The following is a 57,671-nucleotide window of genomic DNA, read 5'->3' as shown; positions in this document are numbered from 1 at the left end:
GGAATTGTCGTTGTACCCCCGCACACCTCGGAGAGTGCCGAAGTAGTGATCAAAAGAGCGGTTTTCCTGCATCAACACGACAACGTGCTCAACCTGGTCGAGGGAGCCAGCCGGTCGGGGCTGCGCGAGTGCATGGCGCAATGATGGCGGCAGCAGCGTGCTCGCAGCGGTGACAGCACCGACTCCTGCGGCGGTCTGCAGGAAGTGCCGACGGGAAAATTCAGATATATTTTTAGGTGAAGTTGCCATAGGCATCTACGTTAAGAAGCGCAGATTACCAGCTGGAAAATTGCGGTTTAAATTTCCTCAATAAACTGCTCTAGACGGTCAACCACAGCCTGTGGCTCACGCGCCCAGCGATTGTGGCCCAGCCGCTGCTCAATGAACTCGTACTTTGCCGAATTCGGCAGCATCCGTGCCAGCGCCTGTGCGGAAGCCTCCGGGCAGTCACGGTCACCACCACAGTTCAGCAGCAGCGCCGGGGTGGTCACCTTCGGCATCTCAGCGGCGTAGTCGATATCCGCACCGCGCGGTCGCAGAAGACCCGTGCGCGAGAACCGCGCCCACTCCACCACATGGTTACGAGCCTGGCGGCCATAGCCGGCCAAATCAAGCCTGCCCGCTGGCCAATAGCCCAGGATCTGGGACACCACCTGCATAAACGGTGCACCGTAGCGAAGCCGCTTGTACTCGTTGCCAGTAAAACAGTTGTAGTGCGGAGTACCGGAGCCGACCATCACTACGCCGGCCACGTCCGCTTCCGGTCGGGCCAGATACAGCGAGGCAATCTGACCGCCCATGGAATGACACAGCAAGTAGACGGGTAGCTTCTCCCCTGTGCTCTCCCCTGCCGCGAGGTGATCAAACTCCTTGCGAGCCCGCGCCACGGCCAGCGGGTAATCCACCGATGCGAGATCCTGGTAGCCCCAATTGTGACGGCGGGTGGCCACCGCAGTCTGGTTACCCTGGCCGCGCAACTCCGAGGTCAGGACGCAAAAACCTCGACGCTGTAACTCTTGGGCAATCGGCCGGTAGTAGCGAGCACCCATGCCAAAGCCCGGCCAAATAACGACAATGCCCCGAGGCGAACCTTCGGGAAACCGAAGCGCCATCGGGGTCACGGAGCCATCTGGCAAAGTCTCCTGCACAATACGTGGCTCGACTGGCGGTTCCCCGTTGACCATGCTTCCCCGAGTATCTTCCATTTCATAAACATTAATGGCTGAACTGAGGTTTTGTCAGGGGAACCGACAAGGCGAAAACTAAAACCAGGTACCGGCTTAAACGTCGAGGAAGCGAACGTCCTTCGCATTACGGGTAATAAACGAACGTCGTGAAGCGACGTCATCGCCCATCAGAATGGTGAACAGTTCATCGGCCTTCTGCGCGTCCTCGAGGGCGACCTTACGCAGCACGCGGTGATCCGGATCCATGGTGGTATCCCACAGCTCAGCGGCGTTCATCTCACCGAGACCCTTGTAACGCTGAACACCATCGTCCTTGTTGATCTTGCGGTTGGCAGCCAGCCCCTCTTCCAGCAGCTGATCGCGCTCAGCATCGGAGTAGGCGTAGCCCGGCTCACCCTTGGCCCACTTGAGCTTGTACAGCGGCGGCTGGGCGAGGTAGACGTGCCCTTCATCAATCAGCGGACGCATCAGACGGAACAGCAGCGTCAGTAGCAGCGTGGCAATGTGCTGACCATCGACGTCGGCGTCGGCCATCAGCACAATCTTGTGGTAGCGCAGCTTCTCGATGTCGAATTCGTCGTGAATACCGGTGCCCAGCGCCGTAATAATGGCCTGGACCTCGTTATTCTTCAGAGTCTTATCCAGGCGCGCCTTCTCGACGTTCAAGATCTTACCGCGCAGCGGCAAAATGGCCTGGAACAGCGAGTTTCGGCCTGCCTTTGCAGAACCACCTGCGGAGTCACCCTCCACGATGAACAGCTCGGACTGCTTCGGATCCTTCGAACGGCAGTCCGCCAACTTACCCGGAAGACCGCCAAGATCGGTCGCGGACTTACGACGTACCAGGTCACGGGCCTTACGAGCCGCCTGACGGGCATGCGCCGAAGCAATGGCCTTGTTAACAATGGCCTTGGCCTCAGCCGGATTGGCCTCCAGCCAGTGACCGATGTGTTCATTAGTCATGCGCTGGACGAAGGAACGCACCTCGGTGTTACCGAGCTTCGTCTTCGTCTGGCCCTCGAACTGCGGATCGGCGACCTTCACCGAAATCACGGCAGCGAGACCTTCACGGCAGTCCTCGCCGGAGAGGTTGTTTTCCTTCTCTTTCAACAGGCGGTGCTCACGCGCATAGCGGTTCATCAGCGATGTCAACGCAGAACGGAAGCCCTCTTCGTGCGTGCCACCCTCAATGGTGTTAATGGTGTTGGCGAAGGTGTGCACCGACTCGGAGTAACCCGAGTTCCACTGCATTGCAATCTCGACCTCGTGGCCGTCACCTGCAGCATCGAAGGAAATGATGGTCGGGTGGATGATGTTCTTCGACTTGTTCAGAGTCTCGACATAGTCCCGCAGACCATTCGGGTAGTGGAAGACCTTGCGGCGCTCCTTCGGCTTGGTGGTCTTCTCTGCCTTCTCCTTCTGCTCCTCAACCGCATCCTTGGCGATTTCAGCGGATTCGGTCTCCGCCTGCTCCGCCAGAGCCTCGGCCTCGAGCTCCTCCTCGGAGACACGCTTGTCCACCAACGTGATGGTCAGGCCCTTGTTCAAAAACGCCATCTCGCGCAGGCGGCGAGAAATGGTGTCGAACTTGAAATCGGTGGTCTCAAAAATCTCCGGGTCCGGCCAGAAACGCTGCGTGGTACCCGAACCGCGAGTCTTCTTACCTCGGATAATTTCTTCCGGAACAGCCTGGTCGAAGTTCTGGTACCAGGTGTAGCCATCGCGGATGACCTCGGTTTCCATGCGCGTCGACAGCGCGTTAACCACCGAAATACCCACACCGTGCAGACCACCGGAAACAGCGTAGGACTCGGAGTCAAACTTGCCGCCGGCGTGCAGCTGAGTCATAACCACCTGCACCGTCGGCATACCCGACGGGTGCATTTCGACAGGAATACCACGGCCGTTATCGCGGACCTGAACGCCGCCGTCTTCCAGCAGAGTGACCTCAACATCGGTGGCGTAACCCGCCATCGCCTCGTCGACGGAGTTGTCTACAACCTCCCACACCAGGTGGTGCAAACCACGCTCACCAGTCGAGCCAATGTACATACCCGGCCGCTTACGCACGGCCTCGAGGCCCTCGAGGATGGTAATCGATGAGGCGTCATATTGATGTTCGGTAGCAGCCACGGTTCGGCGCGTCTCCTATTCTTGGTTCTCTCCCCGCGCAACATTCGTCAGCGCGCGAAAAATAGGCCGGCGGTCAAGTGCTATCAGCGCCAGCCAGAACCACCTAGGACTACTAGATAGGTCTGGCTAGTTTGGAAGTCGATAACGTCTCAAGAACCGCCTGCCGGTTTTCTCCTGCCCATCTTACCCCAACGTAGTCCCCTACTGTGGATATAGCCGATGCGCTCAAAGGACCAAATTTCGCAGTTTTACGCATACCGACGGCTAATCGTAGACCGTTTACCGACCTTTACCCGTAAGTATCACGCGGTCCTCGGCCCTCGATGTGCAATTTGCCCTTGCGCCAATTCGGCGCTTTTGGCCCAAGCACCTTAATTTCCTCAACCACTCCATCCCCGACGCGTTCCGCAATCGACTTCAAAACCTGTCGCTGTGCTAGCCGCAGCTGTGTTGCCCATGCTGTCGATTGGCACTCGACCACCAAAGTGCCGTCCTTGAACTCCTTGACCTGGGAGTGTTCCGCGACAACCTTGCCGACCATCGAATCCCACTCCGTCATGATCACACCGTGGGCAATATGGATCTGCCAGCCGCGATCAACTACTGCCTTATTCAGCACCGCACCAATCGGCGCAGGTCGACGGTCATATTTCCGGTACAGCCGAATCCCCGCCTCCTTCAATAGGCTCGGCGAAATCACCGTACCGGCACGATCTCGTACCACTGCTTGCGCTGCCCGCTGCTTATCGACGTCCGCAACAATCCCCTCCGCGGCCTTCACAGGCACACGGCTATCGAGGCCAGACCACGAGCCCTTCTTCTTCGGTGGCCGCTGGAGATTCGGTAACTTGTGACCGCCCTCCTTAGCGGCATCGCGCATGCGGAAGAAAGCGTCGCTAATCAGGTCCTTTTCTTCTTCCGGTGAGTTATCCGGCTCCATGTTCTCGACCATACCCGTCACTCTTCCGCGACTGGGTTTTCATCCAGCAGTGAGATTCGCCCCTGCTCAGTCTGCGCCACCGTCACCGTGTGATGAGTGACAGAAGAATCCTCGACCAGTGCCTGAGGCAACTCCTCCCCCACCGCCGAGGTGATCAACACCTGCTCAGCCTGCTGCGCGATTTCCATGAGAGCTTCCCGACGATGCCGGTCGAGCTCCGCAAACACGTCGTCAAGCACCAAGATCGGGTCGGGCCCATCGGCACGGAGCAAAAAGTACGCGCCGAGACGCAGCGCGAGTGCAAAAGACCAGGTCTCGCCGTGGCTAGCGAAGCCCTTGGCGGGGTCATTGCCGAGAATGAGGTTGAGATCATCGCGATGCGGACCAACGAGACAGGAACCGCGCTCAATCTCCGCGGTGCGGCGCTCCGCCATCTTCGTCAGCAGCAGTGCCTCGAGCAGCTCCGGTTCGCTGGGCAATGGCCCGCCATCCAGACTGTCGACCTTCGGCGCATAGGCAATCGTGGCTGGGCGCGAGTGCGGGGCAAGCGTGGCATAGGCCTCGCTGACGTGTTCCGACAGTTCGGCAATCAAATCCATGCGCGCAGCCATTAGTGCCGCTCCCACCTGCGCCAATTGCGCATCCCAGGTGTCCAGCGTGCTCAGTGCGGCCTGCCCCTCCGAGGAAGAATAGCCACGGCGCAGCGTCGAGCCCGCCGACTTCAGCAGCGCATTTTTCTGACGCAAGATCTTGTCATATTGAATGCGGATACCTGCGGACAGTGGCCGTCGTAAAGCGAGCAAATCATCGATGTAGCGGCGACGGGACGCGGGCTCGCCCTTGACCAACGTGAGATCCTCGGGCGAGAAAAAGACCGACTTGACGATCCCCAGCAGCTCCCGCGGAGACTTCAGCCGCGTGCGATTAATCTGCGCCTGATTCGCGCGATGCGGATTGATGAGCAGATGCGCCGTCAGCTCTCGGCCATCATTGACCGCCGTCGCCGAAATGCGTGCCGACGGGGTCCCCGAACGAACCAGCGGAGCATCCGTAGACACTCGATGCGAACCGAGCGTGGAGAGATATCCAACGGCCTCGACGATATTGGTCTTGCCGTAGCCATTTTGCCCGGTAAATACGGTAATTCCAGGCGTGAACTCGACTTCCAACTCCGGCCAGGAGCGGAAGTCCCGCAAGGACAAATACCGAATGTGCATAGCCGCAGACTAGCCCGGCAGGCGCACAGGCATCAGCAGGTAAGTGAAGTCGGTCTCCGGCGTTGGGTAGAAGCCGTCCTCACCGAGCTCCGGGATGGCTTCCGGCTCCGGAATGAGAATCGCGGGACGCGAGGGCTGCGTAAAGCCCAGCAGAACGCGGTGGGAGCGAACAGCGCTGAGCCCCTCGAGCAGGTACTGCGGGTTGAAGGCAATCAGAAGTGGTTCCCCATAGAAGTTGCAGGCCACAGTCTCTTCTGCGTGACCAACCTCGTCGCCATGAGCGGAAAGGACAACCTGGCCGTCGGAGAAGTCCATGCGAATCTGCGCACCGTGATCGGCCATCAGAGACACACGACGGATGGCATCCTGCAGCTGGTCAACACGGGCAACAGCCATGGAGGAATGCTGCTTCGGCAGCAACGGGCGGAACTTCGGGAACTCGGCGTCCAGCAGTCGCGTGGTAGTGCGACGAGGATCGGCGAGGATAGCCAGCAGACCTTCGGAGCCGACCTCACGATCATCGGATCCGTCGCCGAATGCCAAGGTCACTGGCTCACTGGAAGTGGTATCGAGAGTGCGGGCAGTCTCCGCGAATGTCTTTGCCGGGATGAGCAGCTTGGTCTCCCCCTCAGGGATCTGCTCCCACTCGAAACTGCGAACCGCCAGGCGGAAACGGTCGGTGGCAGCGAGAGTGACCTCGTTACCTTCGGTTTCCATCCGGATGCCGGTCAGCATCGGCAGCGACTCATCCTTGCCGGCAGCGATAGCGACCTGACCAATAGCCTCAGCCAGCAGAGCAGCATCGACAGTACCGGTAGCAGCCGGAGCTTCTGGTAGCTGAGGGTAATCCTCCAAGGTCAGGCTTGGTAGCTCGAAGCGGGAAGAACCACAGCGAACGATGACCTTCGTGCCATCAAAGTGCATCTCTACCTGCTTATTCGGCAACTTAGAGACAATGTCAGAAACCAACTTGCCATTGACGGCGAAGCGACCGGGCTCATCGACCTCTGCACTAATACGAATCTGAGTCGAGACCTCGTAGTCATAGCCAGCGAGCTGCAGACCATTGTCATCCGCGAGAAAAATCATGCCACGCAGAATCGGCTGAGTCGGGCGTGCAGGCAGGTTACGAGCAACCCAGCTCACCGCACCCGCGAGATCGTCCTTAGCCGCGCGAATACGGACTTCGGTCTGCTCCATCGTTCCTCCACCGGTATTGGATGTCTGTTATTAGCCGTCTTTTGTGTTGTCAGCACGCTATGTCAGCGCACATGACTGGAGTTACAAAGATTCCATCGTACAACTCTACTGCAGACTGCCAAAGACCTCACTGGGATTCTTGTAGTCCGTCTAGTGCTTGATCGTAGTTCTTACTCGTTCTTGGCATTTATGAAGTTGTGCGCGAGAGGTTGCTTGCCAGAGGTTGTGCGCAGGCCCCCTTTTATCTAGAAGTTTCTAGAGATTTTTAAAGTCGGGAGTAGTAATAGGGGGTGTGCACATTGTGAAATTACATGATTCCCGCTGGTCTTCACTGATTTCGCGCTGTGGATAACCAGTGCGTCTAACTGTGGATAACTTGGGGTGTCTGTGGATAGTGTTCGGGCTTCATCTTTCATCCACAAAATTTAGGAGTTGTCCACAGCTCTGTGCACGGAAAAACCGCAGTTAATAACAAGAATTCCGCACGCCGAACCCAAGGATTTTAAGCCGTGCCGCGAGCTCGGTCACGAATGCGTGTAGTCAGGTCGTTGACCTGGTCCTTTGAGGGCTTTTTCTCCTGAATTTCCTTAACAATCTTGCGTTCAGCGTGCAAAACCGTTGAATGGTCACGATTTCCGAACTCTCGGCCAATCGACGGCAACGAAAGCTCGGTGAAGGACCTCGTCAGGTACATAGCAATCTGGCGTGCATGAGCGACCGGGCGAGTCTTACCCGGGCCCACCAAATCCGCAACCGTTAAGTCGAAGTACTCAGCCGTGGTGGAGATGATGATCTCCGGGGTAATCTGCACCTCGATTTCGTCGGCACCGAGGATCTCCTGCGCAAACTTCAAGGTCACAGGCTCATGAATCATGGATGCGTGAGCACTAATCTGCAGGAGACGCCCCTCGAGCTCACGAATAGAAGACGAGGTGTTCTCCGCGATGTACTGGAGTACATCATGCGGAACGACCAAATCAGACAGCTGTGCCTTCTTCGACAGAATTGCGATTCGCGTCTCCAAGTCCGGGTATTGCAGATCCGGATTGAGCCCCCACTGGAAGCGGGTACGAAGGCGATCCTCCAGGGTCTTAAGCTCGCGTGGTGGGCGGTCCGACGACAGCACAATTTGGTGATTGGACTGGTGCAGGGCATTGAACGTATGGAAGAACTCTTCCTGTGTACCTTCCTTGCCCTCCAAGAACTGGATGTCATCGATGATGAGCATGTCCAAATCGCGGTAGCGACGCTTGAAGGATTCCTGGGCGTCGTCACGCACGGAATTAATGAAGTCGTTGGTGAACTCTTCCGAGGAAACGTAACGAACCCGCAGGTTAGGGTACAAATGCTTGGCGTAGTGACCAATGCCGTGGAGCAGGTGCGTCTTGCCAAGACCCGAACCGCCGGAGATAAACAGCGGGTTGTAGGTGCGCCCCGGAGACTCTGCAACAGCGACGGCGGCTGCGGCGGCGAATTTGTTCTGCGGACCAATAACGAAGGTCTCGAAGGTGTAGTTCGGGTTGAGGGTGGGCTCCTCGAAAGGCATGCTCATCTCGGTTGGAGTGCCGTGGCTCTCGGAACGGAAAGGACTTGTGACCTGGCGCTGATCAGCAATAGTCATTGGATTCTCGGCAGATGAGTGCGAAAGCCCCTGGGCCATCGAATCTACGGCGTCCATCGATCGGCGTTGTGACTGGGCACTCTGCTGATTATGGACATTCGGCTGGTGCGTCTGCGACACCTGTGGCGTCTGCGTCGATCCCTGGTGCTGCTCGTGGAGATTGAAGTCGTTCGTATCTGCACTGGGGAACGGGTAGTTGCGGCCAGATTGCTGCTGGTGCTGCTGGTTTGGCTGTTGACGCTGAGCCTGCTGCGGACGCGAAGCTGCAGATGGCATCTGCCCCGAGTGCTGTGCAGATGGTTGAGTGGTCTCTGCTGCCTGGCTATCTTCAGCGTCGTCAGCAGGATCGGCAACGGTGATGACCGTTTCCAACTCTTCGCCGGTCAGCGAAGCTAAGACGGCCTCGATAATGCCCTTGAGCTCTTCTTTTACCAGCGCCTGCACCACTGGCGATTGAGTGCTGAGCAGGAAAAAACCTGGAAAGTCACCAGTGTGCGTCACTGACCGCAGCAGTGCCTTGTGTGGCGGGCGTAGTGGTGCAATGCCCAACTCCGGCGTACCTTCTGGTGAAGTCAGGATAGAAACGACCTGCTCCCAGAGTCCACCTGGCAATTCTGGTTGTTCGCTCACTGTGTGAATGTCCTTTTACATGTTTACGTTCATCAAATTTATCGAGGCGACCTGTTTTTGTGGAGTGTTTTTGGCATGGCGAGAGTGCCATATCTGCCCATTTGGGGGCTATTTCTTGTAATTCGCCCTGTGGGGTGTTTCTACACAAGGTGCTATACGCCCCGAGCAGGACTTCCACATGTTTGTCCACACCTGTGGATAAACCTTGTCGCTAATTGACTAACAGTTTATCCACAGTTTGCCCACAATGAAAAATAGCCCCCTAGTCTGCGTTTACCTAGGTAAACACGTTATTTCCCCTGCTCGCTGTGATTCATGGTGTGGAAGTTATCCACAGCTAATGGGATAAACACCCTGTGGATTGCAGTGCATAGGTCAGTATTTCCACAGGTCAACATCGGTACCGTCGGAAAACTTGGAAAATGATTCTCCAGGTAAATCCGGCGTGTTGATTTGAATTTCTCGCTCGATTCGACGTAACCTATCTGGGTGTTTCATATCCATTGAGATATGAGTCCGAGCTTGTGCTTGGACCCGACAGAACGCATGTAGCTTTCAATCTGTCGGTAAGTAATTTTTCCGTGCATCACGGGAATGCGTCAGACGCATCGCTGCCTCGCACTCGAAGCGAGGAGTTTACTGCGGTGTGTTCAGCGTGGACTCGTGGTCGTTTGAGTTTCAAGGAGTGTCAACCGTGTCGAAGCGGACGTTCCAGCCGAATAACCGCCGTCGTGCACGCGTGCACGGCTTCCGTACCCGTATGCGTACCCGTTCCGGTCGCGCCGTTGTGGCAGCACGCCGCAGCAAGGGCCGTGCCCGCCTGTCCGCTTAAGCAAGAGGACACCGATTTCGGTGCTCCCTCAGAGCAATAAGCTGCGTTCTTCGCGTGACTTCACGGTCACCGTACGACGTGGACGCCGAATCGGACGCAAGACCTTGGTCTTGCATATTCGTGACACCGCCGCTTCTGGCGGTGAAGATAAGACCGATACGCAGATTGCCAGGTTTGGTGGTCCGCGTGTCGGTCTTGTCGTATCTAAAGCTGTGGGCAACGCCGTGACTCGTCACGCTGTATCCCGCAGGCTCCGCCATGTTATGGCCGCGGCCGCGCAGAATCTTCCGTCCACCATGGACATTGTCGTTCGCGCGCTGCCTGCATCTGCCACAGCCACCAGCCAGGAGCTGTCCCACGATGTGCAATCGGCACTCGCCACATACGAACGTCGGCGCTAATTCGCTTGACGACGGCCCCCTCGCTCAGACCCCCGGCGCACGTGTGGCTGAGAGGGCGATTCTCTTCTACCGCCGTCGTATCTCTAATCTGAAGCCCACGAGCACATGTCGTTTTGAACCGACGTGCTCCGCATATGGTCTTGAGGCTGTGCGCCGTTTCGGAGCTATTCGTGGCCTGTGGCTGACTTTCTTGCGCATCTTCCGTTGCGCACCCTGGCATCCGGGTGGCTGGGATCCAGTTCCTGCCACATTCCCCGGCCTGGGTTCGTGGTTGAGGCGAATGCACAGGTAACCTCTAGTAATGCTTAGCCTTTGACGGGGCTTTGTAGACGAAGGCGCGAGTGCGCTGTCCCCTAAAGAACGGAGTGATCTTAGACCGTGCTCAATTTCGTGTATGTGCCGATTTCGGCCATCCTGTGGTTCTGGCATAAGGCCTCAGGTTTCCTATTCGATCCCTCCTCGGGTATCTCCTGGGTGCTGGCCATTATTTTGCTTGTGGTCACCATCCGTATCCTCCTGTTTAAGCCGATGCTGAACCAGCAGCGTTCTGCCATCAAGATGCAGCAGCTCGCTCCTGAGATGCAGGCCATCAAGGAGAAGTACAAGAACGATCAGCAGGCTCAGGCTCTTGCTATGCGCCAGCTACAGAAGGAAATGGGTGTCAACCCGCTCGGCGGCTGTTTGCCGATTCTGGTTCAGATGCCTGTGTTCATTGGCCTTTTCCACGTGCTGCGTTCGTTCAACCGAACGGGTACGACGGGCAATGCGCTTCGCATGTCGGTGGAGCAGAACTGGAATACGCCTAACTACGTCTTCGGTGTAGATGAGGTGCGGTCCTTCCTGCTGGCTCGTGTGCTCAATGCTCCACTGTCCAGTTCGGTTGGTATGGGCGAGGATCAATACGCAGCCTTTACTGTGCCTGGTACGCCTGCGGACTTCACCCGCATGGACATCATGATCGTTGCCATTCCGCTGATTGTTATTGCGGCACTTGCAACGCACTTCAACGCTCGCATGTCTGTTGACCGCACGCGTGCCCGCCAGGAAGCCGGTCTGGTGAAGCGCCAGGAAGGCGTTATGGGTCAGCAGATGGACATGATGAACAAGATGATGCTTTGGTTCTTCCCGATCATGATTCTTGTTACCGGTGCTTTCTGGCACATCGGTCTTCTTGTCTACATGGTGACTAACAACGTCTGGACCTACTTCCAGCAGCGCTACATCTTCGGCAAGCTGGATGAGGAAGAGAAGGAAGCTGTCGCAGCTAAGAAGGCTGCCAAGCGCGAGGCACAGGAGAAGCTCGCTCCGAAGGTTGGCCAGAAGCCAATCAATCCGAAGAAGGGTGGCAAGCGTCAGGCAGCGCAGAATGCGCAGCAGGCGCAGTCCGGTCAGGCCTCTGCAGCGAACAAGGCTTCTAGCCATCTTCCGGATGGTAATTCGGGGAAGGGACAGCAGGGCCCAGCCTCGAAGCCAGCGCCAGGACAGAAACCCGCAAATCGGAAGAACCGGAAGCGGAAAAAGAAATAGCTGAAGTGGAATCGCCCTTCGTCTACATAAGTTAATTAATCGAAACGCCCCGCAGTTGATGCGGGGCGTTTTTGCTTGCCTTCGTGCTCTATCGAGCAAACAACGTCACTGTTATTACAGGCATGTAATTTTCTCCGGGGCCTGGAGTTTGGCATCCAACTTTGATCAATGTTTCACGTGAAACATCGCTGTTGCACTGTCGTACACTAGGGGTAATGAAAAGCTCGACGGGTGACGGCACAGCTGCCCCATTGGAAAGGTTAGTGGAACTGTTGAGTAACTCCGCGAAAGACGTCGATAATCAAGAAGCCTCCGCAGGTTTGGTCGATGCGGATCTGCGTTCGGTGATAGATACCGTGTTTGGAGGGAATGCCGATCGAGCATACCGCTACCACTCATGGTTGGCTGAGGAGGCTACAGTCCGAGGTTTGATTGGGCCACGTGAAACTCCAAAGCTGTGGGATCGGCACATTATCAATTCTGCGGTAGTTGGAGAAGCGATAGGCAAAGGGCTTGTAGTTGCGGACATTGGTTCGGGGGCAGGCTTGCCCGGGATTCCGCTTGCTCTTGCACGACCAGATTTGAAGGTGGTTCTTGTAGAACCATTGCTGCGCCGTACGACTTTCTTGAACGAAGTTGTGGAAGATCTCGAGCTGGACAATGTGACCGTGGTTCGCGCCCGCGCTGAGGAGAAAGTGGTTCGCGCTGAGGTTGGCCAAGTAGATGTCGTCACTTCTCGCGCTGTTGCCCCTCTTGGGAAATTGGCGGGCTGGTCGCTTCCTTTAGTTAAATCCGGAGGCGCGATGGTTGCACTGAAGGGTGGAACTGCGCAAGAGGAGATTGATCGGGACGCAAAGCTTATTGCCAAGGCGAAGGGAACTAATCCCCGCGTTGTAGAGGTTGGCGGTTCCGTGTTGGGAACTTCGACGTACGCCGTGATTATTCAGAAGAAGTAGGTTGTAAGTCCCCCTCCCCTACTCCACTGCCGGTTCGCTTGTGTTTTGGTTTCGACATTGAGGCGCGTAGTGCCGTCGGGCTAGAGTGGGATAAGTATCGCGGTATGGCAAAGTCCTACCGGCCAAGGTGGATGTTTCACGTGAAACATTTCCACAATCGTCGGCGTCTAACGCTTGTTGGGGCTTGATGATTACGCTTTTGCAGATAGTTACTAAGTTTTTATTCGCACTCCAGTGGCCATGATTGGTGATTGCTGTGCTTGTAAGGGGAATAGTTAATGAGCCGGAAGTCCTGGCAAGACACACCCATCGCTGCGGCAGCTCAACGGGCAGCGCAAGTTAAGGCCCCGAACCGTTTATCGCTTCCACGCCCCGAACGCCCGCGCCGTATTACTATCGCCAACCAGAAGGGTGGCGTGGGCAAGACCACTTCGGCAGTCAACATCGCGTCGGCGCTCGCGCGGCATGGTCTCAAGGTGCTAGTCATCGATAATGACCCGCAGGGAAATGCTTCTACGGCCCTGGGGATTGAGCATGTTTCCGGGACCCCGTCGACGTATGAGCTTCTAATTGGCGAACTACAGATTGACGATGTCATCCAGCGTTCCCCTGAATCTGAGAATCTCTTTTGTGTGCCAGCGACGTTGGACTTGGCGGGCTCCGAGATTGAGCTGGTCTCGCTCCTGAACCGTGAGCGCCGACTTCTCGATGCAGTGTCAGATCAGTACCTGATTGACAACGGCTTTGACTTTCTCATTATTGACTGCCCTCCTTCGCTCGGTCTGTTGACTCTGAATTCGATGACTGCCGCCAACGAGGTTTTGATTCCGATTCAGTGTGAGTTTTACGCCTTGGAGGGTGTGACTCAGCTGATGAATAACGTGCAGATGATTCGTCAGCATCTCAATCCGGAGCTACATATTTCTGCTGTGCTGCTCACTATGTTCGATGGCCGCACCAAGCTTTCGGAAGAAGTTGCCAATGAGGTTCGTAACTACTTCGGTGAGGTTGTGCTACGTAATCTCATCCCTCGATCCGTGAAGGTATCGGAGGCGCCGGGATATTCGCAGACCGTAATTTCCTACGATCCAGGGTCTCGGGGCGCAGTTGCTTATCTTGACGCCGCGAAGGAATTGGCAACGCGTGGCGACTATTCCGCAGTTCCGGGTGGAAGTGCGATTGGGCAAAAACCAGCTTCCTCCCCTACCCCGTCCAATTCCACTGAGACAAATTAAAGCCACTAGGAGTAGTTACCGATGTCGAATCAAAAAAAGGAGAACCGCAAGGGAGGGCTCGGTCGCGGTATCGCCGCGCTGATCCCAACTGCTCCGGCGGCTAACCCCTCGGTAGGTGAGAGTGCCGCGGATATTATCTTCGGTCCCCGCCGTACCCAGGGGACGAAGCAGCCTGGAAGTAGCGGAGTTGCCGACGTACTGGGGGCAGCCGCGACGGGATCCGGCACCTCGTTGACTGAAGGCAAAAACGCCGGAAAATCTGCAAAATCCGGCCAGAGCAAACCTCATACCAATGAGGCGCAGAAACGTCACAGTGACGATAAGGTTATTGGTAAGTCTAGTGATGTTTCACGTGAAACATTGCCCTCGACGACGTCGGGAGCAGCGGACCATGGCAGCGCCGAGGCTACCGATGTTGACGCTTCGGCCGCAAACGAGTTTGGCGCGACCTATCGCGAGATCAACTTGAAGCTGATCACGCCGAACCCGAAGCAGCCACGAGAGGTCTTCGATGAGGAGCCCCTAAATGAGCTCGCTCACTCTATTCGTGAGTTCGGTCTATTGCAGCCGATTATCGTACGACCAATCTCTGAGGATAGTCGTGCGGCCGCACTCGAGGCAGCGCGCAAGGAAGATCCGAACGCGCCGCAACCCGAGTTTGAAATCATCATGGGTGAACGTCGCTGGCGTGCTTCTCAGCGAGCTGGGGTCGACACGATTCCCGCCATCGTTCGCGATACTCCAAACCAGGACATGCTTCGCGATGCCCTACTAGAGAACATCCATCGCGTTCAGCTGAACCCACTCGAAGAGGCCGCTGCGTACCAGCAGCTACTCGAAGAGTTTGGTGTAACTCAGGCAGAGCTGGCGGATCGAATCGGTCGCTCGCGGCCCGTTATTACCAACATGATTCGACTCTTGCAGTTGCCGGTGGAGGTACAGCGACGAGTAGCGGTCGGTGTTCTGTCGGCTGGTCACGCACGTGCCTTGCTTGGAGTTAAGGCAGGTAAGGAAGAACAGCAGCGCCTCGCCGAGCGAATTGTTGCTGAAGGACTATCCGTCCGTGCGACCGAAGAAGCAGTGACATTACTCAATGCCGGCGAGCGACCGAAAAAGCAGCACCGTGAGCCCACTCCGCAGCCGGAGGTCCTTCACAATTGGGCTGACCGCCTGTCCAATTCTTTTGATACGAAGGTGACTGCCCAGATGGGCAAGCGTAAGGGCAAAATCGTTATCGAATTCGGCAACCTCGAGGACTTTGATCGCATCATGTCACTGATGCATCTCGACGAAGAGTAAACCCGGTTACTGTGACTGAAGTATTCATCGAGAAAATTTCGCTGGCCGACATCGAGGGAATCTATCCAGAGACGATGTTAAGCCTGTTTTGGGAACAGGGCATGGAGCATATCCGTACAGCAACTGCCCTACCCCAGTTCTCGACTGAGCCGCGCGAACCTAATTTGGACCCCAGCACGCCAGAAGAGGATGAAGCGCCTAACGGTGATTTAAAGCATTCGGACGGCCAACCCCCTACTCGGCCAGGCGGAGCTAGTGAAAGCCTCTTAAATGGCGATTTAAGCCCTGATTTAGCCGCCCAGGTGCGCTTGGAGAAGGAAGCATGGCTCAATACCGTCTACCTTTCCTGGGGACCGTGCGGATATTCGCTACGACGAAAGCCACCGGCATCACTTATCGATGGGAAACCTGAGACCGTCGGCACGCTGCTCTTTGCTCCGCCACGCTTCTGCCCGACGACATTTTCCATGCCTTCCGGACCAATATCGCCGGATGCGATTGCGCTGACGAGTCTGCATTACAACGCTTTAGAGGTTGACGATGACATGCTCCGCGTGCTCATTGTGACCGCTCTGCACAAGCTCGCGCTGCGCGGGATTTCAGCGGTAGAAGCGTTTGGTTGCAGTGGCACGGCGGATTCTATGTCGGCATTTACGCCGTCGTCGCCAACGCCTGACGACGGTACGGAGAACCTAATCGCTGATTTCGAAGCGCAACTTGAAGAAAAGCTAAATCCTAAGCCGTGTATTTCAGATTCGTTGGCGGCGATTAACCATAACGCCGGTGATTTGATTCGTACGCGAACCCTTCTTGACTCCGGGTTTCGGGTGGTCACTCCACATCCGATTCATCCGAAACTCCGTATCGAGTTGGATGCGGAATTGGATTGGGACGAAGAAATCGGCCATGCGTTGGATCTAAGTGCGAAAGAACCCTTTATGCGCTCAAAGCTGTTCAGTCTTTAGCGCCGGGTTTGATTGATCAGCCGTGTTTAGGCTTTTTCCTCTTCAATCAGCTGCGCAAAGCTGTAAGCGCCGGTCATTGGCTGCTGCTCTTCATCGCCCAGGTACAGACGCTTTACAGCGACAACGATAGATTCGGCAATTACGTCACGCTGATCTGGGGAAGAAAGAATTGCGACGTCATCCTCGTTGGTCAGGTAACCAACGGCGACTTCCACCGTGGGCATCCTGGTCAGACGGAGGAGATCCCAGGTACGGGCGTGCGAGCGGCAGTCTACCAGGCTCGTACGGGCAACAATCTCTCGCTGGATAAGGCCAGAGAGCTGTTCGCCCAGAATGGAGTTGGAGCCCTTCATCGAGCCAAAGTAAAAAGTCGCAATACCGCTGGCGCGGTTGTTGTGATAGTGGTCGGCCTGCAGGGAGATGAAGACGTCAGCGCCAAATGCGTTGGCCATCTCAGCGCGATCCTCGATGGACGGATTGTCGGTACGAGGACGAGACAGAATAGTCTCTGCACCTGCCGCGACAAGGCGACCCTCAATGCGAGAGGCCAAATCCCAAAGAATCTCTTCTTCAGAAATCTGACCGTAAGGGCCGTCGACCACAATGCCGGGCTCCCCTGCCCCAAGACCTGGATCAATGACAATGCGCTTTCCAGAGAGCTTCGGCCCCATCGTGCGCAGTATTTCCTTCTCGTGGAAGGCGTTTACAGAGCCACCAGTAACCCTCCTGCCCAAGTAGCTGAGCGCCCGGAGAGTAACGGGACCACAGATACCGTCGGGCTCCAGCCCGTAATTGAGCTGGTATTCACGTACAGAGGCATCGGTCTTCGGGCCAAAGTGGCCGTCTACTCGGGCATCGTGGAAGCCGAGTTCCTGCAAGGTAGCTTGGAGAACGCCTACGTCCTCACCGGTCATTTGTGACAGTGGATCGTAGGACAGTACGCGGGTGCCCAGAGTGTACGAGGCTTCTCGCAGTAGGCGCAGGGTGCTGTCGCGGATGATCCCGTCGGCATAGACACCGCGGGACTGTTGGAACGCCAGGAGAGCGTTGCGCATATCCTCATCAAAGAGGTCATCGTCACCAGACCACTGAGGCGAGTTCTCCTCCGCGGCTGAGCCCTCCCAATTGGGCAGAAGCCCAAGACGAGCCAGGGTAGAACGTACCTCGGCTACACGAGGTGACCTATCGCCCACCTTCAGAAACTCTGGCACGAAAACTCCCTTCCGAACTCCACAATTATGTTTAGGCCGTTGTGGGTCCTCACAACACTTAATCAGTATTACTGGCCAGTGAGCTAAACGAAACTTCAGTTAAGAAATCTCGCGCACTCTCAGAGGATATGGTCAGCAATACCTCTCAAGTTGGCGGCAACCTGGTTCCTTCACGGTATTAAGGAAGACGTAAACCGCCATTTCCAGCAAGATTACCAGGTCGCAGGCGCGAATTGATTGTTACGAGGGCGCGTCGGCTAGCCCGACGGCAGAACCCCAGGACTAACTCTAAATCACAACCACAACTTCAGTCACATCATAATGGGGTGTGTCCAACGAAGGTGGCAATAGCGAAGTGGCGGGTGGGCAGTCGTAACCTCGTATCGGATAAGGAGCAACCCCAAGTTCTTTTAAAGGTGCTTTTCGATGAGCGACGTGATTTCGCCCTTCGGGCGGACTCCGCGAATCTCTTCGACCTTCTTGCCGTCCTTGAATAGGAGCAGGCTTGGGATGGACATGATCTGGAACATGCCAGCCAGTGCACGCTCCTCATCAACGTTGACCTTGGCGATGACGGCCTTGCCATCGAGCTCGGTCGCAACCTCGTCCAAAACGGGAGCAATCTTCTTACACGGGCCACACCACTCTGCCCAGAAATCAACAAGCACCGGCTTATCGGATTCGAGGACATCGGACTTAAAGGTGTTGGCGGTGACGGTTACCGGAGCCATGAAATTCTTCTCCTTAGAATGAGCTCGTTTGAGTTCTTAGTGGTTTTGTTTTGTGGTCTTGATTCTAATTTTTCAACCTAGCTTCTTCAGCCTCGCGTACGGATTTGGCGCTCAAGGCGTCAAAAATTAGGGCTTCCGGTGGTGCGAGTGAAGTACTAAATTGTTAATTAATGGTGTTCTTGAGAACGCTGCAAGTGCTCGATGAGTACGGGGCGTACCGGGCTATAACACGTCCTGCTGCGCCCTGATTGAGCTACAGCTAACAACAATTGGGCTTACCGGCTATCGGATATTCCCCATAGTTGGATATCTGCAATCGTAGGGCTTATCCAACAATTGCGATACCCCAACTATTAGGTGTTTATCCAGCTAGTGCGACTGCCCTGCTGTCAGCTACCGAGCAACAGTTTCCAAGTAGTGCTCAGCATCCAGCGCAGCCTTGCAGCCAGAACCAGCGGCGGTAATTGCCTGCTGGTAATGCGAGTCAACAACATCGCCCGCCGCAAAGACGCCCTTGAGAGAGGTCTGGGTGCTCGGAGCGGCTACCTGAATGTAGCCATTCTCATCGCAATCCAGCTGATTGCGAACCATCTGCGAACGTGGCTCGTGGCCAATTGCTACGAACATGGCAGTCACATCCAGGACGGACTTCTCACCAGTGACGGTGTCTTCCAGCTCGAGACCGGTAACCGAACCCTTGTCCTCACCAAGAACCTGGGACACAACCTTGTTCGTCGCAAAGCGAATCTTGTCATTGTTCTGCGCGCGCTCGACCATGATCTTCGACGCACGGAACTCATCGCGGCGATGGACAATCGTCACCGAGCGGGCGAACTTGGTAAGGAAGGTTGCCTCTTCCATTGCGGAGTCACCGCCGCCGATGACGGCGATATCGTGGTCGCGGAAGAAGAAACCATCACAGGTGGCACAAGCGCTGACACCATGACCAAGCAGCGCCTGCTCACCCGGAGCACCCACATAACGCGGAGCGGCACCGGTTGCCAGGATGACAGCGTGAGCCTTGTGCTCTTCTTCGCCAACCCAGACAGACTTGATATCGCCGGTGAGATCCATGCGATCGACAATCTCCATGCGCAGGTCAGCGCCGAAGCGCTCTGCCTGTGCGCGCATCTGATCCATCAGCTCTGGGCCCATGATGCCCTCGGAGAAACCTGGGTAGTTCTCCACATCGGTAGTCGTCATAAGCAGGCCGCCAAACTCGATGCCCTCGAACACCACAGGCTTCAGGTCGGCACGGGCTGCGTAGGTGGCAGCCGTGTAACCGGCGGGACCGGAACCGACGATGATCAGGTCGTGAACGATATCGCTCATGAAGACTCCTATAATTTTTATCTCTCACATCACATGGCGCACAGTGATGCTCAGTAGTAAGCAAATTTTTCAGCTCCGGGAAAGAAATTACCGGAACCAGCCACCTCAACCAACGTGAGGTTAGCCATCTCTATTCCCCCAGCCTCTCCCCTGCTCCGCAGTTGTTAGGCCACCTGCACTTCTTCCAATTGTCGCCGAAGCGTACGACGCGCCCGCGCCCGCCGAGACTTCAACGTCCCGCTCGGCTGCCCAATACTGCGAGAGGTCTCCTGCAGCGAATATCCAAAGATGTCCAAGTACAGCAGGGCATCCCGTTGATCCGTTGGCAGCTGCTCCAATGCGGCGGCCATAGTCACACGTAGCGGAACATCCGGGCAGGGAATCGGCTGTGAACTCATAAACGTCTCAAAATCCTCCTCCTTATCGCAGAGAGGGATCTCCCCGAAACGACCGCGGTTGTGGTCAATACACGCATTCTTCACGATGCACGTCAGCCACGTCGCCACCGTCGAACGCCCGCGAAAATTCGCCGCCCCCGCAATTGCCCGCGCCAGCCCCTCCTGTACCCCATCCAAGGGATCGAAATCATCCCGACGATAGCGCCGCGCCATCGCTACCAACTGCGGATAATAACGCCGTGCCAACACCGCGAACGCGCGACGATCCCCCGCCAGGTGCGCCTTCAATAATTCACGATCGACCTCGTCCGCAGATGCATGCTTTTGCATACCGACGACGCCACAATCCCCCAGTCGCCGACCCATGCGGGCCTTACGGTGACTGTCCCCAATTCGATTTCTTCCCCCAAAGTTCATGGCTCCTATGCAAACACGAAACCCGCGCTCTCCGCTTGGCAAAACTGCTGTGGAGACCGCGGGCTGTGGATGAATTTCAAAACGTCCCAGTAGCTGTGGATAACTTGGGACAACTTGAACTGTTGCCACCTAAGGCAAGCTCAGAGCGTTATTCCGTACCACGCACCTGAATGTCGCCAATAGCAACTGGCAGCAACGAATCCGGAGATTGCTCAGCCAGATTGCGGTCGCCGACAAGTGGGTTGTCCGCATCGGAATTCTGCGACTCAGCATCAGCATCAGCATCTGTATCAGCGTCAGTGTCTGAGTCGCTGTCGGCTACCGCTTCCGCAGCCGTCGGCAAGCCGGAGATCCAGACAACAAGGTTCTTCCACTCAGTGTCGCGGCTATCGATTTCAATGGTCGTCGTATCTGAGGTGGCAGTAGCGCTTCCGAGAACCGTTGTGTCATCCAAGTTCGTCGAGTCAGCATCTCGTAGGCCGCGAACTTCAATGTGTGCGCCCGGGGTCGCCGCGACCTTAAGTTCTCGAATGGTTGCCGGTTCATCCAGAGTGACCCGAATACCAACGCCAGGTTTGAAGTCCTCTGGACGATTGCCGAACTGGCTGAGGTAAGTCGAAGTTACCCAGAAGCTTTCCTCGTCACTATCGATGGTCAGCTCAGCCATGTCCGGATTGTCTGGACCGGCTGCCGGGTTGTCGCTGTCGGCCTGCCACTCGTTAGCGTCGGCAAGCGAAAGCGTCGTGATCGGAGCCGGGCCGCGTCGTACGGACTCGGAGTTAATCGGTGCGTCCGAGGAACGGTTAACCAGACCAAAGATGCCCGCGGCGACAAGTGCACCGACAATGACTACACCGACAACGACTGCGCCGGTGCTGAATGCGCGGGTGCGATTCTTGGTGTGGCGAGCGTTTGATTGGGCTACACCGTCGGCATCGACGGATTCGCGCGCACCGGTGTCGGGGTCGATTGCGAGAAACTCCGAAGAGTCGGGGCCGAGCGCTGCAGTGCGCAAATCCTCCGCGAGTGTGCGAGCTGGCGACTCCTGTTGGTTGAAGTTCTCCGGGCGAACCTGCTTCGCGCGGTCGATGGCAGCAGAAATATCGGAGGGGATATTTGGCACGTTGTAGAACAGCTCGTCGATGACAGAAAGCAACGCGTTGTAGTCCGAACGTTGCGAGCTATCGGGCAAAACGACGGGGAAAGCGTCGTAGATGTGGCCGTCGCTGCTGATGCGCAATTGTCCAGGCTTGTTTGTCAGGCCAAGGCAGCGCCCAGATTCGTGGGCGTCGGCGATTGTCTCGGCAAGTGATGCTATTGCGAGTGCCAGGGCATCCGGGTGGGCGGCCTGATCGAACCGCTCAATACCGATACTGCTGGTCCAGTCGGCGACGATGAGCACCTCGGTGCGTGTCTTCGCCACACTATGAATGCGGGACATCCCGGTGCCAGCCAGGTCACGCAGCTCATTGGTCGTCGTGGCAATCTTCTGGGCGGCAACCGATGGCGAAGTGTCGTAGTACGGCAGTGCAATCGTGTCGACGAAGACAAGTGCGACATCTGAGTTGTCGGGATCGCCCATATCCATGGCACGCCACAGGCGCAGACCTGGGTAGGTTGCGACTTCAGAACGCAGACGGAAACGACCACCTGAGACCATCTCGCCGGGTACATAGCGGGTTGGGCGAGAACCCTGCGTCGGCATCGGTGGCAGCAGCGGCGAAGCGGTGAAGCCCTCGTTTGCCAGACCCGTGGCCTCGCCGATCAGGTTCGACGGGGCAATCGAGAAAGCATCAGCGGCGAAGCCACGTTCGCGCTCCATATCCTCACGGTCGGCGACGGCATTGTCGGCTGCATGAGGCTGCGGAGCAAAGCGGCGTAGACCCGGGATGCGGCCGAGGAAGCCACCCAGAACGCGGACCTCTTCCAATGGAGCCTGAGCGAGCACCAGGCCGGTACCGATGAGGAAGACCACGCCGGTGACGATGGTCTGCAGCAGCACGCCGAAGGAACCGAAGAAATCGAACAGCACAAGGTCGGTCAATGCGAATGCGCCCCAAGCAACGGCGACACCGACAAGCGACGCCCCCAGTGCCCACAGCACGGTGTGGACGGTCGCCTTACTGTCCAAGTGTCCGAGAGTGCGGCGCAAGAGCAAGAAGCCAATTACCGCGCCGGCGACGAAACCGAAACCGTTGGCGGCACCGAGCAACACGACGACGGTCTCATCGTCAGAAGCCAGACGAGGAGCGAAGAACGACAGAATCACCTTGACGGTGGTAATGCCGAGGATGATGAAAGTCGGGGTCCAGGCCTCTTCACGGGCGTAGAAAACACGCAAGTGCAAAAGCACAATGGCGTATGGAATAAGCGAGAACGCCGAGAAGGACAGCGTCCAGCCGAGAATCTCTGCGGTTTCGCGGGGGAACTCCAGATACGCAAAAAGACCGACGGCGATGGGGCGGCCGAATGCGGTGAAGAATGCGACGATCGGCACCAGCGCAATCATGGTCAGGCGCGTACCGATGGACAGATCGCGGACCACTGCCCCATCATTGCCGTCGGCTGCATTGCGGGACAGTCGCGGCATGATGGCGGTCAGCAAGGTAACGCCGATGATGCCGTAGGGCACCTGCAACAGCAGCCACGCCTGCTGGTAAATCGTCGGCGCGGCCTTGGAGGCAGTCGAGGCAATATTGGTGGTGATGAAGTAACCAGCCTGGGAAATTGCCACGTAGGTAATAATCGCGACACCCATGCCGGTGAACTGTTTGATGCGGTCGTCGATACCCCACAGCGGACGCAAATCAATGCCCGCGCGCTTGAGGTAGGGAATCATGATGGCTGCCTGAATGACGACACCCAGGGTGGTACCAAGACCCAAAAGCAGGATGTGCGGATCGGAGAGTGAACCGTCCGAATCCGGACTCAATTGGCCGGGCAGGAACAGATATAGCAAGAGCGTGGCAATGGCCACGACGTTGTTGGCGACAGGTGCCCACGCACCGGGTTTAAAGATTCCCTTGGTGTTTAGCACCGCCATGAGCAGCGCAAATATGCCGTAGAAGATAATCTGCGGCAATAGTAAGAACGCAAATGACGTTGCCAGCGGAACGTTGACCTTACCGGCCTCGTTAAGGCTCAATCTGGTCAACAGTGGCGCACCTATCACCGCCAGCACCGTCACCACTGCCAACAGCGTCATAGAGACAGTCAAGAGACGTCTAATGAAGGCGGCACCGTGATCTGGATCCTCCTTCTCCGCGCGCACCAACACTGGCACCACCAGAGAAGTCAGCACTGCGCCGAGGACGATTTCCGTAATCAGGTTCGGCAGTGTGTTGGCGACGTTGAAGGCTGAAGCCACAGCCGGACCCAGCGTCGCGCCGATGAGCAGGTTTCGCAAAAAACCCGTAATGCGCGAAATCAGGGTAGCGATTGCCATCGAGCCCGTGGAGGCGACGATGTCCGAGTTCGACTGTCCCTGATTTGCGTCCGCCGTCGAGCCTGCGGAGGAATCGCTGGAAGCGGTTGCTGTCGCAGTTGCCGCCTTTGCTGGCGATGGTGATGCCGATTCCGTCATCGCGTCAGTGGCGGTATCGGCATTTGCCTTATGGCCGGATACGCGAGTTAGGTCCGGGGCCGCTTCGGCCGGCTGAGATTCAGCCGTTGGCCGCGCCGCCGGAACCGGAGCCGGTGGCGCGGGGCGACGAATGCGGCCTCGAAGTCCAGATTTATGCGCGTCTGAGTCAGTCACATGTCCTATTGTTGCTTAAAAGGGGGTCTATTTCCGAAAGTACTGTGACCGTTTTGCGGCAAAAAACCCACCAACAGTGACGATGACGAGGGTCACGATAGCCAAAACCCCAACCGAAGCGCCCGATTGCACGGAAATACTCACTGATCGAGAAATCGGCGTGCCGCCAGGTGATTCGAGCCACAGCAACAGATTGTGGGAGTTGTCTCCACTATCCCGTGGCCGGTCTCCCTCTGGAGCATTGGTTGCCGGAGTGGATTCTGCATCATCACCCGACTTCGGAGTGAACTGAACAGTCACCGACCCCTTGGCGGGGATGGCGGCCTCATACTTCTCCTCCAACACCGAATCTCCAGCGCCGACGCGCACGAACGCGGGAACCGGCAGCGGCAGGCCATTACGAGCCAGCACCGCAATCGGCGACAGCTGCGTTGCGCGGGTGTAGACACCGCCGGGAGCTACCAACGTCACCGAATTGCGCAGGCGTCGATTCATAATCAGTGCCTGGTCGCTGAGTTCTTCGCTCCGCCGCTGCACGTCAGTTGACTGCAGCTGATTTCGCCGGCCGAGAGTTGTAAACGAGCGCAGCAAGTCGTGCCGCAGGGGACGGGTGAATTCATACCGTGTCAGTGCGACATTGGGATCGTTGGACATGATTGTGGTCAGGTCCGTGATTTCGCGGGAGGCCAGTTGAGCCTTCTCCACGAGCGTCTCACTCACTGGCGCGGGATCGGCAAGTTCGTCAATTGGAGTAACCGAGCCCGCATCCAGGTCGTGAGCTGAAGTGGTGATGGAGTCCATCAGCGGAGTCAGCTCAGCCAGGTTATCGTCCACGGCTTTCCGGACCGCGGCCATGAAATCTTCAGCGTCGCTAGCGCGTGGATCCCAACCGGACGGTGGTGCTGCCACCACAGCCGCGCGAGGGTCATCCGAATCAGTCAATGATTGGAACAGAGTGCCAATCGCTGTCTGCATCCGTGCAGCCTCGGAGTCGATTCGGAAATCGTAGCGTCCGAGCAAATTCGAATACGCCACAGTCTGGGGAGACCGTCCTGTTGCAGCCAGAGAGGTTGTCAGTGCCCCAGGGAGGGCGAAGGCGCGGCTACCGTCGGCAAGCACGCCACTATGGCCGGGGCGCAGTGTCTGACCATCGGCGGTGAAGGCGGTGTTGTCTGCGACTAACACGGTGGTGTCGTGCGCGGCTTCGGGTGGAGTGGGCGAGGGTGGCATCGTCTCGCTGGTATCTACGCGGTTTTCGAATGCGCGCTCCGGGGTGGTCCCGTTCAGGGCCGTGGCCGCCGAGTACAGCGGGGCGCTTTCCGACGTCACGTATCCCTCGGCCGGCAAATAGAGGCCCGGCAGTGCCTGAACGTCCAAATGCTTGGCGATAGTCTGCCGACCAGCGGCGAGTGCCTCCATCGAAAGCTCGTGATCCCCCACGCGAGCCACGGCGCTGGCATCGGTGCCGCCCCACGGCAGTGACAGTGTGCAGGTGTCCTGTGTGAGATCGTGCAGCCGATTGAGCCAGGCGGCAGCATTGTCACTGGCGGGCATATGCGTGAGATTGGTGTCATCCGCGTTTCCCCAGGAATCCCGCAGTCGCGGAGAGGACTCCACAGGACTTGGGCGGCTGGTGCCAATCCAGTATTCGCGGGTCATCCTGGAGATTGCGTCGAGGGTCTCCGGGTCGATGGCGATGCAGGTCGATTCCCGCAACCTCTGCCCATCCGGGCCGGCAAAGCCCTTTTCCAACGAGGTGAGCAAACCGTCGAGGCGGCCACCGCGTTCGAGAGACTCGGCCAAAGAATTGTCGGTGAGGATGAGATTCGGCGACGAGGGTGCGTCACCGGTCTCACCGCCGACCAGTGGCACTGGCTGGCTGATGGGCCAAATCAGCGAAAACGGCACTGGGTCGCGGCGGGTGGGCGCATCGGAATTGTCGGTCTCATCGTTGTCGTTCTCATCACCGGCAGGCGGTTCCGGCTCATCACCTGCGGCTTGCGGATCCGTCACCGGTAGCAGTGCGCGTGTTTCCGCCAGCAGGCGGTCGATGTCATCTGCCGGTTGCCCGTTAGCATTGATGAGCAGCGGAAACGTGCCGGCTTCCGTGATGTCGAGTCCTTCTGGGGACGGTGCGGAGATAGGAACACTTAGCGTAACCTCACGCTTCTCCCCCGCTTTCAGCTCGATGGGGGCACTGAAGGTCCCAGCCACATCAAACACTGATTCAGGCTCAGCGAGAATCGTCCGCGCATCTGCAGAGGAAGCCAGTGCGCCGGCCCGCTGTGGGCGCAGCGCAACATTGCTGATATCCGCATCGGAGGTGTTGTGCACCTGCACCTTGATGGTCAGTGTCGAATGCAGAGCCGCGACATGCGGAGTGAAGCTGGTTATCGAAAGCCGAAGGGGGCCCTGTTCACCGACACGATTGGTGCCACTGCCCCACAACTGCTCATCTTGCGCAAAAGCTGGGGGCGCAACGGTCGTCGGCAAGCACAGTATGAGCGCTGCGGAAGCGGCCGTGACTTTACGAACAACATTTCTTGGCAACTGCAACCTGAACATGCGCAATCACCTCGGCGTCTGCCGGCCTGCTCGCTTTTCCGCGCGGGCGAGATCGGGCAGCAGATTGTGCGCGCGCCGGGCCAGTTTGCGTTCGTCAGCGTAGGCCAACCGTTCCACCAGGGTGTCTACAGGGACCCACATGACCTGGGTGACCTCGGGGTCTTCGTCGTTCAAATCGCCATCGACGTAGCGCAGAAGGTGATGGTGCACGGTCTTGTGAATCCGCGTGCCATCGGAGACAAACCAGTAGTCAATCACACCGAGCTCTTCGATGACCTCGCCGCGAATGCCCGTTTCTTCCCACACCTCACGTTCGGCGGTGGAAGCGAAAGCTTCGCCGGGTTCGACATGGCCCTTAGGCATCGACCACAGCAGGCGCCCGCGACGATCGTGCCGACCAATGAGCGCGACATAAATCCGTGACAGGTTGACCTTGCCGCCATCTCCGACCGCCTCGGCAAGCCCCGAGACGACCAGTCCGCCCGCCGAAGTCTCAATCGAGGTCTGCATCGGCGCTGCATTTTGCGCGCGCGACGAGTGCGCACGGCGATTGTTTGTGCGCTTCGTCTGTGCGTGACGACGGCGATTGGTCCTATCCTGACCGTTCTTACGGCCACCGCGGTTGTTCGACTGCTTCGAGGGTCGTGCCGACTTCGGTGATTTGGAAGATTTCTTGGCGCCACCGGAGTTTGGCTTGGCCTTTTGGGGGCCATTGGCACCGGAGCCACTACGTTTCGCAGAATTTCCGCTGGTAGTAGCGTTGCTAGTGTTGGTGGACGAGGAAACGCCACCCCTTCTGCGCGGTCGCCGACGACGTCGACGGCTCTTCGCCGCCGAGTTGTCATTGCGTACCACGTTGTTCATTCCACTTAGACTACCGGGTTTATAGGTATAAGCGGGTATTGTGTCGGTCGTGACACAATCGACTCCTTCAACGACAAATGGTGACCAGCCCGGGGGGACTACACCTCACGGTGCTACTCCGGCGACTGCTGACGCGGACCCACAGGTGCGCAGGACGGCAATGCTGGCAGTGGCGGATCAGGCAATCGCCAAGGAGTCGGAGATCCTGGATTCGCTGGCAGCTGCGTTTAGTGCAGCCGGCCATCGCCTGTACCTCGTGGGCGGTTCTGTGCGCGATGCTCTCTTAGGGCGACTGGGCGTGGATCTCGATTTCACCACCGACGCGCGCCCGGAAGTGACGCGCGCGATCCTCGATGACTGGGCGGGTATTGTCTGGGATACCGGCATTGAATTCGGCACACTCTCCGCGGAACGGCATGGCCGTCAGGTGGAGATCACCACATTCCGTGCGGATACGTATGACCAGGTCAGCCGCAATCCGGAGGTCACTTTCGGTGACACGCTGGAGGGCGATCTAATTCGCCGTGACTTCCGCTGTAACGCCATCGCCGTGGAGCTCCATGGTGACGGCACCCGCACCTTCCTCGACCCGCTCGGAGGTTTCGAGGATCTTGTCGCGGGTGTGTTGGACACCCCGGGGGCGCCGGAGGTCAGTTTTGGCGACGACCCCCTGCGGATGCTGCGTGCCTGCCGCTTCGCATCCCAGCTGGGGTTCGACGTGGCACCGCGTGTGCTCAAGGCGTTGAAGGAAATGTCCAGCGAAATTGACCGCATCACGGTCGAGCGCATCTCCACCGAGCTGAACAAGCTCATCCTGGGTGCGGACCCAAGCCGAGGTATCGACCTGATGGTGGAATCGGGGTTGGCCGACCGCGTGCTGCCGGAGATCTCCGACATGCGCATGACGCAGGATGAACACCGCCAGCACAAGGATGTCTACCAACACTCTCTGCAGGTCATGCGGCAAGCTATTGACCAGGAAGAACCCGGTGAACCGGACCTCGTACTGCGCTGGGCGGCACTGCTGCACGACTGCGGCAAACCCGCTACCCGTGCCTACAACGAGCAGGGAAACGTCACCTTTTACCAGCACGAAGTTGTCGGCGCGAAGCTGGTGCGACGCCGCCTTCGGAAACTGAAGTTCCCGAAGAAGACCAACCACGAAATCTCGCAGTTGGTCTACCTGCACATGCGCTTCCACGGCTACGGCGAAGGCAAGTGGACGGACTCGGCGGTGCGACGTTATGTCAACGACGCCGGAGATCTGTTGGAACGACTCAACAAAATCGTGCGGGCCGACTGTACGACGAGAAACCGTCGTAAAGCAGCACGCCTCGCACGAGCCTGCGACAGCCTGGAAGCGCGAATCAAGGAGCTCGCCGAGCAGGAGGACCTCGCACGCGTCCGCCCCGACCTGGATGGCAACGAAATCATGGAAATTCTGGACCTGAAGCCCGGCAAAGAAGTCGGACAGGCCTGGAATTACCTGAAAGAGCTGCGATTGGAGTCCGGTCCGCTGGAGCGTGAAGATGCTATCTTGGCGCTGAAGAAATGGTGGTACGAGCAGTCCGGTGAGCAGGCTGAAAGCGAAAGTGAGAGCTAATGGCATCGATTAATCCGGAAAATCTCTACGGCGACCGGCTTTTTACCAGCCTCGAGCGCAACGACCCGGCTGCCGGTATGCTGCTGCTCGCAGCACCCGGCATGCTCTCGCCGGAGTTTTCCCGCTCGGTGATTTTCCTCATTGAGCACGATGAACACGGCACCCTTGGTGTCGATCTCACACAGCGTTCGCAGACGCCGGTGCACAATGTGCTCGAGCCTTGGGCGCCGCTGATGGCCAAGCCGCCGGTGCTCTACGTCGGGGGTCCGGTCAACCAGACACAGCCAATCTGCATTGGTGTGGTGCGAAATGGTGCCACCCTCCCAGAGGAGACCGACAGTATTACCGGTGCCCCGCTGATGGAACGCATCGCTCACAGGTTTGCGCTGGTCAACCTCGGTGCGGAGCCGGAGGGCGTACGCGACCGCATAGATAGCGCACGCATCTTCGCCGGTTACGCAGGCTGGGATCCGGGGCAGCTGGAAGACGAGCTCGAGCGCGGTGACTGGTACGTCGCCCCTGCCCTGCCCTCAGATGTACTCGCGCCTGCTGCCGCGGACATCTGGGGTGATTGCATGCGCCGTCAGCCCTGGCCGCTGCCACTGTATGGCACCTATCCCGTAGATGTACGTGACAACTAGATGAGTGAGCACATCAATACCGAAGGAAACAGGGCTGAAGGAAGTAGCGCCACAGGAAACAGCGACCGCAGCGACATAGCTGCCGGCATCCGGCAGACACTGCCCGTGGGCATGGGACTCATTCCGCTGGGGCTCGCATTCGGCCTGCTCATCGCACAGACTGGCTTTAGCTGGTGGTGGGCCCCCATCTTCTCCTTCGTGGTCTACGCGGGGTCGATGGAATTCCTCGCTGTCGGCCTGGTTATGGCGCATACGGGTCTGCTCGGCTGTGCCGTGACGTCCTTTATGGTCAACTTCCGCCACGTCTTCTATGGGCTGACGTTCCCACGCGACCGGATACAGTCTCGTCTCGGTCGCGCATACTCCACATACGCGCTTACCGACGAGTCGTATGCCATCGTCTCTGCGGCAAATGCGGACGAAAAGATGTCGGGCCACCGACTGCTGACGATTCAGATTCTCTGCCAGTTATTGTGGGTGGGCTCCGGTATTGTCGGGGCTCTAACCGGCGCAGCACTGCCCGAGGGTATCCGCGGTGCCGAGTTCGCACTGGTGGCGCTCTTTACGGTGCTGGCCATGGACGCGTTTGAGACTTCTAAGGACTGGTCACTGCCCCTGTCCGCTATCGTCTGCACGCTGGTGGGCTGGCTGATTAACCCGAACCAGATGCTGGTTATCGGACTGCTGATGTACTTCGGCCTGCTGCTGTTGCGCGTGTGGTCACCGCGGGTGGATCGGGTGATGCGCATGACGTCGGCAAGCAATCAGCGTGTAACGGAGGGAGAGCGAGCATGACCGCGATGCCCGATTCCGGCTATGTGCTTGCCGCGCTCTTTGCGATGGGTACGGTGACTCTTGCGCTGCGTGCGCTGCCGTTTGCGTTCGTGCGCACTCTGAAAGGGTCTCCCCTGTTCGAGTTCCTCGGCACGACCATGCCGGTTGGAGTCATGGTGGCGTTGGTTGCCTACACCGTCTTCGGGCGGCTAGGACTCAGTGGTGAGAGTGGCGACCCCGGCGCTGCCTGGGCCGTGCCGGTAGCACTGGTGGTCACCATTGGCCTGCACTGGTGGCGGCGTAACACCGTGATTTCGATTTTTGTAGGCACGGCGCTGTATATGGTCCTCGTGAACCTTGTCGCGTGAGGTGCGCTGTGTGTGGACAGTGCCAGCGAACCAGTGGCTAGCGGCAGTGGCTAGAACTGCGCCGGTACCTGGCCTGTGAAGTCCGGTAGTCCCGGAATCTGGGGCAGCTGCGGGGTTTCCGGCAGATTCAGTAGTTCGCCGAGATTCGGGCTCTCGGGCAGGTTCGGGACGCTTGGGATGCCCGGCAGGCTCGGGCTGTCGGGCAGGCCAGGCAGCGATGGAGTGCCCAGCGTGCCGTCGAAGGCATTCTGAACATCGCTGGTGTGAGTTTCCTTCGTGCCGTAGGTGTTAGCAGCGACGCTGAAGTCAGGTCCAATGGATGCCGAGGCGTGAACGCTCTGGCGGTCATCGGACCAACCCCACTTTGTGCCAATCACACCCGGCAGCGTGGCGGTGCCATAGTCCTGGCGATAGCCGTCCGCCGCCTCAGGTGACGCGGTGCTCATAGCAACCAGCACCGGGTCAGAGGGGTTCTCGCGCTTCTTGGCCTCCAGGAATTTCACAGTGTCCGCGCTGGACGTAGTTGAATTTCCCCAGTGACCTGCGCCGTGGGTGTTGCTGAGGCCGTATTCACGCGCAGTGGCGTTGATGGAATCCGGGTATCGGCCGTAGAGCTCACTGGCGATATTGTCATCGGAGTAGCGAATCATCTCTGTGGCCTTCGCCTTGTCCGCTTCTGTGCCATGTTTGAAGACGTAGTCCGCAATGTAGAGCTTGACAATCGAAAGCCCCGGACGAGCTTCATTCTCGTTCGCCGTACCGTAGTGCGTGCCACTTGGGGTGTGGGTAAAGCTGATCTGGGTTCGCCCCGGAGCATCAATAGTGCCCTGCGGAGTCAGTTTTGGCTGCGGAGCCGCAGCGACGTTTCCAGCTGCCAGCGGAAGGCTGGTGACAGCGATGACACCGGTAAGACCCATGCGAATCGCGCGGGAAGGCCGTGGAGTAAGACGATGACGAGCGTTCATAACAAAAAACCAATCTACACGCGCAGGTGACCGACGCGCTGCCAAGCTGGATCGTAACCGGTATCGACGACGTGCTCTCCCTCGGTCCACGTCTCCGCAACAGCTCGCAGACCCGCCTCCGCATCAGATGCCGGGTCAATAAAGAAGTGCATCAGAGCCATGCCATCGGATTGCTCAGTTGCAACAAAAATACCCTTGTCCTCAGCGATGGCTTCAGCGGCAGCGGTATTGAACTCGGAGAGGGATTCCTTCGATTCGTCCGTCGGCAAGCCCTTGTCGTCAATATTGCCGAGCATGAGCTGAATCAGCACATGCTGCGTCATAGTCGGGCTCACCAGCTGCGTAATCGGCGCGCGAGTAGCGACGACGAGTGGCTGGCCGTTGGCTTCGGCATCAATGGTGAGCCACTCCGGGCACTCTTCCGCGAGCTGCTCGACGACACCGCCCAGCTCCGGTAGCGGGATAGCACCTTCCGGCTCCTCGCCAGCGAAGGCAAAGCCGCGCAGCCATAGGCCGAAGTCCTCCTCCCCCAGAGCCAGCTGCAGCAGCGTGAAACCGAGCTGAGCTACCAAGCGCTCACCGTCCTCCAACTGAGCAATTGCCGGGAACAGCGGGTGGAATAGACGAACGTCCACTGCCCCATGACCACTGCTAACAGCCACGCGTGCGTCTGCCGGATCGACCTCGGCCGGAGCATCGGCCTCGAGCGCACCCTGTGCAACTAACGTGGCCGCGACATCCCCCAGCGACAGCTTCATCGCCGGATCCGCCTGACGGAGGTCGGTGAAAGACCACACCGCGCCGTCGTCAGGCGCGGCCTCCAGCCAACGGCGAGCGACCGGACGCAGCTCCGGATCGCCGGCAGCGCTAACAGTCAGAAGGTGGCGAGAATACGGAGCGCCAGCCTCAAACCCCCAGATGAGCCGGTCATTAATAGCGGCGATGCGGCCGCCGACCTCCTTCTGGACATCAATAATGTCCACATCGGCGGCGTTCGGAGCACCATCGATACCGAGCTGGACACTAAACATCGAGTCGAGCGCATCGGCGCCAAAAGAGTTCCACCACGACCAGAACTCATTGATCGCGGTCTCTTCTGCGGCGCGCTGTTCCGGGGAGAACGGAGCCGGATTCTCGTTAGCCATATTGAATCTCACACTTTCGTTTGCTCGTTTAAAACCGAACCATATGTTGTGCGCCCCAGTATATGTGCCAAGCCGGATTCGCCCCTCGGGTCCATGCGCTAGACCGCGTTAAGCGGGTTGTGGCTCCGGCTCAGCTTCTGCTTCCTTGCCCCAGCGAGCGGCGTAGACCGCACAGATCATCAGCTGAATCTGGTGGAAAATCATCAGCGGCAAAATGTAGAGGCTGGCATCGGCACCAAAGATAACGGCAGCCATGGGCAGACCGGTGGCCAGCGACTTCTTCGAACCGCAGAACTGAATCGCAATGCGGTCCTTGCGGTCGAAGCCCATCTTATTTGCGATGAATCCGGACAACCGCAAAACGAATTCCACCAGCACGACCGAAAGCACACACAGGATGACAATGTCCCCTGCCGGCACCTTCGACCAGATGCCCTGCACCATGCCCTCGGAGAACGCCGCGTAAACGACCATTGCGATAGATAGGCGGTCAACGTTCTTAGTCGTCTTCGCGGCGGCAAACTTCAGGGTCCAACGGCGAGTGAGCTGGCCGATTGCGAATGGCAGCAGCAACTGCAGCGAAATATCCAAGAACACCGACGAATCCACATGAATGCCGCCGCCGGTGGCCATCAGTAGCATCACCAGCACCGGTGTGACCACAATGCCCAGCAGGTTAGATGCCGAGGCACTGACGATTGCGCCGGCGACATTGCCCTTGGCGATGGAGGTGAAGTTCACACTCGACTGCACCGTCGACGGTGCCAGCGTCATGTACAAAATGCCCAGGTAGAGGCCAGGAGAAAGAATCCAATCCAGGGGTTTCATCAGCAGGCCGAGGATTGGGAACAGCACGAATGTGAAAGCCAGAATGGTTATGTGCAGCCGCCAATGCTTAACACCGGCCAACGCATCCTGCGGGCTCAGGCGCGCGCCATAGAGGAAGAACAAGAAGCCAATGGCGATCTTTGTGGCCCAGCTGAAAACCTCAGCGGTAGTGCCGCTTGCAGGAAAAATAATCGCCAGTATCGCTGCAGCAACGATACCGACGATGAGGGGATCTGGACGCCAATTCACAATTCGTTGCCACATGGACAAATAGCTTAGTGGGCAACCAGAGGTTGTCTTACTGTTTTGCAGAAGCTTTTCTCTGCAATAATTTTTTACTTCTTCTGCTCAGCTGCCTTGCGCAGCGCATCCTTGTCCACAGGCTTGAAAGTGGCATTCGCGGATGAGCCCTTGTCCGTGCACAGTCCTTCCAGACCACAGGAGCTGCAGCCACCGGAGACACCGCAGTCTGCTGCCGGGTTGTCGGAGCAGCAGGCATCATCAGCCGCAGTGTCGGTGGCATCAGTGGCGGCGGAGCCACAGCCACAGCCGCTGTCACCGTCGCCGCACCCACAACCGGAGCCGGACTCGGCGGAGACCTTGGCGTCGTAAAGCGCGATGGTGTGCGAGCCGATAGCCGCACCAATGCCGAGCATGGCGATACCGGCGAGCAGAGCGACGGCGTACCACAGCCACATCCAACCAGAGGCCTCCGGGCGGATGGCGAGGAAGCCGAGCATGGTGGCACCGAGGAAAGCGACAGCGGACACAGCCCACGGCGGGCCGGCAACGCGGTGCGTAATATCCCAGTTTTCCTGGGACTTTCGAGCCTCAGGCGCACGAATTCCGATCCAGTTATTACCCGGCAGTTTCGCCGACCATGCCAAACCAGCGACAACGGCTATGCAAACAGCCAGAACCAGGGTAATTACAGGGATGACAATCATGCTTCCAATTTATATAGGTGGTTGAGCACGTGCCAAACGCACCTATTAGACTGTGAGACCATGACCAACAGCGAAAAGTCCTCGTCCTCGGCAGAAGCCACCGACTACCGCTACTCCCCCGAGCTGGCGACTCAGCTAGAGGGAAAGTGGCAGGCGTATTGGAAAGATAACGGCACCTTCTACGCCCCCAACCCGGTGGGCGATTTGGCAGCTGCCGACGGCTCGACTCCGCCGAAGGACAAGCTTTTCGTCCAGGACATGTTCCCGTACCCGTCCGGTGTCGGTCTGCACGTAGGCCACCCGCTGGGATACATCGCCACCGATGTCTTCGCGCGCTTCCACCGCATGCAGGGCGCAAACGTGTTGCACACCCTGGGCTACGACGCCTTCGGTCTGCCGGCGGAGCAGTTCGCAATCCAGACCGGTACGCACCCGCGCGTGACGACGGAAGCGAATATCGCCAACATGGAGCGCCAGCTGGGCCGCCTGGGACTTGGCCATGACCGCCGCCGTGTTTTCGCGACCACTGACCAGGACTACTACAAGTGGACGCAGTGGATTTTCCTGCAGATTTACAACGCCTGGTTCGATGAGGATCAGAAGAAGGCCCGTCGCATCGATGAGCTGATTCCGCTGCTGGAGTCGGGCGAGATGACTACCAAGGATGGTCGCGTCTACGCTGAGCTCAGCGAGACCGAGCAGCGCGAAGCAGTCGACGAATTCCGTCTGGTTTACCAGTCGAATTCGATGGTCAACTGGTGTCCGGGCCTCGGCACTGTGCTGTCCAACGAAGAAGTGACCGCCGAGGGTCGTTCGGAGCGCGGTAACTTCCCGGTGTTCCGCAAGCGGCTGGGCCAGTGGATGATGCGCATCACCGCATACGCTGACCGCCTGGTCGACGACCTGGAGTTGCTGGACTGGCCGGACAAGGTCAAGTCCATGCAGCGCAACTGGATTGGCCGCTCCCGCGGTGCCGAGGTCGACTTCACAGCCGAGGTCGGCCCGAAGGTCTCCACCAAGATCAGGGTCTTCACCACTCGTCCGGACACTCTCTTCGGAGCCTCTTACATGGTGCTCGCTCCTGAGCACGAGCTGGTGGATCAGCTGGTTGAAGCCGGCAGCGGTTCCTACGAGGGCGTGGATGAGCGCTGGACCTTCGGCAAGGAAACCCCAGCCGAGGCCGTCGCCGCTTACCGCGCCGCAATTGCCTCCAAGTCCGACCTGGAACGCCAGGAGAACAAGGAAAAGACCGGTGTCTTCCTGGGCGCTTACGCCACCAACCCGGTGAGCGGTGAGCAGGTGCCGGTATTCATTTCCGACTACGTCCTGATTGGCTACGGCACCGGTGCCATCATGGCTGTCCCGGCCCACGATGAGCGCGACTACGAGTTCGCCACTGCCTTCGGTCTGCCAATCCGCGAGGTCGTCGCAGGTGGTGACATTGCAAAGGAGGCGTACGTCGGTAACGGTACGTGCGTGAACTCCGCCAATGATTCCGGCCTGGACATCAATGGCCTGGACAAGGACACCGCCATCGCCACCGTCATTGAGTGGTTGGAGAAGGAAGGTGCTGGTCACGAGAAGGTCCAGTACAAGCTGCGCGACTGGCTGTTCGCCCGCCAGCGCTACTGGGGCGAGCCCTTCCCCATCGTCTACGACGAGGACGGTCACGCCCACGCGCTGCCCGAGTCCATGCTTCCGGTCGAGCTGCCAGAGGTCGAGGACTACAAGCCGGTCACCTTCGACCCGGACGACGCCGACACCGAGCCAAAGGCTCCACTGGACAAGGCCACTGACTGGGTCAATGTCGAGCTCGATCTCGGCGATGGCAAGAAGAAGTACCGCCGTGACACCAATGTCATGCCGAACTGGGCAGGTTCCTCCTGGTACCAGCTGCGCTACATCGACCCGAACAACGCTGAGGAGTTCGTTGACCTGGAAAACGAGCGCTACTGGACCGGCCCTCGCCCGGAGACTCACGGTAAGGACGACCCAGGCGGCGTCGACCTCTACGTCGGTGGCGTCGAGCACGCAGTGCTGCACCTGCTCTACTCCCGCTTCTGGCACAAGGTCCTCTTCGACCTCGGCTACGTGACCTCCAAGGAGCCGTACCGCCGTCTGTTCAACCAGGGCTACATCCAGGCTTACGCCTACACCGATGCCCGTGGTGTCTACCAGCCGGCCGATCAGGTTGTTGAGCGCGATGATAAGTTCCTCATCCCAGGCGGCGCCGAAGACGGCTCTGACCTGGAAGTTTTCCAGGAGTACGGCAAGATGGGCAAGTCCCTGAAGAACGCTGTCTCCCCCGACGAGGTCTGCGACAACTACGGCGCTGACACCCTGCGCGTCTACGAGATGGCCATGGGTCCGCTGGACACCTCCCGCCCGTGGGCGACGAAGGATCTGGTCGGCTCGCAGCGCTTCCTCCAGCGCGCTTGGCGCCTGGTGGTCAATGAGGACTCCGGTGAGCTCGCCGTCACGGACGCAGCGCTTTCCGACGACGACCTCAAGGCCCTCAACCGCACCGTGGAAGGGGTTACCTCCGATTACGCAGAGCTGCGTGACAACACGGCCGTCGCAAAGCTCATTGAGTACGTCAACTACCTGACTAAGACCTACGGTTCGGCCGGTGCACCGCGCGCCGCCGTGGAGCCGCTGGCCCTCATGCTTGGCCCTGTGGCGCCGCATATTGCGGAGGAACTGTGGAGCCGTCTCGGCCACACCGAGTCCCTGGCACACGGCCCCTGGCCGGCAGTTGACGAGAAGTGGCTGGTCGACGACACCGTTGAGCTGCCAGTTCAGATTAACGGCAAGGTTCGCGCTCGCATTGACGTGGCTACCGATGCTTCCCGCGAGGACATCGAGGCCGTCGCGCGTGCCGACGAAAAGGTTGTCGCAGCTGTGGAGAACGCCGGTGGCAATATCGTGAAGGTCATTGTCGTTCCGGGCAAGATGGTCAACCTGGTTGTGAAGAAGTAGCCGGGAGGCTAATGCCTACAAGAAAGTGTCTGGGTTTATGTCAGTTTGAAGCCTAAAATCGGCTCAAATTTGACATAAACCCAGACACTTTCTCGCTTGAGACTTTCTCGCAAAAGCCTCAAGGGGTGGCTCCGAGGCTGGCCGCCTCTTACCCCTACTTAACGCCCAGAATCAGGACGCCGAATGTGGAGAGCATCCACATCAAAGTGAAGGGCATGAGCACCCAGCACATAGCGAGCCACGCGCGCCAGTTGCGGAAGTTTTTCCACTCCACGTAGGTCTGCCAAAAGCCCAAAAGGCAGCCGACCAGGGAGATTACGCCCGGGACAACGGGGAAAAGGATCTCCCAAGTGCGGGAGCAGAGGAAGCTGGACTTACCCGCATCACAGGTGGGGCCACCGACAATGGCGCCGGCGATGCCAATAATGAGGCCCGCGAGCAGCGTCGTAAGAATCACACCCGCGGTGTAGATGTAGGCGCGCTTGCCGGAATACATCTTGCGCTCAAGCTCGTCGAAGATTTCATCCTCATTGCGCCCTGGTGTACTGCGTTCCGATGAATTATCCACCTTCTGCTCCCCTCGCCTCTAAATGCCGTCTGATGTGCCTGCCATACTAGGCCGGAGTAATCAGCATTGGCACCGGGCTGTGGCGAACGATGTGGTTAGTCGACGAGCCGATGAAAATTCGCCCGAATGGGCCAAGAGTAGACGAACCCAAAACGAGCAAGTCTCCCTTTTTCCACTTGATGGACTGAATGGCCTCTTCCCAACCGTTGCCGGACGCCACTTCCGCATCAACGGAAAGGTCTGGGTAACGGGTATGTGCGCGGTCGATACCGCGGTCGAGCAGCCCCATAGCCTGCTCGCGCCACTCAATCATCAGGTCAGAGGAGGGGCCGTAGCCGTTCTCCGTTGGGTACATGGTCGCACCACGAGGCGTAAACGAGACCAGGCGCAGGGGAACTTCCCAGTGATATGCCAGGTCAGCAGCCTTATTCAATGCATGGTGGGACTGCGGGGTGTCAATGTAGCAAATGCTGACACGGGTCACACCGTGCTTAGAAAGCTTCGCGCCGGGGATCGCCAATCCCAGCGGGATTGGCGAGTAATGCAGCAGCGCATCCGAGGTTGATCCCGCAGTAAAGCGACTGCGGTTCTTGGCGGTCCAGTCCTTGGTATTGCTTCGGCGCGTGCCAAGCAAAACCACATCGGCTTCGAATTCTTCGGCTTCGTTGCAGATAGTTGTGGATTCGCTGGAGGATTCGATAATCCGCACGGCATCGTCGTCAAGCATGCCCTTGCGCAGGCCAGCGAGCTTTAGCTCATCCTTGATGATTTTTTCAAGAGACTCGGTTTCGTGGGAAACCCAGGAGTCATTGGTGCTCAACCGAGCCAGTGAGGTCAGCGGCCAGCCGCGCGACAGTGCGCTGACAACGCGAATCTGCACCTTCGTGGTGCGAGCTAACCAAGCGGCGTAAGCAAGCGTTTCGGTGCCGTACTCGCCTGGACGCCACGCAATCATGATACGAAGCGGGCGGGAAGCCATCGCTAATCCTCCTGTGATTACTCAGAAATATCCAAGTGGTGCTTCTGGGTAATAGCCTACGTGGATAGGCGGGCATATTTAAAACGGCACCGAGGACGTGTAAAAGCTATGTATCCTGCCTGTGGGCTTAAAGAGGGCAGGGCTAGCTGGAAAAGAGACTAGACGCTTGGGTTTGTCTTTGGGTGCTCCGGGTAGTTTTCGAGGATCTTGGACAGAATCGTCTCAAGACCAGCGCCAAATTCCAGCTCTTCCTGGCTCAGCGTGCTGAACATCTCAGCCATCTGCTGATTGCGCTCTTCAGAAACACGGTGCAGCTCTTCACGGCCGCGGTCGGTCAGTTCAACGCGGACGCCACGGCGGTCTTTGCTGTCGCGGACGCGCTCCACCATGCCGGCGACCTCCAAGTGGTGCACGGCGTTGGAGGCGGTGGGCATGCGGATGGCCTCGGCCTCAGCCAACTGGCTGATACGGCAGGCGCCCAGTGCCTCCAGGGTCATCATGATGGACAGCTGCGCGCGGCTGAGCTGGGACTCCGAGGAGCGGCGGCTGTAGAGCAGCTCAGCGCGAGTCAGGAGAGGGCGAATGCGCTTAGCGAGCGACAGAGGAGTAACGGCATCAGGATTGCCAATCGAGCCCGAAGATAATGTCATAGCGACGATGTTATATGCGAACAGTGCTAGTTGCCAATACGAAATTTATTTGGGGTGCTATTTATTTTTCTACAACTGGTGATTTCGGCAATGAAATCACCAGGAATTTTCCACCAAACATCTAAAACACCAGCACAAAGTATTAAACCCATCTGCGTATAAGGTTTTTTCGGTGCTGGCAGAAACCCCCTAAAGTGTCACTTCTTCTGTACTTAGAACGTTGGACCGGAGGTAGCCATGCGGCTACTCTCGCGAACCCTTTCGGCTTGTGATATATCTCGCGGATCAACCCTCTCGGATGTATTGCTGTCAGCTTTACGACGACTGCAGCGCACGCATCCATGGCGGGGACGAGATGGGCGCAGCAGCGAGGAGGACGAGAAGGGCGTAAAAGGGACGCGGGGAGGATAGGGGAGAGAGAAGCACAAAAGCGCCAGCGGCTACCGCATGGGTAACCTGCTGGCGCTTTTCAAGGAACATGCTCTCGGAGCTGCTGGCTTGTACCTTTAAGTGCTTGTGCCTTTTAGTCTTCGCCCTTGATGAATGCTTCGAGCTGTGCTCGCGCAACATCGTCGGCAAGCTGCTTCGGCGGGGACTTCATCAGGTAGGAAGAAGCGGCGTAGACCGGGCCGCCGATGCCGCGATCCTTGGCGATCTTGGCAGCGCGAACAGCATCGATGATGATGCCAGCGGAGTTCGGGGAGTCCCAGACCTCGAGCTTGTACTCAAGGTTCAGCGGCACCTCGCCGAAGGCCTTGCCCTCGAGTCGGACGTAGGCCCACTTGCGGTCGTCCAGCCAGTCCACCCAGTCGGACGGGCCGATGTGGACGTTGCGGTCATCGATCTTGCCGGCCAGTGGACCGGTGAGATTGGAGGTGACAGCCTGGGTCTTGGAGATCTTCTTGGACTCGAGGCGGTCGCGCTCGAGCATGTTCTTGAAGTCCATGTTGCCGCCGACGTTGAGCTGCAGGGTGCGCTCGAGGCGAACACCGCGGTCCTCAAATAGCTTGGCCATGACGCGGTGGGTGATGGTTGCGCCCACCTGGCTCTTGATGTCGTCGCCGACAATCGGAACCCCTGCGTCTTCGAACTTCTTGGCCCACTCCGGGTCGGAAGCGATGAAGACCGGCAGGGCGTTGACGAAGGCTACACCAGCGTCAATGGCGCACTGTGCGTAGAACTTATCGGCCTGCTCGGAACCGACTGGCAGGTAGGAGACCAGGACATCGACCTTGGCGTCCTTCAGCGCCTGAACTACGTCGACCGGTTCAGCTGGGGATTCGTCGATGGTGTCCGCGTAGTACTTGCCAACGCCGTCCAGGGTCGGGCCGCGCTGAACCTCAACGCCGAGAGTCGGGACATCGGCAATCTTGATGGTGCAGTTTTCAGAGGAAACGATGGCCTCGGAGAGGTCCTTGCCGACCTTCTTGTCGTCAACATCGAAAGCTGCGACGAACTCGACATCGGAGACGTGGTAGTCGCCGAAGACGACGTGCATGAGGCCAGGAATGGTCTCATCGGGCTTTGCATCGCGGTAGAACTCGACACCCTGCACCAGGGAGGAGGCGCAGTTGCCGACGCCGACGATAGCGACGCGAATTGAACTCATTTGGTAATTCTCCTTGAAACTATGTGCTCGGAGGCTTTGACCTCGCGCCGGGAACTCACACCGGGAACTCGCAGAAGGACCAAGCATCAGGACCCCGCACCAGGGCCTTACGCCAGGGCCTTACGCCAGGGCCTTACGCCCGCGGTGCGGCCGTGAGTGGGTGCACGCATTGAGGTAACGAGCGTGACGTTATACCTTTATGCGTTTTTTGCCGATGCCCGAACCGTGAGGGGGCATGTGTGTACCGATAAAGCGGGGGTGAAATCAGCCCGCACGTGCCTGCTAATCTGTCTTCGTGATGACATGGCAGGGCGAGATCGATCACTCCTTGCTCAAGAAGCAGTTATTGGAGCAGTGGCGTGCAGGGGAGATTTCACGAAAATCACTCTGTGATGCCGATGCTCGGCTGGTCGCTGCCGCGCGTTTTCACGGCAGAAAGTCCCAGGAAGAGTGCCCAGTATGTCGCAAATTCGACCTCCGACTCGTATTCTGGGTGTTCGGAGAAAACTTGGGCCGTCGTTCCGGCTCTGCTTGTACTGAAAACGAATTATCCGCAATAGTTAATGAATATGGTTCGTGCACCGTCAAAGAAGTTGAGGTGTGCCCCGACTGCAAGTGGAGTTTCCTGACCCGGACACTTCAGGCAGCTCGAGAAGAGTCAGAAAACTAGGGAGAGCACCCGTGAGCAATGATCGACCCGATAGCCCAGGCGGTCCTAACAGCCCTCACGAGGGCCAGGGTTCTAATTCATCAGGCGAGTGGTGGGATCAGCCGGATGCTGATTCCTTCAATACGCACGCACGCTCCGATGACGCATCGCTTGACGACGATTCCAGCGACAGCATTGATGCTGTTTCGGTCGGTGGCAATGACGAGGGTCTGGCTACCGGTTCAGAGATGACGTCGGCAAGCGAGCCGGATCCGGAGAAGGGGCAGTACGCCCCAGATGACCATGAACCAGATGACCATGAAGAGGAAAGCTCGATGGCGCAAGAAGAACAGCCGACTGACAATAAGCGGCGAATTTTAGCGTGGCTCGGTCTAGCCGTGGCGTTGGTCGTGCTGTTGCCGGTAGTTGTGTTCGGTGTTGCTTATGCGACAACGGACGTGCCGGAGCCAGAGGAGTTGGCCAATAGCCAGATTGCGGTGATTTATGACCGTTCTGGTGAAAAGGAAATCACGCGCATCGTCCCCGAGGGCGGTAACCGAAGCAACATCACTATCGACAAGGTGCCGGATGCTGTACGCAATGCAGTGCTGGCAGCTGAGGATCGTGATTTCTATACCAACCCGGGTTTCTCCCTGACTGGTTATGCCCGTGCGGCTCTGGGAGTCGTGACTGGTAATTCCAGTGCGGGTGGCGGCTCGACCATTACGCAGCAGTACGTCAAGAATGCTGTGGTGGGCAATGAGCGCACGCTGACCCGCAAGGCCAAGGAACTGGTCATGTCGGCGAAGATGGCGCGGGAGTGGACCAAGGACGAAATCCTTGAGGCCTACCTCAACACGATTTACTTTGGTCGTAACGCATACGGTATCGCGGCAGCGTCGAAGGCCTACTTCGGTAAGGAAGTCGGTGAGCTGAATGCCGAAGAGGGTGCTGTGTTGGCGGCCTCGATTCAGCGTCCATCCGCACTGGATCCGTGGACTAACCGCCCGGAGGCTGAGCAGCGTTGGAACTACGTCCTCGATGGCCTGGTGGAGATGAACATCGTCTCGCCGCAGGACCGCGCGGGAATGCAGTACCCGGAGACCATCGATCCGGCGTTGGCGCCGAAGCAGGCTCCGGAGCCCGGCCCGGCTGCCATGATCAAGAATCAGGTGCTGGCTGAGTTGGAGCGCGAAGGTATCTCCGAGCAGGAGGTCAACACCGGCGGTCTACGCATTACGACGACCATTGACCCGACGGTACAGCAGGCTGCCCTGGATGCGATGGAAAACTACGTCGATCAGTCAACGGGTTTGCGTGCCGCCATCGTTTCGGTGGAGCCAAAGACCGGTGCTGTCCGCGCCTACTACGGTGGCGACGATCCGACTGGTTGGGACTACGCGAACAGCGGTCTGCAGACCGGTTCTACTTTCAAGATTTTTGCGCTGGCCGCAGCGCTCGATCAGGGCATTCCGCTGACCGCGCAGTACTCTTCGGCACCTGTGCAGTCCGGTAACGTCACTCTGCACAACGACGGCGGTGCCGGCGGTGGCGTGCTTCCGCTTTATGAGTCCCTGAAGCAGTCGCTGAACACCCCGTTTATTCGCCTGCAGCGCGACCTGAAGAATGGTCCGGATGACACCGCCAAAATGGCTCATCGTCTGGGCGTGGCTGAGTCCATCCCGGGTATTGAAAAGACTCTGATGGACGACAACGGTCACTCGCAGGACGGTATCGCCCTGGGTCAGTACCTCTCACGTCCGCTGGATATGGCCGTTGGTCTGGCTACCCTGACTAACGATGGCGTCTATCAGCAGACTCACTTCGTAGAGAAGGTCGAAAACTCCAAGGGCGAGATTGTTTACGAGTCCAACGCTGACAAGGGCGACCGTCGAGTTTCCAAGGCAGTGGCCACCAATATGATATCGGCCATGGAGCCTATTGCCGGTTACAGCAACAAGCCCTTGAGTGGTGGTCGCCCGTCGGCCGCCAAGACCGGTACTACGCAGTTGGGTGACACCGGCCAGAACAAGGATGCGTGGATGATCGGTTCGACACCGCAGCTGTCGACTGCAGTGTGGGTTGGCAACGTCGATGGTTCGGCGCTCTACAACTCCTATGGTGGCATCATGTACGGCTCGCAAACCCCGGGTGATCTGTGGAAGTACACCATGGATAACGCACTGTCTAACGAGGACTTTGAGTACTTCACCAAGCCGGAGCCAATCGGTGGTGTCGCAGGTGCGCCGCAGTACCAGGCGCCGTCGACCTCTGACTCTGGCTATGACCAGGGCTATGCCCCGGAGACCACAGAAGAGGAGTCGGCCGAGGAGTCGACCTCTGAGTCCTCCGAGGAGCAGCCTGCACCGCTTCCGGTTCCGGGTGGCGATGGCGGAGGCGGTGGCGGCGGAATCGCTGACCTACTGCCCATCCCGATTCCGGGAGGCGGTGGTTTCGGCGGTGGCAATGAAGGCGGCGGAGACCCCGGTAACCCTGGAGGTGGACAGTAAGTGGACACGTGGGTGATTTTCACCATCGTCTGCGTCGCGATTGGCTTCCTGATGTTCGGCACGGCCTTTTGGGGCTTCATGCAGAAGTGGAAACCGGCAATCATTTGGGCTCTGTGCCTGGCAGCTTTCCTATTCGCGACAGTCATTCCGGTGATTATTGCGTTGGCACATGCTTCCTCGACATCAATGTAGGACGCAGGCCAGGTAGTCAGTTGCTAGAGCGTTAACTGCCCACCAAGCACGCGACAACTTCACAATTCAAAGAGGCGCACGCAGTAGCTCTGTGTGCGTCTCTTTCTATTCGGCGCCCTGACACCGCTTGCCAGTACTGCTTGCCGATGGCGCCTGCGATTAGGACATATACCTCTGCCTGCGGTACCCTGGCAGGGTTGCTTGACGCAACGATCCTCCTGCTGCATAGCGGTTGGCATGAAAGACAGTGCCAGCGCACCACGCTGTGTAGCCGAAATACAAGAACTAGACCATAGGAGGTGATGAGGTCCGTGCGTCACTACGAAGTAATGATTATTATCGATCCGTCTCAGGATGAGCGCACCGTAGGCCCGTCCCTGGAGAAGTACCTCGACGTTGTCCGCAAGGAGAACGGCAAGGTGGAGAAGGTGGACATCTGGGGTAAGCGCCACCTCGCCTACCCGATCGAGAAGAAGGAAGACGGCATCTACGTTGTCGTCGACCTCACCTGCGAGTCCGCAACCGTGCTGGAACTCGACCGTCGTCTGAATCTGAACGACAGCATCCTGCGCACCAAGGTGCTGCGGGTTGATCGTTAATCTGCGTCATATTTGCGTAGCCAGAGTGCTCGAATGGGGCACACCGGTAATGCGAAAGCCGTAGGATAGCGGGCGAAAGCCCCATCATCAGCTCGACAGAATACAACCGAGGAGAAGAAGCATGGCTCAGGGAGACGTACAAATCACGGTGGTTGGCAACCTGGTTGCTGACCCGGAGCTTAAGTACACCCAGAACGGCACCGCCGTCGCGAACTTCCGCGTCGCGTCGACTCCGCGGGTGTACCGAGATGGCCAGTGGGTTGACGGCGAGGGCATGTTCCTCACCTGCAGCCTGTGGCGTGAGGCAGCGGAGAACGCTGTCGAAAGTCTCTCCAAGGGCATGCGCGTCATCGTCCAGGGTCGTCTGCGCCAGCGCAGTTACGAGACCCGCGAGGGCGAGCGTCGTACCGTCTTTGAGGTTGAGGTCGATGAGGTGGGCCCGTCCCTGAAGTTCGCTCGAGCTCAGGTCACGCGCACTCCACGCAACGGCGGTGGAAACTTTGGCGGCGGCAACCGCAGCCAGGGCGGAAATGCCGGTGGTGGTTTCGGCGGTGGCTTTGGTGGAAACCAGGGCAACCAGGGTGGACAGGGCGATCGCGGTTTTGGTGGCGGAGCTCCTGCGGAAGATCCGTGGAACTCAGCTCCTCCGGCCGGTGGCGGCTTCGGCGGCGATGAGCCTCCGTTCTAAGCTCCTTCCAGCCACGGCACTACGTGACTAGTTTGCAGCAGATTTAGCATCCACAATTCTCATAATCTTTTAAAGACATATCCAGCGAAAGGCAGGGATCATGAAGCTGATCCTCACCGCCGACGTTGACAAGCTCGGTGTCGCAGGCGACATCGTTGAGGTCAAGGCCGGCTACGGACGTAACTACCTGCTTCCTCGCGGACTGGCAATTGTTGCCACCCGCGGCGCAGAAAAGCAGATCGAGGGCATTCGTCGTGCCCAGGAGGCTCGCGCTATCCGCGACCTCGACCATGCACGTGAAGTCAAGCAGAAGATTGATTCGCTCGACAACGTCTCCGTTGCTGTGAAGGCTTCGGAAAATGGCAAGCTGTTCGGTTCTGTCACCAAGGGTGACATCGCCGATGCAGTTCGTAAGGCTTCCGGTCAGGCTATCGACAAGCGCGCAGTCGTGCTTGCTCCGAGCCAGATCAAGTCCCTTGGTAAGCACACCGTTGACATCGCGCTGCACCCGCAGATTACCGCGCATGTTTCCGTACAGGTCGTCGCCGCGTAAGTTCGCGGTTTAGAGTTTTTACTTTGACGGCGGCTGACGAGCACCGCGTTTAAAGACTGCGCGGGCTCTGAGGCCCAATGACAACAGCACACGTGAAGCTCTGATCTTTCGTAGTGAAAGGTCAGGGCTTTTCGTGGTTTAAGGCTGGTTTAAAGCCTTTTATGCAGGTGCTGGAAAGAGCGTCTACGACTTGTCCACAGGCTAACAATGATTTCTGTGGATAAACCTGTGGGTAACTTGCCTGGCTGCCGTGGATAACTCTTCTGGAGTGCACGAGATTTTTATTAATTCATCGTTAATAATCTCCGCATGAGCAGCATCGATGCTAAAGGGGTAACAGAGGATTACATTTGTGCAGGATTAAGGCAAATACGCACTGACCTGCGTAGATAGAATATTTTCGGGTTGAAACTCCGCTACCCCCGTTAACATTCAAGCGGCGGTTTAGGGTTACGGACCGTTCACCTGGACTTTTCTTGATTGTGCACATGTTCTCCCCAGGCTTATCCACAGGTGCTGTGGATAACTTCGGGGATAACCCCTGTCGAGGATTGTTTTCTGGGGCCTTAAAGGGTACTTTTACAGGTCCGTCAATCCGCTCGAGCAGGTATAACTGCGGTAGGTAGTCAGGTGTCCAATGCTGGCGGGCGGAACAGGCATATTGAGTGTGACGGTCAGTCAGCAACAGGGTTGAAAAGGCACCTAAGTGGTCCAGAAGGGGAGGAGCTGCTCACGATGAGTCAGCCTGTAGGTGATGGTGGTCATTCAGGAGCAGGGGACGAGGCGTCGTCCTACTCGGTGAATTCCCACGATGATTCCTTCGATGACGTTCCGCTGCCCCCGGAACCGCCGGTAGAGGATGCGCCACCGGAGGAGTATTCCTTCTCTCAGAGCTCGGGCAACGGATCGTCGGCAAGCGGATCTGGGGCGCGGGACTGGGAGCGAGACCGTGGTCGTGGCGCTCGTGCGAGTGCGGTCGCGGGCGCGACTTTTGAGCGCACCCCGCCGCACAATATCGAGGCGGAGCAGAGTGTGCTCGGCGCGATGCTGCTGAACTCAGAGGTCGTTGCGGATGTGTACGAGCAGCTGACACCGGAGGATTTCTACCGACCGGCGCACCAGACGATTTACTCGGCGATTTTGCACCTCTACGGTGAGTCCTCGGAAATTGACCCCATTTTGCTGGCAGGTCGTCTGGATCGAACTGGAGACCTGGAGCGCATCGGTGGTCCGCTGTACCTGCACACCTTGGCCTCCCTGGTGCCAACGGCGGCGAATGCGCAGTTCTATGCCCGCATTGTTGCGGAGAAGGCGACAATCCGTCGCCTGGTAGAGGCCGGCACGAAGATCGCCCAGATTGGCTATGCGGGCGCGGAGGACACGGAGCCGGAGCAGCTGGTGGATGAGGCGCAGCAGCTCATTTTCAGCGTTGGACGTGAGAACACGAAGAATGACTACGTTCCCATCGCCGATGTCCTGGATGACACGCTGGAGGAACTGGATCTTATTACCCAAAACGGCGGTCTGGCGCAGGGTGTGCCGACGGGGATTACCAACCTGGACAAGCTGACAAATGGCCTTCACCCAGGTCAGATGGTGATTATTGCGGCCCGTCCGGGTGTGGGTAAGTCCACGCTTGCAATGGACTTCATGCGTTCGGCCTCGATTCGCAACGGCATGACCAGCGCAATTTTCTCGTTGGAAATGTCGCGCAATGAAATCATGATGCGCATCATGTCCGCAGAGGCGAAGATCAACATGGCATCTTTGCGCTCCGGTGACCTGGATGAGCGGGACTGGACAAAGCTGGTCGAGGTCGGCGACAAGATTCGTGATGCTCCGCTGTTTATTGATGACTCGCCGAACCTGACCATGATGGAAATTCGCGCGAAGGCACGTCAGCTGAAGCAGAAGCACGATCTGAAGATGATCGTGGTCGACTACCTGCAGCTGATGAGCTCGGGTAAAAAAGTCGAGTCCAGGCAGCAAGAGGTCTCGGAGTTCTCCCGTCAGCTCAAGTTGTTGGCGAAGGAGCTCGAGGTACCGCTGATTGCAATTTCGCAGCTGAATCGTGGTCCGGAAGCTCGCACAGATAAGAAGCCACAGGTCTCGGACCTGCGTGAGTCGGGTTCGCTGGAGCAGGATGCCGATATCGTCATGCTGATTTACCGGCCGGACTCGCAGGAGGCTGACCATGAACGTGCTGGTGAGGCGGATATTATCGTCGCAAAGCACCGTGGTGGACCGACCGGAAGCATTGCTGTGGCCCACCAGCTGCATTACTCCAGGTTCGCCAACCTGGCGGAGGAGCCCAGCGGTTCTCTCTAGGTGCCTGGCCTAGCCACCCAGAATTAGTGCAATCCGGGTGGCTAGGTAAGGTGAGTGACAGTCAATAGGGCGAGTTTTCGTGCGTTGATGGTTTTGAAGGTTTTGAGGGTTACGCGGAGTCGTCGGGAAGCGGGGAAGCACTATGTCACCAACTGCCGCTCCCGTGGCAGCGGAGGCCAAAGCGAAAAGGCAGAAGAGTGCGCCGAAACAGCGCGTCGGTTGGGTAGATGCGGCTAAGGGGCTGTGCATTCTTTTAGTTGTGCTTGGCCATGCCATCACAGAGCTGCAAGCGCACGGTTACTACACGGCGCAGTGGGCGGGGATTAACTTCTTCCTCGGACCAATCCGTATGCCGCTGTTTTTCCTGCTATCTGGGCTGTTCGCCGGCAAGGCACTTAAGGAGTCGTGGCATAAGTTAGCCAATCGCCGAATCTGGGTGATGGTCTATCTCTACGTGATTTGGGTTCCACTGCGTGACTTCGTGCTTTTCCTCATGCCGTATACGCACGTGGATGCCGATGGCATAGTATCTCCGCCGCCGATCACGGACCACAGCGCGTGGGGGCCGCGAATTTACAACACGCTTCACGCGATCATCGAACCAACTTCCTACCTTTGGTTCCTGTGGGCGCTGGCGCTGTTCGCAATTCTCACACGAGCATTTCGCTGGGTACATCCGGTGATTCAGCTCATCGTTACAGGCCTCATTAGTGCATGGGCACCTTTTGCCTCGTCCAGCTGGTCGTGGGACTTTGTCACCAAGATGCTGTTCTTCTACGTGCTGGGCATGTACGGTGCGCCCTGGATTTTCCGGATGGCACAGCGTCGCAGCGGCCTCTCACTGCTAGTGACGCTGACGGCGTTCCTGTCGGTGGCGATCTGGGTGCAGGCGACCTACTCGAGCTTTAACGAAGGCAACGTCGGCTTCACCCGCGTGTACCTGTCCACCACTGGCGCACTGGCTGCAATCAATATTATGGCGATGCTGCAGAACACTCGCCTAGTTGTGCCCTTTGAAAAGGTTGGCGGCCGAACGCTGCCTATCTTCCTCATGCACATTCCAATGTTGGTTGTGGTCATGATTATTTGTGACCTCATTCTGCCGAAGGACCCACATTTGGTCATCATGACGCCGCTGGTGACTATCATTGCGGCGATGCTGTGTCTTGGTCTGCACAGGTTGCTGCTTGCCATCGGTGCCGGGTGGCTCTTTGTCCGTCCTGCGTGGGTAGTGCGCATGACTACGCCGGGGCAGCGTGCCCTTCAGCGCAGTCAGAATCCTTCTTCCCTGCCTGAAGGCGAGGCTCCGCGGCAGCCTAAGAGCGAACCTGCTTCCTAATTCAGCTCAACAAGGCGGTAGCGTGGAACCGGGAGCCGATCAGGCGGCAGAAGTGACACAGAGAATAGCCATGAAGAAATGAGAAAGCCATGCGTCTAGCAACGTTGCGATATCAGGGTGCAACCCGCGCCGCTGTTCTCGGCGACGGGGTAGCGGTCCTTTTTGATGACCACTGTCTCGGAGATGTGTTAGCGCGGCCAACGTGGCGTCGTGAAGCGGAAGAACTCTTGGCGGAGGCGGGGAACAACCCTGACAACGTCATGGCGGAGAGCGCGTGGGCGTTCGCACCGCTGATTACGCGGCCGGGCAAGATTGTCTGCGTCGGCCTGAACTATGCCGCGCACATCGACGAGATGGGGCACCAGCGCCCCGAGGTGCCGACGTTATTCGCAAAGTTTGCCGATGCCGTCGCTGGCGCGAAGGATGATATCCGAGTGCCGGAGGCCTGCGCGGAGAAGCTCGATTACGAAGGCGAGCTCGCGGTTATCGTCGGTGAGACCTGCTTGCGGGTGTCGGAGGAGCAGGCGCAGGACGCTATCGCTGGGTACGCGATTATGAATGACTTCACCCAGCGCGATTTCCAGTATGCCACCGCGCAGTGGCTACAGGGGAAGACGTTGCAGCGCGCCAGTGCTTTCGGGCCGTGGATGCTCACGGCTGATGCTTTCGATGCGGACTCCGCGCGGGTGCGCACATACGTCGACGGAGAGCTGCGCCAGGATGCACCGATTGCGGACCTTGTTTTCTCCCCGGCAAAGTTGATCGCCTACATCTCACAGTTCGTGCAGCTGAACCCGGGCGATGTCATCTCCACGGGAACGCCGGCGGGTGTTGGCCACGGCATGAGCCCGCAGACCTACCTTCAGGATGGCCAGGAAATGGTCATCACCATCGATGGCCTGGGTAAACAGGCCAACACTGTCCGCATCAACCACTAGCACGCGCCGCTTTACGACGTTCCCGCGAACCCGGCGGGAATGAAACGACCCCCGCGTGCGTTGTGGGAGACTAACGGGTAAAAACCTACGTAAAGAACGTGAAGTTAGAACACGACGTTAAAGAGTAAGAGGAGTTAGACCCATGGCAACTGTTGATATTACGAACGAGACTTTCGCTGAGACTATTCAGAACAACGACATTGTGCTCGTTGATGCCTGGGCATCCTGGTGCGGTCCGTGCCGCCAGTTCGCCCCGATTTATGAGAAGGCTTCGGAGAAGCACTCAGAGGTAGTGTTCGCAAAGCTGGACACCGATGCCAACCAGGAGGTTTCGGCAGCCCTGGGCATTCAGTCGATTCCGACGCTGTTTGTTTTCCGCGAGGGAATCCTGCTGTTCCAGCACTCTGGTGTGCTGCCGGAGGCCGCCCTGAGCGATCTGGTTGGCCAGGCTTCGGAGCTGAACATGGATGATGTCCGTGCGCAAATTGCCGAGCAGGCCGCACAGGATAGCGCTACCGAGTAAACTCTGCGGTTCAGCCCGCATACTGTGCGTTTTCCGACTTGGAGCACTTCCGCGTAAGCCCCCGCGCCTGAACTAGCCCTCAAGCGCGCGGGGGCTTTTTGTATCTAGTCCGCGCGCTGGCCACGAATGAGCCAGCCAATACCAAAGCCAGCGAGTGCTGCTACTAGCGCCCACAGGGCTGGAGCGACTTTGTTCGAGTCCTCCTCAATCGACAGTGGTGCGCTGGTGCGGGCGTGCTTTGTCTCCTTCTCACCTGTTGGCAGAACCTGCCCGTCTGGGAACACGTGCTTGACAGCTTCGGTGAGTTCGTTGGCGGTCAGGTTTTTGCCCAGAACCGCGATAGCGTAACGGTCATCGTCGCCAAGGAATCCGGCAGTGGTGTGCTGCTCTTCGTACCAACCGGACTTGTTGGCAATCGTTTCCTTCGGTAGCGCTGCACGCAGACCGAAGTTCTGGTCTGCATCGCCGTAGGAGTAGCGCGGCAGTGAGTACATCAGCTGACGCATGTATTTGGTCTCCGTGTCGCTCAGCCCGCCTTCTTCGCTCAGCATCCGGTCAAAGTAGGCAACCATGTCGGCTGGCGTACTGGTGGTGGCTCCCCACATAGGTGAGCCGACAGTCTTATCCGAGAGGCCGTAGCGCTGTCGGACATTGTCAACGATGCGTACACCGCCGTAGGAATCCCACAGCTCGTCAGTTGCTTCGTTGTTGGAGTATCGAATCATGTCGTCGCGCAGCATGGCGTCGGGGTTGCCCTCAACCGGCATATCACCCTGGCCAGCGACAATCTCGCCCTTCTTCGGCTGCGTGTAGTTGGAATAGGCCACAACGTCGGCGACGAATACCTTCATCAGGCTGGCGAGGCGAAAAACATCATCACAGTGTGAGTTGCAGATGAACTCACCGGTCTGGCGATCCAGAATGCCCATGCCGAGCATGCCGCCCTTAGCGTCGAACTTCTCAGTCACTTCGTCGAGACGAGTTTGCACGCCAAGGCCCCACTGGGTCTTCGCCCCTGGCACAAGTGGGGGAAACTCCTTCGGCTCACTTTTCACAGTGCTTTCCGACGGCTCCGTCGAGGACGTTTCCGATGTCGGTGAAGAGGTTTTCTCGGTCGACTTCTCAGCCGACTGTTCCGCCGACTTCTCTGCGGTTCGCCCTGTGCTCTTCTCGGGAGCCTTTTCAGTTGGCTTTTCGGTGGTCTTCTTGGTTTTTGCGTCGGAGGGCTTAGCCGGCTCCGTTGACGATGGAGCTGCTACGACTACCTGCGAAAATGCACCGGTATCGGTGGAGTCAGCAGTTGCGGTGACTGTCGCGTTAGCCAGCGGCGCAGTTGCTGACAGAGTAATTACCGCGGCGAGACTCGCGGCAAGTCCGCGGTACGCGCGTTGAGGGCAATGAACCATGTTTAGAGAGTTTACAACTCTGGGGGAGTCTTGCTTGTCGGTAACCAGCTCTTTCCGTTTGCCGAGAGAGAGCGAGCTAGCTCACGTACAATTTTTTAAGAGATGGAATCTTCTCGGTTCCGATTAGTTATTCCGCATATGTTGAGGAAGGTTGGATTTGCATGGCTAATCCATTTGCCAAGGGCTGGAAGTACATGATGTCTTCGTTCGATAAGAAGATCGAGGACAATGCGGATCCTAAGGTTCAGATTGCACAGGCAGCTGAGGCCGAGCGTCAGCGCCATCAGGAGATTCAGCGTCAGGCTGCGGCTATCATCGGCAACCGCAATCAGCTGGAAATGCAGCTGGGGCGGTTGACCTCTGAGCGTGACAAGATTACCGAGAACACCCGGCAGGCACTCGCCAATGCGGATCAAGCTCGTGCCAAGGGCGATGAGGCCACTGCACAGAAGATGGAAAGCACTGCTGAGGTGTTTGCCACCCAGCTGGTGAATGTTGAAAAGGAGCTGGAAAATACTACGCAGCTCCACCAGCAGGCCGTATCTGCTGCTGAGGAGGCACAGCGTCAGGCGCAGCAGTCGCAGGCTCGCTACGAGCAGATTAAGCAGGATATCCGCAAGCTGGAGTCGCAGGCCGATCAGGCCAAGATGCAAGAGACCGCGTCGAAGACTCTCCAGAGCATGCAGGGTATTTCCGAGGATCCGAATGTGCCGACTTTGGATTCGGTCCGTGAGAAGATTGAAGGCCGCTACGCCAATGCGTTGGGCGCTCAGGAGCTCGCGGAATCCTCACAGGCAGGTCGTATGGCTGAGATCGAGACTTCGACTCGCGATGCCGCTGCTGACATGCGTCTGGCCGAAATTCGTGCCCAGATGAATAATGAAAACGCTGCTCTCGAATCCGGTTCTGCCGCGAAGGATAACGCCGGCGAGCTGGAGGCCGCCGAGTCCGCCGAGTCCGTTGAGGCCGTTGAGGGCACCACAACGGACGCAGACGAAGCGAAGTAGCGTTCACCAGTTGCCAACAATCGTCAACAAGAAAGTGTCGGGGTTTATGTCAGTTTGAGCGGGAAAAACCACCCTAAACTGACATAAACCCCGACACTTTCTCGCGCCAGCAGCGACAGCAGCGACAGTAGCGCCAGCAGTGCTGAAGCCACCGAAACTGCCGAATCCGTGAGGCGCGCTATTACTCCAATTCGCCGTTCTTCCGCGCGAGCAGCACTCCGCGGATACCGGCGTGGAAACCATCGCGCAGATTGACGCGCTGCGTCTCCGTCAGCGTGTATTCGTGCAGGGTTTCGCACGCAAACTGCAGCAGCGGACGATCAATGTCCGGTGGCAGCCCACCACCAGAGAGCAAGTGGGCACTATCGCGCGCCTGCTCGTTTGCAATATTCTCGTACCACCAGTTCGCGTACTGCTGTCCCACATCGAACGGCGTCTGAAAACCCGCGGATGCCCACACCTCGTTCGGCAGGGGCACGTATCGACTACGCAGCTTCCTCCTTGGCGCCATCATCGAAGGATTCGGCCGCGGGCTTGGTTTCGGCGTACTCGTGTTGGCACCGTCTTCGCTTGTCGACGACTCCGTCGCCGACTCCCCACTGCCGGTTGCAGTCGACGACGCGGAATCGGAGGCAGACGCACCTGCATTCTCGGCTCCGCTGTTGTTCGCAGTGTCGTTACCAGCCCCACTGCCAGTGTTGACTGTCGCGCCGGGCATGGCCGCTGGAGAAGGCTGCGCTGGGTGCGTTTGCTGCGTTGGCGAGGCAGCCGAAACGCCCGAAGCAGCGGAATCCACCCGTGTAGCTTCTGAACCGCCGGTGCGCTCTACCTCAGCGCGGTGCTCAGCCTGCGCCGGGATTTCCCGGGCACCCATCTTGGCCGCGTGCTCGACCTCGTTGAACTTCGGCGAGTCGGCCTTGGCCGTCGGCGTGGCTGCGGCATTGTCTTCGCTGCGACAGTCGGAGTCGCTGTCAGCCGTGGGGGATGGCACAACGCGCTGGTCCTGCGGAACCTCCGGAGTGCCGGCCTCCGGCGAAGCAGCGTCACCGTCGGCAGCGGAGGGAGTGTTCTCCGTGCCGTCGTCAAGCGAGCCCTCGCCCGGAGGAGTGATGCGCGTATCCGGCACGCAGGTGGCGCCGAGATCCTCGATTGGTTCGGCATCGCCCAGCGGCTTATTCGTGCGGACGACCGGTGGGATTGGGCCTTCAAGGACGTTGAGCTGCATGGCGTCGGCGAAGTCCTCGCGGGGATCGAGGATTGTCGTCGAATCGCAGGCATGGCGAAGTGCACCGGACATGGAGTCCCAGCCGAAGCCGTAGAGATGCACACGCACACCGGCAGCCGAAGCCTCAGCGACGCCGGGCAGCATGTCCGCATCGCCCGAGACCAGCACGATATCGGAAACTTGGTTGCGCAGGCCGGCGACGACCATGTCTGCGACGAGTCGCGTATCGACGGCCTTCTGAGTCCGTCGGTCACCCCATTCAATGAGCTGACCTGCGCGCAGCTGCACACCATCAATCGTGCGCAGTGAGCGCTGGTAACGATGCGGCCCCGACTCCGGGATGCCGTCGTACCAAAGTTGCCGCTGAACTGGCTGGTTCAGCTGCTGGTTAATCATTCGGTCAAGGACACTAACTACTTCTCTAAGGTCGATTTCTAATTGCCCGCGGGCTCCGGTTTCCCACGAGTTGTAAAAGCTCGCCAATAAATATGACGTATCGACGAACACCAATGTGCGTTCAAGCATGGCTCCTAATTCCTGATTCTTTATTAACTAAATAAGCAAACCGGTTACATCGACAAGGATGCCCGAATAATTCATTCTATGCGCTAAACATGTTTAACTTCAGGGACTATTCTTAATAAGCCGCATCACTTTGACCGCTCTTCGCGGGTTGGCAGGAGTGCGAGTCGACGAGAAGGCACCGATCAATTTAGGTATTGACGTGCAAAGAAATCGCCCCGCGAAGAGTACGACCACACAGGAGAAGGGGAGTTACAAACAGGTATGAGACGCTGGTTCGGCCTATTGGTTCTCATTACTGTGTTGGGACAAGCGGTTTTCAACGGCGGTCGCGTGCTGCTTTCTTGGCGAGTCCTCGATTTTGGCGGTTCCGCCGCCACCGTCGGCTGGTTCACTGCCGCATTTTCACTTGTACCTCTTATTATTGCGCTTCCCGCCGGCAAGCTTGTCGACAGTCATCGCGCCACCGAAGTCATGTACTCCGGTCTCGTCGCCACCGTCATCGCGGCAGCAGTAATGGCGCTCTCGCCGAACCTACCTATTCTTCTGCTCGGCTACGTGGCCCTGGGTTTTGCCCACATGACCACGCTCATCGCCGCTCAAGGCATGGTTTCGCACCTGCGTGGCGGCGTCGCCGGGCTCGATAGCCTCTTTGCTTATTTCACGCTCGGAATTTCCGTCGGGCAGTTCCTCGGCATTGTCGGTGCAGGTCTGCTCACTCCCAACCACGACGGCAGCACTATGACCGCTACAACTTTCGCGCTCTGGGTGATGACGGGAATCGGCGCGGTCGCCCTGGTCATCGGCTGGCCGGTCGCAACTGCTTATCGACGGCACGAAGCGAATGCAGCCGCCGAAGTGCAAGCTGCTAGCTCAACTGAGCAATCCCCGGCGTCGACTGTTAGCGACCGCAGCCGGATGGACGAGAGGCGGCCGGGGCAGGCCGAAGCCAGCGGCGCATCGGTCTTAAGCATCCTGCGTATCGACGGCATGTCCAGCGCCATGGCTGTATCAATTGCGGTCATCGTAGCCATTGACCTGTTGACGGCATATGTGCCGGTGCTGGGACGCGAACTGGGCTTTAGTGTTGCCGAGGTGACGGTAATCCTTGGTGCGCGTAGTGGCCTCGCGATTATTTCCCGAGCCCTCATGCCGACTGTTTTGCACCGAGCTAATCGCAATCGAGTCCTTATCATTGCAGTTTGTGCCGGTGTCCTGCCGCTTTTGGCAATGCCGTGGCTACAGAGTGCGTGGCTGATGGTTGTCGCGGTTGGTATCTGTGGCTTGGCGTGGGGTTTTGTCATGCCCATGTCAATGACGTGGGTGAGCTCCCTGGTGGATGCCGAGGTGCGCGCTCAGGCGCTATCCATCCGACTGATGGGTAACCGCTTGGCGCAGGTCATCCTGCCGCCGGTTGCTGGTTTGGGTGCTACCGCGATGGGTGCAGGCAGCGTGTTTCTGGGTGCGGGTGCGCTGATGGGGGTCGCGTCTGCCACTGCTTGGCGACGACTCGCAGGTGACAAGGCGGCTCTGACTAAGTAATTGGTCAATTGCTGAGTTGCTGAAAAGTAGCGCCCGAGCCGTAGGAAGGCTCAAATCTGGCATACAGAGTTAACTAAAGTGATTCGTTTTCCAGGTTCTACCAGCGGATTCGCTTAAATAGGGGCATGTGTGTAATGTATTCGGAGGTCAGCGTGGCCAGGCAGTTTATGTGTTTG

General features: G+C 58.1%; 50 protein-coding genes (1 of these 50 running past the window's edge). 25 read left to right on the top strand and 25 right to left on the bottom strand.

Going from position 1 to position 57,671, the window contains the following annotated elements; translation table 11 throughout:
• From HMPREF2681_RS02810 to dnaA, 7 genes are all read right to left on the bottom strand, one after another.
• Positions 1-249: the 5' end (the start) of an alkaline phosphatase family protein gene (locus HMPREF2681_RS02810; RefSeq protein ID WP_049189409.1), read on the bottom strand. 1,704 nt of this gene lie to the left of the window's left edge; 249 of the gene's 1,953 nt are visible here — the first part of the coding sequence; its start codon is at positions 247-249; the stop codon falls past the left edge of the window.
• Positions 250-296: 47 nt separating this feature from the next.
• Positions 297-1,184: an alpha/beta fold hydrolase gene (locus tag HMPREF2681_RS02805; RefSeq protein ID WP_049189410.1), complete on the bottom strand. Its 888-nt coding sequence runs from the start codon at positions 1,182-1,184 to the stop codon at positions 297-299.
• A 96-nt stretch (positions 1,185-1,280) separates the two neighbouring features.
• Positions 1,281-3,320, bottom strand: coding sequence for a DNA topoisomerase (ATP-hydrolyzing) subunit B (gyrB, locus tag HMPREF2681_RS02800; protein WP_016421743.1), 2,040 nt, complete (start codon positions 3,318-3,320; stop codon positions 1,281-1,283).
• Positions 3,321-3,609: 289 nt separating this feature from the next.
• Positions 3,610-4,272 (bottom strand): DciA family protein, encoded by a 663-nt coding sequence (locus HMPREF2681_RS02795; protein ID WP_049170117.1) that lies wholly within the window; start codon positions 4,270-4,272, stop codon positions 3,610-3,612.
• 5 nt (positions 4,273-4,277) lie between these two features.
• The gene (gene recF / locus HMPREF2681_RS02790; protein WP_048731375.1) at positions 4,278-5,477 is read right to left on the bottom strand and encodes a DNA replication/repair protein RecF; all 1,200 of its coding nucleotides are present in this window, start codon (positions 5,475-5,477) and stop codon (positions 4,278-4,280) included.
• Positions 5,478-5,486: 9 nt separating this feature from the next.
• Complete coding sequence (gene dnaN, locus HMPREF2681_RS02785; RefSeq protein WP_048731377.1) at positions 5,487-6,677, bottom strand: DNA polymerase III subunit beta; 1,191 nt, start codon at positions 6,675-6,677, stop codon at positions 5,487-5,489.
• Between the two features lie 502 nt (positions 6,678-7,179).
• Positions 7,180-8,928 carry a chromosomal replication initiator protein DnaA gene (gene dnaA / locus HMPREF2681_RS02780; RefSeq protein ID WP_070546001.1) on the bottom strand — a complete coding sequence of 583 codons (1,749 nt, stop codon included), beginning with the start codon at positions 8,926-8,928 and terminating at the stop codon, positions 7,180-7,182.
• Positions 8,929-9,622: 694 nt separating this feature from the next.
• On the opposite strand from dnaA, the gene rpmH reads away from it, so the two are divergent.
• The 8 genes from rpmH to HMPREF2681_RS02745 all read left to right on the top strand — a co-directional run bounded on the left by rpmH (position 9,623) and on the right by HMPREF2681_RS02745 (position 16,143).
• Positions 9,623-9,760 (top strand): 50S ribosomal protein L34, encoded by a 138-nt coding sequence (rpmH, locus tag HMPREF2681_RS02775; RefSeq protein ID WP_005511646.1) that lies wholly within the window; start codon positions 9,623-9,625, stop codon positions 9,758-9,760.
• 20 nt (positions 9,761-9,780) lie between these two features.
• On the top strand, positions 9,781-10,161 hold the full coding sequence (gene rnpA, locus HMPREF2681_RS02770; protein ID WP_049170110.1) for a ribonuclease P protein component: 381 nt from the start codon (positions 9,781-9,783) through the stop codon (positions 10,159-10,161).
• Positions 10,121-10,453, top strand: coding sequence for a membrane protein insertion efficiency factor YidD (gene yidD / locus HMPREF2681_RS10890; RefSeq protein ID WP_080969543.1), 333 nt, complete (start codon positions 10,121-10,123; stop codon positions 10,451-10,453). Before rnpA ends, yidD begins: the two co-directional genes overlap by 41 nt.
• Positions 10,454-10,539: 86 nt before the next feature.
• The gene (gene yidC, locus HMPREF2681_RS02765) at positions 10,540-11,688 is read left to right on the top strand and encodes a membrane protein insertase YidC (RefSeq protein WP_049189412.1); all 1,149 of its coding nucleotides are present in this window, start codon (positions 10,540-10,542) and stop codon (positions 11,686-11,688) included.
• A 320-nt stretch (positions 11,689-12,008) separates the two neighbouring features.
• Positions 12,009-12,644, top strand: coding sequence for a 16S rRNA (guanine(527)-N(7))-methyltransferase RsmG (rsmG, locus tag HMPREF2681_RS02760; RefSeq protein ID WP_224784050.1), 636 nt, complete (start codon positions 12,009-12,011; stop codon positions 12,642-12,644).
• Positions 12,645-12,922: 278 nt separating this feature from the next.
• A complete protein-coding gene (locus HMPREF2681_RS02755; protein ID WP_016421734.1) occupies positions 12,923-13,879 on the top strand; it encodes a ParA family protein in 957 nt (318 codons plus the stop codon).
• 21 nt (positions 13,880-13,900) lie between these two features.
• Positions 13,901-15,178, top strand: a complete 1,278-nt coding sequence (locus HMPREF2681_RS02750; RefSeq protein WP_016421733.1) for a ParB/RepB/Spo0J family partition protein — start codon at positions 13,901-13,903, stop codon at positions 15,176-15,178.
• Positions 15,179-15,189: 11 nt separating this feature from the next.
• Positions 15,190-16,143: a hypothetical protein gene (locus HMPREF2681_RS02745; protein ID WP_016421732.1), complete on the top strand. Its 954-nt coding sequence runs from the start codon at positions 15,190-15,192 to the stop codon at positions 16,141-16,143.
• Positions 16,144-16,169: 26 nt separating this feature from the next.
• Here the strand turns inward: HMPREF2681_RS02745 and HMPREF2681_RS02740 are convergent, their stop codons facing one another.
• The 7 genes from HMPREF2681_RS02740 to HMPREF2681_RS02710 form a co-directional block, all read right to left on the bottom strand.
• On the bottom strand, positions 16,170-17,354 hold the full coding sequence (locus HMPREF2681_RS02740; RefSeq protein ID WP_048733139.1) for an N-acetylmuramoyl-L-alanine amidase: 1,185 nt from the start codon (positions 17,352-17,354) through the stop codon (positions 16,170-16,172).
• Between the two features lie 410 nt (positions 17,355-17,764).
• The gene (gene trxA / locus HMPREF2681_RS02735; protein ID WP_016421730.1) at positions 17,765-18,085 is read right to left on the bottom strand and encodes a thioredoxin; all 321 of its coding nucleotides are present in this window, start codon (positions 18,083-18,085) and stop codon (positions 17,765-17,767) included.
• 393 nt (positions 18,086-18,478) lie between these two features.
• On the bottom strand, positions 18,479-19,417 hold the full coding sequence (gene trxB, locus HMPREF2681_RS02730) for a thioredoxin-disulfide reductase (protein WP_005511625.1): 939 nt from the start codon (positions 19,415-19,417) through the stop codon (positions 18,479-18,481).
• A 164-nt stretch (positions 19,418-19,581) separates the two neighbouring features.
• On the bottom strand, positions 19,582-20,145 hold the full coding sequence (locus HMPREF2681_RS02725) for a sigma-70 family RNA polymerase sigma factor (protein WP_224783764.1): 564 nt from the start codon (positions 20,143-20,145) through the stop codon (positions 19,582-19,584).
• A gap of 235 nt (positions 20,146-20,380) precedes the next feature.
• Positions 20,381-23,989: a murein biosynthesis integral membrane protein MurJ gene (locus tag HMPREF2681_RS02720; RefSeq protein ID WP_070439191.1), complete on the bottom strand. Its 3,609-nt coding sequence runs from the start codon at positions 23,987-23,989 to the stop codon at positions 20,381-20,383.
• Between the two features lie 27 nt (positions 23,990-24,016).
• Positions 24,017-26,554, bottom strand: coding sequence for a hypothetical protein (locus HMPREF2681_RS02715; protein WP_070546007.1), 2,538 nt, complete (start codon positions 26,552-26,554; stop codon positions 24,017-24,019).
• A gap of 6 nt (positions 26,555-26,560) precedes the next feature.
• Positions 26,561-27,418 (bottom strand): NUDIX hydrolase, encoded by an 858-nt coding sequence (locus HMPREF2681_RS02710; protein ID WP_191622131.1) that lies wholly within the window; start codon positions 27,416-27,418, stop codon positions 26,561-26,563.
• Between the two features lie 160 nt (positions 27,419-27,578).
• Here HMPREF2681_RS02710 and HMPREF2681_RS02705 point away from each other — a divergent pair, with 160 nt between their 5' ends.
• The 4 genes from HMPREF2681_RS02705 to HMPREF2681_RS02690 all read left to right on the top strand — a co-directional run bounded on the left by HMPREF2681_RS02705 (position 27,579) and on the right by HMPREF2681_RS02690 (position 30,804).
• Positions 27,579-29,021, top strand: coding sequence for a CCA tRNA nucleotidyltransferase (locus HMPREF2681_RS02705; protein WP_070545999.1), 1,443 nt, complete (start codon positions 27,579-27,581; stop codon positions 29,019-29,021).
• Positions 29,021-29,662: a YqgE/AlgH family protein gene (locus HMPREF2681_RS02700; protein ID WP_070545997.1), complete on the top strand. Its 642-nt coding sequence runs from the start codon at positions 29,021-29,023 to the stop codon at positions 29,660-29,662. The genes HMPREF2681_RS02705 and HMPREF2681_RS02700 overlap by 1 nt, the downstream gene beginning before the upstream one ends.
• 111 nt (positions 29,663-29,773) lie before the next feature.
• Complete coding sequence (locus HMPREF2681_RS02695; RefSeq protein ID WP_048733174.1) at positions 29,774-30,457, top strand: AzlC family ABC transporter permease; 684 nt, start codon at positions 29,774-29,776, stop codon at positions 30,455-30,457.
• A complete protein-coding gene (locus HMPREF2681_RS02690; RefSeq protein ID WP_049189416.1) occupies positions 30,454-30,804 on the top strand; it encodes a branched-chain amino acid transporter permease in 351 nt (116 codons plus the stop codon). The genes HMPREF2681_RS02695 and HMPREF2681_RS02690 overlap by 4 nt, the downstream gene beginning before the upstream one ends.
• 50 nt (positions 30,805-30,854) lie before the next feature.
• Here HMPREF2681_RS02690 and HMPREF2681_RS11215 read toward each other — a convergent pair whose 3' ends face one another.
• The 4 genes from HMPREF2681_RS11215 to HMPREF2681_RS02670 all read right to left on the bottom strand — a co-directional run bounded on the left by HMPREF2681_RS11215 (position 30,855) and on the right by HMPREF2681_RS02670 (position 34,689).
• A complete protein-coding gene (locus HMPREF2681_RS11215) occupies positions 30,855-31,769 on the bottom strand; it encodes a hypothetical protein (RefSeq protein WP_048733154.1) in 915 nt (304 codons plus the stop codon).
• Between the two features lie 14 nt (positions 31,770-31,783).
• Positions 31,784-32,914 (bottom strand): DUF695 domain-containing protein, encoded by a 1,131-nt coding sequence (locus HMPREF2681_RS02680; RefSeq protein ID WP_070545995.1) that lies wholly within the window; start codon positions 32,912-32,914, stop codon positions 31,784-31,786.
• 108 nt (positions 32,915-33,022) lie between these two features.
• The gene (locus tag HMPREF2681_RS02675) at positions 33,023-34,006 is read right to left on the bottom strand and encodes a bile acid:sodium symporter family protein (protein WP_016421713.1); all 984 of its coding nucleotides are present in this window, start codon (positions 34,004-34,006) and stop codon (positions 33,023-33,025) included.
• A gap of 71 nt (positions 34,007-34,077) precedes the next feature.
• The gene (locus tag HMPREF2681_RS02670; protein WP_070429062.1) at positions 34,078-34,689 is read right to left on the bottom strand and encodes an SdpI family protein; all 612 of its coding nucleotides are present in this window, start codon (positions 34,687-34,689) and stop codon (positions 34,078-34,080) included.
• A gap of 60 nt (positions 34,690-34,749) precedes the next feature.
• Here HMPREF2681_RS02670 and leuS point away from each other — a divergent pair, with 60 nt between their 5' ends.
• Complete coding sequence (leuS, locus tag HMPREF2681_RS02665; protein WP_070545993.1) at positions 34,750-37,668, top strand: leucine--tRNA ligase; 2,919 nt, start codon at positions 34,750-34,752, stop codon at positions 37,666-37,668.
• A gap of 154 nt (positions 37,669-37,822) precedes the next feature.
• On the opposite strand, the gene HMPREF2681_RS02660 is transcribed toward leuS, so the two are convergent.
• The 5 genes from HMPREF2681_RS02660 to HMPREF2681_RS02645 form a co-directional block, all read right to left on the bottom strand.
• Entirely contained in the window at positions 37,823-38,236 is a 414-nt protein-coding gene (locus HMPREF2681_RS02660; RefSeq protein WP_070439181.1) for a hypothetical protein, read from the bottom strand.
• A gap of 46 nt (positions 38,237-38,282) precedes the next feature.
• The gene (locus HMPREF2681_RS02655; RefSeq protein ID WP_070545991.1) at positions 38,283-39,215 is read right to left on the bottom strand and encodes a universal stress protein; all 933 of its coding nucleotides are present in this window, start codon (positions 39,213-39,215) and stop codon (positions 38,283-38,285) included.
• A 158-nt stretch (positions 39,216-39,373) separates the two neighbouring features.
• Entirely contained in the window at positions 39,374-39,865 is a 492-nt protein-coding gene (locus HMPREF2681_RS02650; protein WP_048733166.1) for a MarR family winged helix-turn-helix transcriptional regulator, read from the bottom strand.
• A gap of 315 nt (positions 39,866-40,180) precedes the next feature.
• Entirely contained in the window at positions 40,181-40,345 is a 165-nt protein-coding gene (locus tag HMPREF2681_RS11175) for a hypothetical protein (RefSeq protein WP_168163239.1), read from the bottom strand.
• Positions 40,346-40,388: 43 nt separating this feature from the next.
• Positions 40,389-41,474 (bottom strand): inositol-3-phosphate synthase, encoded by a 1,086-nt coding sequence (locus tag HMPREF2681_RS02645; RefSeq protein WP_016421706.1) that lies wholly within the window; start codon positions 41,472-41,474, stop codon positions 40,389-40,391.
• A gap of 298 nt (positions 41,475-41,772) precedes the next feature.
• Here HMPREF2681_RS02645 and HMPREF2681_RS11015 point away from each other — a divergent pair, with 298 nt between their 5' ends.
• From HMPREF2681_RS11015 to trxA (HMPREF2681_RS02600), 10 genes are all read left to right on the top strand, one after another.
• Positions 41,773-42,144: a DUF5318 family protein gene (locus HMPREF2681_RS11015; RefSeq protein ID WP_224783765.1), complete on the top strand. Its 372-nt coding sequence runs from the start codon at positions 41,773-41,775 to the stop codon at positions 42,142-42,144.
• An 11-nt stretch (positions 42,145-42,155) separates the two neighbouring features.
• On the top strand, positions 42,156-44,633 hold the full coding sequence (locus HMPREF2681_RS02640; RefSeq protein ID WP_070545989.1) for a transglycosylase domain-containing protein: 2,478 nt from the start codon (positions 42,156-42,158) through the stop codon (positions 44,631-44,633).
• Positions 44,634-44,825, top strand: coding sequence for a hypothetical protein (locus HMPREF2681_RS02635; protein ID WP_016421704.1), 192 nt, complete (start codon positions 44,634-44,636; stop codon positions 44,823-44,825).
• A 311-nt stretch (positions 44,826-45,136) separates the two neighbouring features.
• Positions 45,137-45,424, top strand: coding sequence for a 30S ribosomal protein S6 (gene rpsF / locus HMPREF2681_RS02630; RefSeq protein WP_005511978.1), 288 nt, complete (start codon positions 45,137-45,139; stop codon positions 45,422-45,424).
• 121 nt (positions 45,425-45,545) lie between these two features.
• Complete coding sequence (locus tag HMPREF2681_RS02625) at positions 45,546-46,112, top strand: single-stranded DNA-binding protein (RefSeq protein WP_049170077.1); 567 nt, start codon at positions 45,546-45,548, stop codon at positions 46,110-46,112.
• Positions 46,113-46,212: 100 nt separating this feature from the next.
• On the top strand, positions 46,213-46,665 hold the full coding sequence (gene rplI / locus HMPREF2681_RS02620) for a 50S ribosomal protein L9 (protein WP_005511982.1): 453 nt from the start codon (positions 46,213-46,215) through the stop codon (positions 46,663-46,665).
• A 735-nt stretch (positions 46,666-47,400) separates the two neighbouring features.
• Positions 47,401-48,993: a replicative DNA helicase gene (gene dnaB / locus HMPREF2681_RS02615; RefSeq protein ID WP_049170075.1), complete on the top strand. Its 1,593-nt coding sequence runs from the start codon at positions 47,401-47,403 to the stop codon at positions 48,991-48,993.
• A 142-nt stretch (positions 48,994-49,135) separates the two neighbouring features.
• Complete coding sequence (locus HMPREF2681_RS02610) at positions 49,136-50,332, top strand: acyltransferase family protein (protein ID WP_049189420.1); 1,197 nt, start codon at positions 49,136-49,138, stop codon at positions 50,330-50,332.
• An 89-nt stretch (positions 50,333-50,421) separates the two neighbouring features.
• Entirely contained in the window at positions 50,422-51,270 is an 849-nt protein-coding gene (locus tag HMPREF2681_RS02605) for a fumarylacetoacetate hydrolase family protein (protein WP_016421701.1), read from the top strand.
• 142 nt (positions 51,271-51,412) lie between these two features.
• Complete coding sequence (gene trxA, locus HMPREF2681_RS02600) at positions 51,413-51,793, top strand: thioredoxin (RefSeq protein WP_016421700.1); 381 nt, start codon at positions 51,413-51,415, stop codon at positions 51,791-51,793.
• A gap of 104 nt (positions 51,794-51,897) precedes the next feature.
• Here trxA (HMPREF2681_RS02600) and HMPREF2681_RS02595 read toward each other — a convergent pair whose 3' ends face one another.
• The gene (locus HMPREF2681_RS02595; protein ID WP_049189421.1) at positions 51,898-53,199 is read right to left on the bottom strand and encodes a serine hydrolase; all 1,302 of its coding nucleotides are present in this window, start codon (positions 53,197-53,199) and stop codon (positions 51,898-51,900) included.
• Positions 53,200-53,360: 161 nt separating this feature from the next.
• Here HMPREF2681_RS02595 and HMPREF2681_RS02590 point away from each other — a divergent pair, with 161 nt between their 5' ends.
• The gene (locus tag HMPREF2681_RS02590; RefSeq protein ID WP_070545987.1) at positions 53,361-54,206 is read left to right on the top strand and encodes a PspA/IM30 family protein; all 846 of its coding nucleotides are present in this window, start codon (positions 53,361-53,363) and stop codon (positions 54,204-54,206) included.
• Between the two features lie 181 nt (positions 54,207-54,387).
• On the opposite strand, the gene HMPREF2681_RS02585 is transcribed toward HMPREF2681_RS02590, so the two are convergent.
• Complete coding sequence (locus HMPREF2681_RS02585; RefSeq protein WP_070545985.1) at positions 54,388-55,956, bottom strand: NYN domain-containing protein; 1,569 nt, start codon at positions 55,954-55,956, stop codon at positions 54,388-54,390.
• A 261-nt stretch (positions 55,957-56,217) separates the two neighbouring features.
• On the opposite strand from HMPREF2681_RS02585, the gene HMPREF2681_RS02580 reads away from it, so the two are divergent.
• The gene (locus tag HMPREF2681_RS02580) at positions 56,218-57,495 is read left to right on the top strand and encodes an MFS transporter (protein ID WP_069358885.1); all 1,278 of its coding nucleotides are present in this window, start codon (positions 56,218-56,220) and stop codon (positions 57,493-57,495) included.
• Positions 57,496-57,671 lie beyond the last annotated feature (176 nt).

This window comes from Corynebacterium sp. HMSC064H12, from assembly GCF_001809925.1.
Classification (GTDB): domain Bacteria; phylum Actinomycetota; class Actinomycetes; order Mycobacteriales; family Mycobacteriaceae; genus Corynebacterium; species Corynebacterium jeikeium_D.
Note: the sequence above shows the minus strand (reverse complement) of the source record. Positions and strands in the feature narration are given on the sequence as shown.

Bases quoted from the DNA above. Each gene is read 5' to 3' on its own strand.
- HMPREF2681_RS02805 (WP_049189410.1), bottom strand. From the start codon at position 1,184: ATGGTCAACGGGGAACCGCCAGTCGAGCCACGTATTGTGCAGGAGACT.
- HMPREF2681_RS02795 (WP_049170117.1), bottom strand. From the start codon at position 4,272: ATGGTCGAGAACATGGAGCCGGATAACTCACCGGAAGAAGAAAAGGAC.
- recF (WP_048731375.1), bottom strand. From the start codon at position 5,477: ATGCACATTCGGTATTTGTCCTTGCGGGACTTCCGCTCCTGGCCGGAG.
- dnaN (WP_048731377.1), bottom strand. From the start codon at position 6,677: ATGGAGCAGACCGAAGTCCGTATTCGCGCGGCTAAGGACGATCTCGCG.
- yidD (WP_080969543.1), top strand. From the start codon at position 10,121: ATGTGCAATCGGCACTCGCCACATACGAACGTCGGCGCTAATTCGCTT.
- HMPREF2681_RS02755 (WP_016421734.1), top strand. From the start codon at position 12,923: ATGAGCCGGAAGTCCTGGCAAGACACACCCATCGCTGCGGCAGCTCAA.
- HMPREF2681_RS02750 (WP_016421733.1), top strand. From the start codon at position 13,901: ATGTCGAATCAAAAAAAGGAGAACCGCAAGGGAGGGCTCGGTCGCGGT.
- trxA (WP_016421730.1), bottom strand. From the start codon at position 18,085: ATGGCTCCGGTAACCGTCACCGCCAACACCTTTAAGTCCGATGTCCTC.
- trxB (WP_005511625.1), bottom strand. From the start codon at position 19,417: ATGAGCGATATCGTTCACGACCTGATCATCGTCGGTTCCGGTCCCGCC.
- HMPREF2681_RS02725 (WP_224783764.1), bottom strand. From the start codon at position 20,145: ATGCAAAAGCATGCATCTGCGGACGAGGTCGATCGTGAATTATTGAAG.
- HMPREF2681_RS02715 (WP_070546007.1), bottom strand. From the start codon at position 26,554: ATGTTCAGGTTGCAGTTGCCAAGAAATGTTGTTCGTAAAGTCACGGCC.
- HMPREF2681_RS02710 (WP_191622131.1), bottom strand. From the start codon at position 27,418: ATGAACAACGTGGTACGCAATGACAACTCGGCGGCGAAGAGCCGTCGA.
- HMPREF2681_RS02705 (WP_070545999.1), top strand. From the start codon at position 27,579: ATGCTGGCAGTGGCGGATCAGGCAATCGCCAAGGAGTCGGAGATCCTG.
- HMPREF2681_RS02700 (WP_070545997.1), top strand. From the start codon at position 29,021: ATGGCATCGATTAATCCGGAAAATCTCTACGGCGACCGGCTTTTTACC.
- HMPREF2681_RS02695 (WP_048733174.1), top strand. From the start codon at position 29,774: ATGGGACTCATTCCGCTGGGGCTCGCATTCGGCCTGCTCATCGCACAG.
- HMPREF2681_RS02690 (WP_049189416.1), top strand. From the start codon at position 30,454: ATGACCGCGATGCCCGATTCCGGCTATGTGCTTGCCGCGCTCTTTGCG.
- HMPREF2681_RS11215 (WP_048733154.1), bottom strand. From the start codon at position 31,769: ATGAACGCTCGTCATCGTCTTACTCCACGGCCTTCCCGCGCGATTCGC.
- HMPREF2681_RS02680 (WP_070545995.1), bottom strand. From the start codon at position 32,914: ATGGCTAACGAGAATCCGGCTCCGTTCTCCCCGGAACAGCGCGCCGCA.
- HMPREF2681_RS02675 (WP_016421713.1), bottom strand. From the start codon at position 34,006: ATGTGGCAACGAATTGTGAATTGGCGTCCAGATCCCCTCATCGTCGGT.
- HMPREF2681_RS02670 (WP_070429062.1), bottom strand. From the start codon at position 34,689: ATGATTGTCATCCCTGTAATTACCCTGGTTCTGGCTGTTTGCATAGCC.
- leuS (WP_070545993.1), top strand. From the start codon at position 34,750: ATGACCAACAGCGAAAAGTCCTCGTCCTCGGCAGAAGCCACCGACTAC.
- HMPREF2681_RS02655 (WP_070545991.1), bottom strand. From the start codon at position 39,215: ATGGCTTCCCGCCCGCTTCGTATCATGATTGCGTGGCGTCCAGGCGAG.
- HMPREF2681_RS02650 (WP_048733166.1), bottom strand. From the start codon at position 39,865: ATGACATTATCTTCGGGCTCGATTGGCAATCCTGATGCCGTTACTCCT.
- HMPREF2681_RS11175 (WP_168163239.1), bottom strand. From the start codon at position 40,345: ATGTTCCTTGAAAAGCGCCAGCAGGTTACCCATGCGGTAGCCGCTGGC.
- HMPREF2681_RS02645 (WP_016421706.1), bottom strand. From the start codon at position 41,474: ATGAGTTCAATTCGCGTCGCTATCGTCGGCGTCGGCAACTGCGCCTCC.
- HMPREF2681_RS11015 (WP_224783765.1), top strand. From the start codon at position 41,773: ATGACATGGCAGGGCGAGATCGATCACTCCTTGCTCAAGAAGCAGTTA.
- HMPREF2681_RS02625 (WP_049170077.1), top strand. From the start codon at position 45,546: ATGGCTCAGGGAGACGTACAAATCACGGTGGTTGGCAACCTGGTTGCT.
- rplI (WP_005511982.1), top strand. From the start codon at position 46,213: ATGAAGCTGATCCTCACCGCCGACGTTGACAAGCTCGGTGTCGCAGGC.
- dnaB (WP_049170075.1), top strand. From the start codon at position 47,401: ATGAGTCAGCCTGTAGGTGATGGTGGTCATTCAGGAGCAGGGGACGAG.
- HMPREF2681_RS02610 (WP_049189420.1), top strand. From the start codon at position 49,136: ATGTCACCAACTGCCGCTCCCGTGGCAGCGGAGGCCAAAGCGAAAAGG.
- HMPREF2681_RS02605 (WP_016421701.1), top strand. From the start codon at position 50,422: ATGCGTCTAGCAACGTTGCGATATCAGGGTGCAACCCGCGCCGCTGTT.
- trxA (WP_016421700.1), top strand. From the start codon at position 51,413: ATGGCAACTGTTGATATTACGAACGAGACTTTCGCTGAGACTATTCAG.
- HMPREF2681_RS02595 (WP_049189421.1), bottom strand. From the start codon at position 53,199: ATGGTTCATTGCCCTCAACGCGCGTACCGCGGACTTGCCGCGAGTCTC.
- HMPREF2681_RS02590 (WP_070545987.1), top strand. From the start codon at position 53,361: ATGGCTAATCCATTTGCCAAGGGCTGGAAGTACATGATGTCTTCGTTC.
- HMPREF2681_RS02585 (WP_070545985.1), bottom strand. From the start codon at position 55,956: ATGCTTGAACGCACATTGGTGTTCGTCGATACGTCATATTTATTGGCG.
- HMPREF2681_RS02580 (WP_069358885.1), top strand. From the start codon at position 56,218: ATGAGACGCTGGTTCGGCCTATTGGTTCTCATTACTGTGTTGGGACAA.